At 47.8% G+C, this 42,419-nt stretch carries 46 protein-coding genes and 2 pseudogenes; 31 read left to right on the top strand and 17 right to left on the bottom strand.

The genetic code is table 11. The features are described 5' to 3' along the window. From AC6R10_RS09135 to AC6R10_RS09110, 6 genes and pseudogenes are all read left to right on the top strand, one after another. Positions 1-419: pseudogene (locus tag AC6R10_RS09135) on the top strand (ABC transporter substrate-binding protein); the annotation flags it as partial. 152 nt (positions 420-571) lie between these two features. After that, on the top strand, positions 572-1,111 hold the full coding sequence (locus tag AC6R10_RS09130; RefSeq protein ID WP_334552396.1) for a TRAP transporter small permease subunit: 540 nt from the start codon (positions 572-574) through the stop codon (positions 1,109-1,111). 11 nt (positions 1,112-1,122) lie between these two features. Next, positions 1,123-2,406 (top strand): TRAP transporter large permease, encoded by a 1,284-nt coding sequence (locus AC6R10_RS09125; RefSeq protein WP_334552395.1) that lies wholly within the window; start codon positions 1,123-1,125, stop codon positions 2,404-2,406. An 85-nt stretch (positions 2,407-2,491) separates the two neighbouring features. Beyond that, entirely contained in the window at positions 2,492-3,853 is a 1,362-nt protein-coding gene (locus AC6R10_RS09120; RefSeq protein WP_500672057.1) for a cache domain-containing protein, read from the top strand. Continuing rightward, positions 3,846-4,484, top strand: coding sequence for a response regulator (locus AC6R10_RS09115; RefSeq protein ID WP_334552393.1), 639 nt, complete (start codon positions 3,846-3,848; stop codon positions 4,482-4,484). The genes AC6R10_RS09120 and AC6R10_RS09115 overlap by 8 nt, the downstream gene beginning before the upstream one ends. Positions 4,485-4,585: 101 nt before the next feature. After that, positions 4,586-5,122 (top strand): annotated as a pseudogene (locus tag AC6R10_RS09110) (2OG-Fe(II) oxygenase); the annotation flags it as partial. An 89-nt stretch (positions 5,123-5,211) separates the two neighbouring features. On the opposite strand, the gene AC6R10_RS09105 reads toward AC6R10_RS09110, so the two are convergent. Next, positions 5,212-6,078: a patatin-like phospholipase family protein gene (locus AC6R10_RS09105; protein ID WP_500630432.1), complete on the bottom strand. Its 867-nt coding sequence runs from the start codon at positions 6,076-6,078 to the stop codon at positions 5,212-5,214. 287 nt (positions 6,079-6,365) lie between these two features. Between AC6R10_RS09105 and AC6R10_RS09100 the strand changes: the two genes are divergently transcribed. The 6 genes from AC6R10_RS09100 to AC6R10_RS09075 all read left to right on the top strand — a co-directional run bounded on the left by AC6R10_RS09100 (position 6,366) and on the right by AC6R10_RS09075 (position 10,183). Continuing rightward, a complete protein-coding gene (locus AC6R10_RS09100; protein WP_334552390.1) occupies positions 6,366-6,842 on the top strand; it encodes a Dps family protein in 477 nt (158 codons plus the stop codon). Between the two features lie 125 nt (positions 6,843-6,967). Further along, on the top strand, positions 6,968-7,189 hold the full coding sequence (locus AC6R10_RS09095) for a hypothetical protein (protein WP_334552389.1): 222 nt from the start codon (positions 6,968-6,970) through the stop codon (positions 7,187-7,189). A 411-nt stretch (positions 7,190-7,600) separates the two neighbouring features. Next, a complete protein-coding gene (locus tag AC6R10_RS09090) occupies positions 7,601-7,960 on the top strand; it encodes a PilZ domain-containing protein (protein WP_487901231.1) in 360 nt (119 codons plus the stop codon). A 132-nt stretch (positions 7,961-8,092) separates the two neighbouring features. Then, positions 8,093-8,701 (top strand): exopolysaccharide biosynthesis protein, encoded by a 609-nt coding sequence (locus tag AC6R10_RS09085; protein ID WP_500672056.1) that lies wholly within the window; start codon positions 8,093-8,095, stop codon positions 8,699-8,701. A gap of 94 nt (positions 8,702-8,795) precedes the next feature. Then, positions 8,796-9,770 carry a CDF family Co(II)/Ni(II) efflux transporter DmeF gene (dmeF, locus tag AC6R10_RS09080; protein ID WP_500672055.1) on the top strand — a complete coding sequence of 325 codons (975 nt, stop codon included), beginning with the start codon at positions 8,796-8,798 and terminating at the stop codon, positions 9,768-9,770. Continuing rightward, positions 9,767-10,183: a MarR family winged helix-turn-helix transcriptional regulator gene (locus AC6R10_RS09075; protein ID WP_487901234.1), complete on the top strand. Its 417-nt coding sequence runs from the start codon at positions 9,767-9,769 to the stop codon at positions 10,181-10,183. Before dmeF ends, AC6R10_RS09075 begins: the two co-directional genes overlap by 4 nt. 52 nt (positions 10,184-10,235) lie before the next feature. Here AC6R10_RS09075 and AC6R10_RS09070 read toward each other — a convergent pair whose 3' ends face one another. From AC6R10_RS09070 to AC6R10_RS09025, 10 genes are all read right to left on the bottom strand, one after another. Continuing rightward, the gene (locus AC6R10_RS09070) at positions 10,236-12,011 is read right to left on the bottom strand and encodes a SulP family inorganic anion transporter (RefSeq protein ID WP_500672054.1); all 1,776 of its coding nucleotides are present in this window, start codon (positions 12,009-12,011) and stop codon (positions 10,236-10,238) included. 91 nt (positions 12,012-12,102) lie between these two features. Then, on the bottom strand, positions 12,103-12,879 hold the full coding sequence (locus AC6R10_RS09065) for a class II glutamine amidotransferase (RefSeq protein ID WP_500672053.1): 777 nt from the start codon (positions 12,877-12,879) through the stop codon (positions 12,103-12,105). A gap of 184 nt (positions 12,880-13,063) precedes the next feature. Next, positions 13,064-14,737: a methyl-accepting chemotaxis protein gene (locus AC6R10_RS09060; RefSeq protein WP_500672052.1), complete on the bottom strand. Its 1,674-nt coding sequence runs from the start codon at positions 14,735-14,737 to the stop codon at positions 13,064-13,066. Between the two features lie 134 nt (positions 14,738-14,871). Then, on the bottom strand, positions 14,872-15,654 hold the full coding sequence (locus tag AC6R10_RS09055) for a substrate-binding periplasmic protein (protein WP_500672051.1): 783 nt from the start codon (positions 15,652-15,654) through the stop codon (positions 14,872-14,874). A 323-nt stretch (positions 15,655-15,977) separates the two neighbouring features. Beyond that, positions 15,978-16,439, bottom strand: coding sequence for an RpiB/LacA/LacB family sugar-phosphate isomerase (locus tag AC6R10_RS09050; RefSeq protein WP_500672050.1), 462 nt, complete (start codon positions 16,437-16,439; stop codon positions 15,978-15,980). Continuing rightward, positions 16,436-17,158: a glutamine amidotransferase gene (locus tag AC6R10_RS09045; RefSeq protein ID WP_500672049.1), complete on the bottom strand. Its 723-nt coding sequence runs from the start codon at positions 17,156-17,158 to the stop codon at positions 16,436-16,438. The genes AC6R10_RS09050 and AC6R10_RS09045 overlap by 4 nt, the downstream gene beginning before the upstream one ends. 75 nt (positions 17,159-17,233) lie before the next feature. After that, a complete protein-coding gene (locus AC6R10_RS09040; RefSeq protein WP_500672048.1) occupies positions 17,234-18,676 on the bottom strand; it encodes a PepSY-associated TM helix domain-containing protein in 1,443 nt (480 codons plus the stop codon). Positions 18,677-18,782: 106 nt separating this feature from the next. Then, positions 18,783-19,547: a Fe(3+) dicitrate ABC transporter ATP-binding protein FecE gene (fecE, locus tag AC6R10_RS09035; protein WP_500672047.1), complete on the bottom strand. Its 765-nt coding sequence runs from the start codon at positions 19,545-19,547 to the stop codon at positions 18,783-18,785. After that, positions 19,547-20,515 (bottom strand): iron chelate uptake ABC transporter family permease subunit, encoded by a 969-nt coding sequence (locus AC6R10_RS09030; RefSeq protein ID WP_500672046.1) that lies wholly within the window; start codon positions 20,513-20,515, stop codon positions 19,547-19,549. The genes fecE and AC6R10_RS09030 overlap by 1 nt, the downstream gene beginning before the upstream one ends. Next, positions 20,512-21,507 carry a FecCD family ABC transporter permease gene (locus AC6R10_RS09025; RefSeq protein ID WP_500672045.1) on the bottom strand — a complete coding sequence of 332 codons (996 nt, stop codon included), beginning with the start codon at positions 21,505-21,507 and terminating at the stop codon, positions 20,512-20,514. Before AC6R10_RS09025 ends, AC6R10_RS09030 begins: the two co-directional genes overlap by 4 nt. 238 nt (positions 21,508-21,745) lie before the next feature. Here AC6R10_RS09025 and AC6R10_RS09020 point away from each other — a divergent pair, with 238 nt between their 5' ends. From AC6R10_RS09020 to solA, 4 genes are all read left to right on the top strand, one after another. Then, on the top strand, positions 21,746-23,869 hold the full coding sequence (locus tag AC6R10_RS09020) for a TonB-dependent siderophore receptor (RefSeq protein WP_500672044.1): 2,124 nt from the start codon (positions 21,746-21,748) through the stop codon (positions 23,867-23,869). Between the two features lie 17 nt (positions 23,870-23,886). Further along, positions 23,887-24,747, top strand: a complete 861-nt coding sequence (locus AC6R10_RS09015; protein WP_500672043.1) for a Fe(3+) dicitrate ABC transporter substrate-binding protein — start codon at positions 23,887-23,889, stop codon at positions 24,745-24,747. Between the two features lie 70 nt (positions 24,748-24,817). Beyond that, complete coding sequence (locus AC6R10_RS09010; RefSeq protein ID WP_500672042.1) at positions 24,818-25,708, top strand: alpha/beta hydrolase; 891 nt, start codon at positions 24,818-24,820, stop codon at positions 25,706-25,708. A gap of 134 nt (positions 25,709-25,842) precedes the next feature. Then, positions 25,843-26,970 carry an N-methyl-L-tryptophan oxidase gene (solA, locus tag AC6R10_RS09005; protein ID WP_500672041.1) on the top strand — a complete coding sequence of 376 codons (1,128 nt, stop codon included), beginning with the start codon at positions 25,843-25,845 and terminating at the stop codon, positions 26,968-26,970. Positions 26,971-27,046: 76 nt separating this feature from the next. Here the strand turns inward: solA and AC6R10_RS09000 are convergent, their stop codons facing one another. Beyond that, positions 27,047-28,120, bottom strand: coding sequence for an alcohol dehydrogenase family protein (locus tag AC6R10_RS09000; protein ID WP_500672040.1), 1,074 nt, complete (start codon positions 28,118-28,120; stop codon positions 27,047-27,049). Positions 28,121-28,207: 87 nt separating this feature from the next. On the opposite strand from AC6R10_RS09000, the gene AC6R10_RS08995 reads away from it, so the two are divergent. Both AC6R10_RS08995 and AC6R10_RS08990 read left to right on the top strand, forming a co-directional pair. Beyond that, positions 28,208-28,753: a TetR/AcrR family transcriptional regulator gene (locus tag AC6R10_RS08995; protein WP_500672039.1), complete on the top strand. Its 546-nt coding sequence runs from the start codon at positions 28,208-28,210 to the stop codon at positions 28,751-28,753. A 10-nt stretch (positions 28,754-28,763) separates the two neighbouring features. Next, complete coding sequence (locus AC6R10_RS08990) at positions 28,764-29,633, top strand: DMT family transporter (RefSeq protein ID WP_500672038.1); 870 nt, start codon at positions 28,764-28,766, stop codon at positions 29,631-29,633. 97 nt (positions 29,634-29,730) lie between these two features. On the opposite strand, the gene AC6R10_RS08985 is transcribed toward AC6R10_RS08990, so the two are convergent. Further along, positions 29,731-31,074 carry a sigma-54 dependent transcriptional regulator gene (locus AC6R10_RS08985; RefSeq protein WP_500672037.1) on the bottom strand — a complete coding sequence of 448 codons (1,344 nt, stop codon included), beginning with the start codon at positions 31,072-31,074 and terminating at the stop codon, positions 29,731-29,733. A 351-nt stretch (positions 31,075-31,425) separates the two neighbouring features. Between AC6R10_RS08985 and AC6R10_RS08980 the strand changes: the two genes are divergently transcribed. The 3 genes from AC6R10_RS08980 to AC6R10_RS08970 are packed head-to-tail and all read left to right on the top strand — an operon-like array spanning position 31,426 to position 32,427. Beyond that, positions 31,426-31,971: a BON domain-containing protein gene (locus tag AC6R10_RS08980; protein ID WP_500672036.1), complete on the top strand. Its 546-nt coding sequence runs from the start codon at positions 31,426-31,428 to the stop codon at positions 31,969-31,971. Positions 31,972-32,031: 60 nt separating this feature from the next. After that, entirely contained in the window at positions 32,032-32,196 is a 165-nt protein-coding gene (locus tag AC6R10_RS08975; protein WP_334552359.1) for a DUF1328 family protein, read from the top strand. Between the two features lie 33 nt (positions 32,197-32,229). Further along, positions 32,230-32,427, top strand: a complete 198-nt coding sequence (locus tag AC6R10_RS08970; protein WP_487903792.1) for a hypothetical protein — start codon at positions 32,230-32,232, stop codon at positions 32,425-32,427. A gap of 131 nt (positions 32,428-32,558) precedes the next feature. Here the strand turns inward: AC6R10_RS08970 and AC6R10_RS08965 are convergent, their stop codons facing one another. Further along, a complete protein-coding gene (locus AC6R10_RS08965; protein ID WP_500672035.1) occupies positions 32,559-32,966 on the bottom strand; it encodes a hypothetical protein in 408 nt (135 codons plus the stop codon). Between the two features lie 312 nt (positions 32,967-33,278). On the opposite strand from AC6R10_RS08965, the gene AC6R10_RS08960 reads away from it, so the two are divergent. The 5 genes from AC6R10_RS08960 (at position 33,279) to AC6R10_RS08940 (ending at position 37,555) form a co-directional block, all read left to right on the top strand. Beyond that, entirely contained in the window at positions 33,279-33,542 is a 264-nt protein-coding gene (locus AC6R10_RS08960) for a hypothetical protein (protein WP_487903790.1), read from the top strand. A 93-nt stretch (positions 33,543-33,635) separates the two neighbouring features. Next, positions 33,636-34,145 (top strand): hypothetical protein, encoded by a 510-nt coding sequence (locus AC6R10_RS08955; protein WP_500672034.1) that lies wholly within the window; start codon positions 33,636-33,638, stop codon positions 34,143-34,145. A 215-nt stretch (positions 34,146-34,360) separates the two neighbouring features. After that, positions 34,361-35,404, top strand: coding sequence for an AI-2E family transporter (locus tag AC6R10_RS08950; protein WP_500672033.1), 1,044 nt, complete (start codon positions 34,361-34,363; stop codon positions 35,402-35,404). Further along, positions 35,397-35,654, top strand: a complete 258-nt coding sequence (locus AC6R10_RS08945) for a YrhK family protein (RefSeq protein ID WP_487903787.1) — start codon at positions 35,397-35,399, stop codon at positions 35,652-35,654. The genes AC6R10_RS08950 and AC6R10_RS08945 overlap by 8 nt, the downstream gene beginning before the upstream one ends. Positions 35,655-35,887: 233 nt before the next feature. Then, complete coding sequence (locus tag AC6R10_RS08940) at positions 35,888-37,555, top strand: EAL domain-containing protein (protein WP_500672032.1); 1,668 nt, start codon at positions 35,888-35,890, stop codon at positions 37,553-37,555. Between the two features lie 86 nt (positions 37,556-37,641). Here the strand turns inward: AC6R10_RS08940 and AC6R10_RS08935 are convergent, their stop codons facing one another. From AC6R10_RS08935 to AC6R10_RS08925, 3 genes are all read right to left on the bottom strand, one after another. Then, positions 37,642-38,544 (bottom strand): homocysteine S-methyltransferase family protein, encoded by a 903-nt coding sequence (locus AC6R10_RS08935; RefSeq protein WP_500672031.1) that lies wholly within the window; start codon positions 38,542-38,544, stop codon positions 37,642-37,644. A gap of 112 nt (positions 38,545-38,656) precedes the next feature. Then, on the bottom strand, positions 38,657-39,052 hold the full coding sequence (locus tag AC6R10_RS08930; protein ID WP_487903783.1) for a hypothetical protein: 396 nt from the start codon (positions 39,050-39,052) through the stop codon (positions 38,657-38,659). A gap of 173 nt (positions 39,053-39,225) precedes the next feature. Continuing rightward, entirely contained in the window at positions 39,226-39,768 is a 543-nt protein-coding gene (locus tag AC6R10_RS08925) for a carboxymuconolactone decarboxylase family protein (protein WP_500672030.1), read from the bottom strand. Positions 39,769-39,878: 110 nt separating this feature from the next. On the opposite strand from AC6R10_RS08925, the gene AC6R10_RS08920 reads away from it, so the two are divergent. The 5 genes from AC6R10_RS08920 to AC6R10_RS08900 all read left to right on the top strand — a co-directional run. Next, a complete protein-coding gene (locus AC6R10_RS08920; protein WP_500672029.1) occupies positions 39,879-40,472 on the top strand; it encodes a TetR/AcrR family transcriptional regulator in 594 nt (197 codons plus the stop codon). 38 nt (positions 40,473-40,510) lie between these two features. Then, on the top strand, positions 40,511-41,176 hold the full coding sequence (locus AC6R10_RS08915; RefSeq protein WP_487903780.1) for an SDR family NAD(P)-dependent oxidoreductase: 666 nt from the start codon (positions 40,511-40,513) through the stop codon (positions 41,174-41,176). 69 nt (positions 41,177-41,245) lie between these two features. Beyond that, complete coding sequence (locus AC6R10_RS08910) at positions 41,246-41,467, top strand: VF530 family protein (protein WP_334552347.1); 222 nt, start codon at positions 41,246-41,248, stop codon at positions 41,465-41,467. A gap of 162 nt (positions 41,468-41,629) precedes the next feature. Next, positions 41,630-41,854 (top strand): hypothetical protein, encoded by a 225-nt coding sequence (locus AC6R10_RS08905; RefSeq protein ID WP_500628654.1) that lies wholly within the window; start codon positions 41,630-41,632, stop codon positions 41,852-41,854. Positions 41,855-42,055: 201 nt separating this feature from the next. Continuing rightward, the coding region (locus tag AC6R10_RS08900; RefSeq protein WP_500672028.1) for a M16 family metallopeptidase at positions 42,056-42,419 on the top strand (364 nt) is incomplete at its 3' end.

Here is a 42,419-nt window from a genome sequence, read left to right as displayed (position 1 = left end):
ACCTACGTATGGGCTTCCACAAAATCGCGCCATACTACTACACAGGTTGGCACGAGCCAGCAACTGAGCTGCAGTTCCTTGTCAACAAGCGTACTTGGGAAAAATTGCCAGATGATCTGAAAGCGATCTTGCAAGTCGCGATGAAGACAGCTGCGTATGATATGTACACCCAATCTAAGCATGAAAGTGGCAAAAACTGGGTATCTATCAAAACTGAATACCCAAATGTTCAAGTTAAAGATTTCCCAGCGGAAGTGATGACGGCGCTACGCGAAGCGAACGATCGACTTCTTAAGCAACACGCGGATGAAGATGCGCTTGCGAAGGAAATTCAAGAGTCACAAGCGGCTTATATGCAGCAAGTGCGTTCTTGGACAGACATTTCTACCCGTGCCTACCTCAACAGCTCGGCACAATAACAGCAATAACCTAAGCGCCGAGCTTGTCTCGGCGCAAGCCCAAGAAACCTCACTCACTAGATTCTGAGCCTAAAACAGAGCGTATATCGAGTGTAATCAAAGTGTTGTAAGCCTAGCTTGCAACACGCTTTCAAAATTCCATGGAGTAGGGAATGAGAAGTCTTATCTATGTCGAGCGTATTTTTAATCGCTTTGGTGACTTTCTAGGCTGGCTATCCAGTATTCTTTTTATCTTATTGCTTGCCAACGTTGTCTATGACGTGGTGATGCGTTACGCATTTAATGATGTCTCCATCGCGTTCCAAGAAATGGAGTGGCATCTCTTTTCAGCCGTGTTTTTATTGGGTGTCCCTTATGCGCTGAAAGCGGGCGGGCATGTTCGAGTGGATCTTTTCTACGAGCGACTATCGATGCGCGCACAAGCGATCATTGATCTACTCGGTACGGTGGTCTTTCTTTTTCCATTTTGTTTGTTGGTGGCGTGGTTTGGTATCGATTTCGCCAAAGAGAGCTATGCGTTAGGTGAGACATCGGGCGACCCCGGTGGTTTGCCTTACCGATGGATCATCAAAGCCATGATTCCTGTTTCCTTCTTCTTTATGGCCATCAGTGGTATTGGATTATTGATCCACTCCCTCAATAAGATTTTTAACCCACAGCTGCTGTACGTTAACAGCAAAGATCAGCACTAGGAGACAAGAAGATGGTCGGTATTGTAATGTTTTTCGTCGCCTTGTTTGCACTGCTGCTGGGCTTTCCTGTCGCTTTCACCTTTGGCGGCATTGCATTGATTTTTGGTGTGTGGGCCGAAGGCATGGATATGTTTGCCTTTATGCCTTATCGCATCCAATCCATTATGGAAAACACGGTGCTCATGGCTGTGCCGTTATTTGTTTTTATGGGCTTGGTGCTGCAAAAGACGCGTCTGGCGGAGCAGTTGCTTGAGTCTATGGGGCGCTTATTTGGTGGCGTTCGCGGAGGTATCGCGATTTCCACCGTGCTGGTGGGAGCGTTGCTTGCGGCCTCTACTGGTGTCGTGGGGGCCTCGGTGGTGGCAATGGGGCTGATTTCACTGCCTGTGATGCTTAAATATAATTACGACAAGGGATTGGCCTGCGGCACCATCTGTGCGTCTGGCACACTAGGCCAGATCATTCCGCCCTCTATCGTGTTAATTTTGCTCGGTGATGTGTTGGGCGTGCCTGTCGGCGATCTGTTTCAAGCGGCAGTATGGCCGGGGCTAGTCTTGGTTGGTGCGTACGTCATTTATATTTTGATTTACGCGAAACTCAACCCAGAGGCGGCGCAACCGATTCCAAGTGATGGCAGCATCAGCCGTAAGCAAGAAGTGATCACGGCGCTTAAAGCGGTGATCCCACCGTTGGCCTTAATTGTGGTCGTTCTTGGGTCTATTTTTGCTGGCGTGGCGACACCGACGGAGTCGGCAGCGCTTGGTGGCGCGGGTGCTATCGTTCTTGCTCTGCTTTATAAGCAATTTAGCTGGGGTATGGTGTATGACGCGGCAAAAGAGACGGTTAAAGTGACCGCGATGGTTTTTGCTATCTTGTTGGGTGCCACCGCTTTTTCGATGGCGTTCACCTATACCGGTGGTGACTACTTGGTCGAAGAGTGGATGCTACAAATTCCTGGCGAGAAATGGGGCTTTTTGATCATCACCATGCTGGTCATCTTGGTGTTGGGCTTTTTCATCGACTTCGTTGAAATCTGTTTCATCATCGTACCCATCATCGCGCCTGTGGCGGAGCTGTTAGGCATCAATATGACTTGGTTTGCTATTTTGATTGCGATGAACTTGCAGACCTCATTCTTAACACCGCCTTTTGGTTTCAGTCTCTTCTATCTCAAGGGCGTTGCGCCGAAAGGGGTCACCACCACGGATATCTACCGAGGCGTGGTGCCGTTTATTGCGATTCAAATCCTAGTACTGGCGTCGCTGTTGGTCTTCCCTCAATTTTACGGAATGTGATCACTCGATTACAGTTGATTAACAACTCCTGCTAAAGTGGAGGCCACCCAAATCGGGTGGCCTTTGTGTTAAATGGGGAGAAGGAATGCCGTTACAAGCCAAGCTGATTTTGCTTAGCCTTGTGCCTTTGCTTCTGGTGACGGCCATCACCAGTTGGATTTCAATTCATCAGGCGAAAACCCTAGGTGAGCAAGAAATTGAGATTTTTGAGAATGGCTTAATCAAGTCAAAAGAGTCGGCGCTGAAAGACAGCGTGGATCTCGCGTTTGATGCGATCGCCTACATCTATAATGACCCTCATTTGCCGGAAGAGGTGGCCAAACAAGAGGTTAAATCTATCCTCAATAAGCTCCGCTATGGCAAAGACAAAGATGGCTATTTTTTTGCCTATGATGGCGAAGGGACCAACTTAGTCCACCCTGTGATGCCCCATCTAGTAGGCGAAAACCTTTACGATCTGCAAGATGAAAACGGCGACCACTTGATTGCTTCATTGTTGATGCAAGCGCGCAGCGGCGGCGGTTACCACCGCTATTTGTGGCAAAAACCGTCGACGGGGGAAAATGTCCCCAAGCTTAGCTACGCGGCTTGGCTGGATCGCTGGCAATGGATGATCGGCACTGGGGTGTACATCGAAGACATTACCCAAGAAGTTGCCAATTTGCGCTCTGAAGTGAACAAAAACATCGAAACGACCTTTTTTTCTGTGATTGTCATTGTGGTGGTCACGGTCGCGGTGATTGTTGTCATCACCTTGGCAGTCAATCTTCACGAGCACCGTTTGGCGGATAAAAGTTTGAAGGAGCTGGCACATAAAACGGTGATGTTTCAAGAGGATGAGAAGAAGCATCTTGCCCGAGAACTGCACGATGGCATCAACCAACTGTTGGTCTCTAGCAAGTGCCATCTTGAGCTGCTCGGTAATAAACTTGATGACGCCGTCCTTCAGCAATACGTCACTCAGTCGCAAAATTCGCTGCTGACGGCGATCAACGAGGTCAGACACATTTCTCACCAATTGCGCCCGAGCGCATTAGATGACATCGGCCTTGAGGCTGCTCTGAAAACCCTGCTGCACGATTTCAAACTGCACTCGGGGATTGATGTTGAAGCGTCGATCCACACAGAGAAAGGCAAGCTAAAATCAGAAGTGGCAACGACCTTGTATCGTATTGCTCAGGAGTCTTTGACCAACATCGAGAAACATGCACAGGCGAAAAACGTCACCTTAATATTGCAGCAGATGGGCAGCATGCTGCAATTGATCATTAGAGATGATGGCGTCGGGTTTGATGTGGCGTCCGCGTTGAGAAAAAATGGTATTGGACTGAGGAATATGCGCGAACGCGTAGAATTTATTGGTGGAGAGATTGAAATCGAGAGTGACGCCGGGCTGGGTACTGAAATTACCGTCTTACTCGAACTGGAAGGATTAGTGTATGGATAAACCAATTGAAGTGGTGATCGTGGACGATCACCAAGTGGTGCTGGATGGATTCATCGCACGGTTAAAACAAGAACCTGAGATTCGAGTAGTAGGCTGCGCCAGTAATGGTTTAGAAGCGATTGATGTGGTCAAGGCACTGAATCCAGATGTGGTTTTAATGGATGTCAGTATGCCGTTGATGAACGGCATTGATGCGACCCGCCTTATCAAAGAAGAAATGCCCGAGGTCAAAGTGCTGATGTTAACCATGCACGATAACCGCGAATACATCATGAAGGTGATGCAGGCAGGGGCGGTCGGCTACATGCTCAAAGAGATTTGTGCCACGCGTATGGTGCAGGCCATCAAAACCGTTTATCAAGGCTCAACCTACTTCTGTGAATCAGTAACGCAAACCCTCTTTTCCCAAGAGGTGATTCCCGCCGCGCAAAAGCCCAATCCATTGAGTCGCCGAGAAGAAGCGGTACTTAAGTTGGTGGCACAAGGCAACAGCAGCAAAAAGATCGCGGCGCTGCTCAATATCAGTTTTCGAACCGTTGAGACCCATCGTCAAAACATCAAACATAAGCTCGATTTGCACAGTACCGCAGAATTGGCCAAGTATGCCGTTGAACACGGATTAGACGTTTAACGACCCTAATTAATCGTTACGACAAAAAGTCGCAATTGCCGATTACATTACCACTTCGGTATAAGGCGTTTTCCTATTAACTCATGGAACGCCAACGGCTGATGAACGCGCTAATCGATGCACTTTTTACACACGGTTACTATATTTGGGATGATTTTCTTTTAGAACACGAAGTGGCGGAGCTTCGTGATTGCCTACCGGACACCTGGAAAAAAGCACGCATTGGCCGCAATGAAGAGACGGTTCGCGCTGCCTCGATTCGAAGCGACAAAATTCACTGGTTGTCTCCTGCGATGGGCGAACCTGTTCAGGCTTACCTAGACAAGATGGAGCGTATTCGTCTGGCGGCCAACCAGCACTTTTTCCTCGGCCTCTTTGAATATGAAGCGCACTTTGCTAAGTATGAGCGCGGTGACTTTTATCAAAAGCATCTCGACAGCTTTAAAGGCAATGAAAACCGCCGCTTAACGACGGTGTTTTACATGAATGAAGAGTGGCATGAAGCCGACCAAGGCGAGTTAGTGATTTACGATCTCAACGATCAAATGATTGAGAAGGTCGCGCCGAAAGCGGGTCGCTTGCTGGTGTTTTTCTCTGAGCAATTTCCTCATGAGGTATTACCCACCCAAGCGGAACGATAAAGTATCGCTGGGTGGTTTCGAGTCAACGGCGTCCAGGGCAACCAGCTCGATATTGCGCGCTAACGCTACGGCCTCCGCGAGCGCCCTCAAAGGCAAAAGTGACAGTTTTCTCGGGTTAGACCGTACATGCCGGCACGACTCGCCAGGTGCTTATTGCCTTCTCTTAGCCCCATTTTATAGCCATCTAACAATCGGTCTTGACGCATGGTGAGGCGATTCACTTGAAACGTCTCATCGGGTGCGATGACTCGAATCTGCGTGCCTTTCGGTGGATTGCGGATAAAGTCGAGCGAGCGGTTATAGTTCTCCGCTCTCACGGCCATCGCATTGGCGATGGCGGGATATTTGGCCAACAATCGCCTCATTAGCCAAGGATGTTTTGCTTTTGGCATTCGATAGCTCAGTGGGTGTGACAGAATCACAGTTATCTCTCTGGCGCCGCGTCGGTGCGCCTCTGCGACAGGGATCGAATCCGACACGCCGCCGTCTGTGTAGCAATTGCCAGAAAAGCAGGGCGTATGTTTGTACGCAATAGGCAGAGCGCAGGTCGCCTCAATCACTTGCTCTAAGTTATGCGGTTTGACCTGATAATAGTCCGCTTCTCCGGTATCAATATTGGTCGCAGCTGCAATCAGCGGCATGTTACCAAACATCATGGTTTCATTGATCGGATAACGACGGTTTGATTCGCGGATAAGCCAGCCGACATCGACCAAATTTCCCCCCTTTAAAAAGCGTCTCGGATCGTAAAAGCGGCGGTCGGTGGCGAGTTGGGTGATGACATTAAAGCTGCGCTCGGGCTGTTTAGACAAGTAACCGATGAGATTGGTGGAGCCAGCCGACACACCAAGCGTAAAGTCGTAAGGGTAGTAGTCTTGGTGGATAAACGTATCCAATACGCCTGCGGCGAAGATTCCGCGCATCGCGCCGCCTTCCACAACCAGTGCTTTCATGCTTTCTCAACTCATTTCATTAAACAGGTCTTACCAGATTACGTAAACGGGTCGGTGTTGGTAAATCGTTTATACAAATTGCTGAGATAGGTCAAATCGAACAACTGGATCAATTGTTTTAAACTATTAAAGTAATAGATTTAAGCGGTTTTACCTATTTACTCTGTGGCGATACATTAAACCCATCACGACAACGCACCGTATGAAAAAGGGCGTAAGTCATTCTCAAACACTTCAGTTTTTTAATTACTTAAGTGGTTAGACACGTTGTTTTAGAGGGCAAAACTATGACATCACAAATTAATCTTATTGGTCTAGATAAAGACAAAGCACAGCAACTCGCCGTTGAGCTCAACGATCTTCTTGCACACTATCAAGTGCTTTACATGAATACCCGTGGTTACCACTGGAACATCAAAGGCCAGCAATTTTTTGAGCTGCATGTGAAATTCGAAGAGATCTACACTGATCTGCAAACCAAAATCGATGAATTGGCAGAGCGAATCTTGACGTTAGGTTTCACGCCAGACCACAGCTTCACCCAATACCTTGAAGGCAGTACGATTCAAGAGCACAAAAACGCGACACAAGGGAGCGAGTGTGTCAAAGGTTTGGTTGATGGCTTCAGTGTGCTCCTGAGTAAACAACGCACGATCCTAGAGCAATCGGGTGACGCTGCGGATGAGGGAACGGCGGCACTGATGGGAGATTACATCCGTGAACAAGAGAAACTGCTATGGATGCTAAACGCGTATTTGCAGTAATGGCACGGCTTTTACCCACCTATTTATGGGGCGCCGAGAAAAAATACTGAGGATATAACCAGTAAAATTTGACGGTTGATGATCATCGACTATACTGTATGTATAAACAGTCAAGGAGGTGGAATATGATATGGGAAACCATTGAACGCGTTAACCGCCTACGTCAAAAGGCGTTGTCAGACCCGGAGTTCATTCAATCAGCGAAGGAGCATGAGCAAGCCATTCGTCATCAAGATGAAAGCTATGAAGCTCGCGCCAAACGGAGCAAGAAATTGAAAGATAGAACTTTGGCCGATATTTACAAGCAAGTCGACTTTGCACCGGATCCCGAAGGTCGGCAACATTAAAGCCTTGCTCCAATCGTTATTTTTCTGTTTAACCTAACTCTAAGCAGCCCACTCGGGCTGCTTTTTCGTTCAGGCTTTTTCGTTTAGGTAAGATGGGTGGCAAAAAAAGAAGGTCGCATCACGCGACCCGATCACAGGAAGTCAACAATGTCAGTCGACAAAGCATATCAACATGGAGTTTTCTCATCCCTAGACAACTTACTTCTAAAGTTTAGTTGAAGATATGGGAATGAACAGAGTGGGCGTTGATTTAATGCTAAGTGGAAAACGAGAGCAGCGTCGCGGCTCAGCGTAAACAGAGCGGGTGGTTATGGGTGCGGCAAGGTCTCATAAATCAAGGGTAAAGGTTCCTATTTATCTGCCGATAACTATACTAGTTAGAATGGGTTAAGGCCGAAATAGGAGCCAGCCATGAACGACATGGAACAAAAACGACAATACTATCGCTTAAAATATCCTCGCCGAGCGAGACCAAGTGTACGCTTTTCTGATGAGCGTTTTCACGTCACTGAGGTCTCGGAAGGGGGGATTCGTGTCGTGATGAATAATTTTACCTCAGTATACAAGGGGCTATCGCTTGCAGGTATTCTGGATCTACACTGCGACAACCAAGTAGCCATTGAGGGAGCCGTGCTGCGTATTGATGGTGGAGAGGTCGTCCTTAAACTGAAAAAAGGGCCGACATTTAAACATATGGTCCAAGAGCAGCGTCACATCAAAAATACCTATCCTACCTATTTTGAGCGTTTAAAAACCATCGAAGCGGCGTGATGGTTTCACGCCTTACTCACCGTGTCGCCACCCTGTTAAAGCGTCGTTATTTCGTTAGGTGATGGCTATACACCCCGCGTGTTCGCTGCTAATGTCTAGCCACCGAAAACGCAAAACCTTTGGAGTGCCGCATTGCACGGATTGCCTCAAGATCCCCACTCTCTTTTTGATGTACCTCATGAGCGCCGAACGCGCACCTCTGATGTCATCCTCGCGTTAGCAGAACAAGCCAGTCAATCGATCATCACCTTACGTAGCTTGACGCAGCGCTTTGGCGATCGCACCTTTGGCTTATTTTTGGTGCTGATGGCCATCTTTAGCATCGTGCCGTTTGTCTCTTTGTTTGCAGGGCTCATCATCATCGTTTTGGGCTTACAGATGGTGGTAGGGCGACGTCGTGCTTGGCTTCCAGATTGGATTCTTGATCGTGCGATGCCCGCCGCTGCGGTCAAAAAAGCACTGTTAACCTTTGAGCCTAAAGTTCGAGCGATAGAGCGCTACATCCGCCCACGATGGCGATTTACCGAAGCGCCCATTGTCGATCGATTGAACGGCAGTATTGTGGCTGTATTAGGAGTGATTATTGCGATCCCGGTACCCTTGGCGAATTTGGCGCCTGCCCTGGTGGTGATCTTTATGGGGCTGGGTTTGCTTGAGCGTGATGGCTTAGTGCAAATGGTTGCCTTACTTCTCGGGCTACTGGCGATGACGACCATGGGGTATTGGCTATTTATTCACTAACGCCAGAATGAGAGAAACGCATCACACGAATCTATTGACACTGTTTGATAATCAAACTAAATTAACAGTCAAATAGTTTGAAGGTCAAAGTAATATGCGGTCATCATCTTGCCAATCTCACGGTTTTTCCAGCCACAATCATCAAGGGGAAACCCGCACTTTCTATGTCTTACTGCTGACGGTCGTCACCATGGTGGTGGAAATCGTTGCAGGGACCGTCTATGGCTCGATGGCTTTGCTGGCGGACGGTTGGCACATGGGTACCCATGCCGCCGCGTTTTGCATTACACTATTTGCTTATCGCTATGCGAAAAAGCATGCCAATAGTGGTCGTTTCTCGTTTGGTACCGGTAAGGTCGGCGTGCTCGGTGGTTACACTAGTGCCATTGCTCTGGGCATTGTTGCACTACTGATGGTAGTGGAATCGGTTCATCGTTTGATCAATCCTCAACCGATTCAGTTTAATGAGGCAATCTTGGTCGCGGTAATAGGTTTAGTGGTCAATCTTGCCAGTATGGTGTTATTGGGCGATCATCATCACGACCATCACGACCATCACGACCATCACGACCATCACGACCATCACGACCATCACGACCATCACGACCATCACGACCATCACGACCATCACGACCATCACGACCATCATCATGACCACAATTTGCGCGCCGCCTATTTACACGTGTTGACCGACGCCTTGACCTCTATTCTTGCCATTGTGGCGCTGCTGTTTGGTAAATTCTATGGTTGGCATTGGCTTGATGCCTTGATGGGTATCGTCGGAGCCTTGGTGATCACCAAATGGACGCTCTCCTTGATTCATCAAACCAGCCCAATCTTACTTGATGAAAGCATCGATGATCACTACCTGGATGAGGTTGAGTCAGAGCTGGTGCGTCACGGTGAAGTGTTGGACTTACATGTTTGGAAAATCAGTGGCCATCATCACAGTGCCGCGATCACACTCAGGGTCTCTAACGGGCAGACGGCTGAAGAGATCAAGCAGCATTTAGAGAAGTTTGATAAGATTCATCACCTAACGTTAGAAGTACAGTATGAGCCGCAATGAACACGTTATCGCAACTCAATCACGCACTGACTGAATTTTATGACAAACTGTCATCTTGGGAGCAGTCGGTCGTCAAAGAGACGGGGTATAGCTTAGCCCAAGTGCATACCATTGAAACCTTAGGGGTTCATGGCCCCTTGCGCATGAAAGAACTGGCGCAAAAACTTGGAATCACAACGGGGACGCTAACCGTGCAAATCGATAAGTTGGTCAACGCAGATCTGATTGAGCGATGCCCGCACCCTGACGACCGCCGAGCGATTGTGGTTCGTTTGACCGAGCAAGGGCAAGAGATTCATCAGCGCCACAATCAGCTTCATCTTGAATTGGTGAACGAATTGACTCAAGGACTCGAGGCCCAACAAATTGAGACGTTGCTTCAGTGCGTTAATGCGATGAATGATCAGTTTTGAACGCTGAGCGACGGTGAAGATTACGCCATAAGCTTCATCCTATAGAAGTTTTCTACGCCACTTCGGGAATCGGCTTGGGCGCCTCTTCGAGGTCGGGTTCTTTTTGCACCGCTGGCACTTGACCATCGCCCACAGCGCTGATGTAACAGCCACTCAGTTTGATGGCGAGATAGAGGTCAGCGCGTAGCAATACGCCGCCGTCACTGGTACTGATACCGGCCAGTTCACACCAATGACGAATGCGCCGCTTGCGACCTGCCAGCACTAAACGAATGCCCCGTTTTTTTAAGGTTTCATGGACGTCAGAGAGCGTCGCCATCACACTGAGATCTAAGTGTGTGAAGCTGGATACGGCATCGACGACAACGCAGCTGATGTCCCCAGAGCGCTCAGACAGATCTAATATCCGCCGCTTGAAATAGGGGGCGTTGAAGTAGGTCAGCGGAGAATTGAAACGATAGATGACCATGCCAGGAATCGCACTGGCTTTGCCACTGTCATCGATAGTACGGATGGTACCTTTCTTATCTAGCCCTAAGGTCTGATCGGATGGACGCATGACAATGCGTAAAAATTGAAACAAACCGAGTAACACCGCCAGCGCAATCCCGGGAATCACACCAATGACCAATACCGATAGGAAGGTGATACTGGCAAGGTAAAAAGCGTCTCTATCACGTGAACGCAATGCCCAAATTCCGCGCAGATCCACCAAAGAGAGCGATGCAATCACCAACACGACCCCTAGTGAGGCAATAGGAATGTATTGGAGTGGCTGGTAGATGAAAATCGCGATCAGGGCGATAGTCACCGCGGCGATGATCGACACTAACTGCGACTTGCCGCCATTGGCATCATTGACGGCGGTGCGTGAGTCGGCACCACTGATGGCAAAACCTTGTGAAAACGCAGAGGCAATATTGGCGAGACCTAAGGCGCGAAACTCCTTGTCGGCATCAATATCGTAGCCATTTTTTGCGGCAAAGCTTCGCGCAGTAAGCATCATACTCACGAAGCTGACCATAGCGAGGTTCAGGGTTGGCATCACCAATTCACGAGTAATACCAAGCTCAAATTCCGGTGTCTTAAACGCCGGTAAACCGCCTTGGGTGACGCCTACAACGCTGACGCCCTGTGCTTCTAAATGTAACGCCCAAACTAAGCTGGTGGTCAGCGCAATCGCAAGCATGGCGGCGGGCCAACTCGGTTTAAATCGTTTGGCAAGAAAATAGATGACCACAGTCGCAAGGCTAAGAGCGAGAGTGAGCCAATGGATATCCATCAACATTTGTGGCGCTTCCCACATTCGTTCAAGCAGGTAACGCTGCTCATATTTAAGGCCGAGCACTTTCGCAAATTGGCCAACGATAATCGTGATCGCGACACCATTGAGCAGGCCAAGCAGAATCGGACGAGAGAGAAAATCGGCCAAAATACCAAGTTTGAGACGACTGGCTAAAATACACCACCCCCCTGTCATTGCCGTCATCGTCATGACCAACTGCCAATGTTTGGTGGCATCGCCAGCCGCCAGCGGCGTGACGACAGCGGCAATCACGGCACAGGTCGCCGCATCGGGCCCAACAATCAATTGCCGTGAAGTGCCTACCAGCGCATAGACCAACATAGGTAGCACACAAGAGTATAAGCCGACAATAGCGGGTACGCCGGTGAGTTGTGCGTAGGCGATGGCGACTGGGAGTGCGACCGCGACCACTGACAATGCGGCTCGGCAGTCGTCCACTAGCCAGGCTTTTTGGTACTGCTTCAGTTGCATGAGTCCAGGTAACCACTGGCTGATGAAGTGCGGGTTCAACGTTGCTCTCATATCGGGTTGGCTTGCAGTAAAGTATACGCCATGTCATTGAAATACGCGCGATTTCTCGATTGGCGAAGATAGGGAATATGGACGATCGGCTTCATCGCTGCACACAGTGCGCTATCGAAGTCCGGGTTTGCTGGCAGCCGTTAATTTCGGTGATGGTTTGCACCGGAACCGCATCCCATTGGGTTTTGCTATCAAGAGGCTCGGAGGCGAGGGTCATATTCCCATCCAAACAGCGGATAAAGACCGTCGGCGCGATGCTATCCGTGCTGTATCTCACGACCCAAAACTGAGCTCCGTTTGAGAGGCACATTGAGGCTTTGAAAGGCTCTGTGATCGCCTTGTCTTTGAGGGTGGCTTCTATTTCTTCAATAGTAAGACTGATGGCACGAACAGCGTTGTCAAATAAGCCGTTTTTGATCATCAAGAGAAAAATCAGTTCACTGTCGGTGGAGCCGCGTTTAAGCAGGTAGAGTGATTCAGGCAGCAAACGTTCAAGCATGAACTTAACCTGCTCAAAACCGCCGATTTGACCGTTGTGAAGGAACATCCAATGATCAACGATAAAGGGATGACAGTTGGATCGTGACACTTGCGCGCCAGTCGAAGAGCGGACATGCGCCATAAATCGATGTGAACGGATATGATGCGCGAGAGACCGTAAATTTTGATCCCCCCAAGCAGGCAAAACCTCATGAAATTGCCCTGGCGTACTGCGCTCTGTGTACCAAGCAAGCCCAAACCCATCGGCATTAACTCGCGTGACAGCCTTTCGGGCCTCTAAGCTTTGATGAACCAACGAATGCTCTGGTTTGTACACCAACTCATCGAGATAAATGGGCTCACCTTGATACGCCAACCATCGACACATACTGCAACCTACTCAACAAAACGACCACTTAACAGGGCGCGAATCATTGATGCAATCACCCGGCGCCGCAGTGACAATGTGAGGCTTGACGAGGAAAAAGTAAATACAAAATTGGAGCAATAAAAAATGAGCCCGAGGATCATGACTCTGGACTCATTTTTAAGCCTACGATTGTGTAATCAGGCTAAACTTTGAAGTTGCCCACGAGATCGTTAACGTGCTCTCCGGAAACAGCCAATGAAGAACTTATTTGCTTAGCACGTTGTAAATCAGCACTTAGCTCTTCAACGATGTGCTGAATCGCGACGAGGTTTTGATTAATATCTTCCGCAACGGCACTTTGCTCCTCAGCGGCGGCAGCGGTTTGTATCCCCATATCATGAATCGTGCGGACTGATGTTTCAATGCCACCCAAGCGTTGCTGGATTACAGAAGAATCTTGTACCGTTTTTTCTCCCCTTTGCTGGCTGGCGGACATTGTTGAGACTGCTTTTTTAACGCCATTTTGTAGCGCTCTGAGCATCTCATTAATCTCTTCTGTACTTGATTGCGTTCGACTCGCCAATGAACGGACTTCGTCTGCCACGACAGCAAAACCACGACCTTGTTCGCCTGCTCGCGCCGCTTCGATGGCTGCGTTCAGTGCCAACAAGTTGGTTTGTTCTGCGATGCCGCCAATCACTTCTATCACACTGGTGATTTGATGGGTTTGATCGCTCAAAGACTCAATGGCATCAGAGGCAATATTCACCTCAGCAACTAATTCGTTGATGCTCCTCATCGCTTCAGCCACCTCTTGCTGGGCATCTTGAATTTGTTGATTTGCTTCGTTTATCGAGTCAGAGGTCAGGTTAGTGTTGTTCGCGACTTCACGAGAGGTCGCGGCCATTTCCGTTACTGCCGTGACGACTTTTTCCGTTTCTTGACTGTGATGTTGCATTGTTTGGCTCGACTTAGAGGTATGAGCATCTAAATCGTGGGCTGCTTGCATCACGGAAACAGAACTGTTTTGAATATCTTTAATCAGTGGCTGCATTTTATCCATAAAGGTGTTGAATGCTTGACCTAGCTGAGCAACCTCATCGTGTCCTTTCGTTTCCAAACGGCGGGTTAAATCACCACCCCCCTGTGCTACGTCATGAAGTCGTTGAGCCATATTGGTCAGCGGTAACAAGCTTTTGTTCACAACCAAACTAATAATAATAATAGTGATAATAAGGCCTAACACTGAAACCATAACGGCAAAGCCGATATCCGACATGATGTTGGCTGCACGTTCGACACGATATTGAGCCACGAGCTGATCGACGTCGTCGATATAAATCCCTGTACCCAATACCCAATCCCATTTGGGTAGGTGCTCCGCGTAACCTAATTTTGGTGCTTGTGCATCAATGGATGGCTTATGCCAAGAGAAGTAAAGAAAACCGTCACCTTTTTGAGAGGCGTCGATAAGTCCAGCAATGACGGGAACGCCATTATCATCTTTTAAATCATAGAGATTTTTGCCTTCTAACGATGGCTTGATGGCGTGCATCGTGTTAACGCCTTGCGAGTTGTAGGCGAAGAAGTAACCATCATCCGCAAAACGCATACTTTCAAGAATGTGTTTTGCTTGCGGAATGTTTTCACCATTTTTATCACTCTCATAAAGAGATTGGATTGCCGTACGCCCCATCAATAGATACGCTTTTAGCTCATCTTGACGAGATTCAATGAGTTCCTGACGATACAGTTTGGATTGCTCCTCAAGATCTCGGACGCCATTCCAATAGAAGATCCCAGTCACTAAAACGGTAATCAGCACGAGGGGAATAATAGTAATTGACAGCAACTTCCCGCGACTTTTTAAATGCATAACCATACTCCACATTATTTTTTGATGCTGGCTTGAGATGTAGGGGGAACCAGCGTTATTGTTGTAATTCGTTTGTTAATGTAGCGATTATTTTTCTGATGGTATATGAGAGAGTAAGCAAAGCTTTGCAGGGCTCACAAACCGCTATCCGGATCAGGCACTTGCAAGGTATTGAGTATCTCCTCATAGCGTCCGGAGCGATGCAGTTGCTCAAGCCCTTGATTGAACTTTTCAACTATGAGCCTGCTTTGGGGATGCCGTTTTGAAATCATCAGGTGGTAACGACGCTCTTCAGTCGGAAAACGAGATTGGGCAATTCGAGTCATTTCCTCTCCATCGAGTAGGGCCTGCATGAGGTAGCGGCCCACGTGCTCTTCTAAAGAGATCACTTCGATGCGTCGATGGAGTAGCCGTCCGAATAAATCTTCGTAGGTGCCCACTCGCTCTATGGTTAGACGCTGCTCTGCCTCCATTTGTTCTAATAACGGATAGCTAACATGTATCGGAGCCCCGAGGATCGTACCTTCCAATGCTTCCATATTGGGATAGCTTTCTTGGTAACCGTCGAGAAAATAGAGGTAGTCATGGCTCTCAATGATAGGGTCACTGAAGACAAAGCCATCATCACGCTGAGCTGTCCAAATCCAAGGAAATGTGCCTATCCATATGTTGTTCATTACTTGAGTTTGTTTGTAGGCTCTCGGCCACGGGAAAAAGGCGAACGTCACCTCTATATCTACTTGCGCAAAGGCTTCTGTGACGATTTGACTGGCGATACCGTGATGTTGAAGAGACTCTGAGGTATAAGGCGGAAACTCACCAATGGCGAGGGCAACTTCTCGTATCGAGTCGTGCGCGTAGACAGAAGGAGTGAGCAGCAACCCACATAGCCAAACCCATTGCCAACCTCTCAACATGGTTTCCCTCCGTGACGTGTTGTACCTCTGCCCACAGAGCGGAATATGAGTGGGACTAGGTTCATATCAATAAGCGTAGCGCAATACTACGCTTTGCATATGATACGTCAATAATGAGGAGCGAAAAGTGGTAATGAGAGTTGACCGTAAAGCGGGAAAATAATACGAGCTAGCCAAAAGAGGGCTAGCTCGTTGACCTGTGGATAGTACAACGCACAGTATCGTCAAATGGCTAGTTGTCTTTGGTTGTCTACCAAGACGATGCAACCATAGCATAAAAGATATAATAATACATGTGACATTTTTTCTCTGAATGTGACAAATCAGGAGCGACGAAGTGTTTGATCGGCTTCAATATCCTGAATGAACCCTAAACGAAGCCGCCTTTTCACGCTGTCATCAAACTGGGTGTGGATCCAAGTCGTAACGAGTTCCGCTGCTTTGACTCTGTCGGTCGTTAATGCACCAAGAGCGAGTATGTTGGTATCGTTATGCTCACGGGACTGTTTGACCGTGTAGCCATCACTGCCCAAGACTGCGCGAATACCATTGACCTTGTTCGCGCAAATAGACATGCCCACTCCCGTACCACAGATGAGAATGCCAAAACGAGCGTCACCTTGCTTTACATACTGGCATGCTTCAACGGCATAAAAAGCCGAATGGGTGGTTTCCTTAGTATCGCTGCCAAGATCAATCACTTCATGACCTAATTGAGAGAGATGCGCGACGAGATGACGTTTTAAATCGACCCCATTGTGATCGTTGGCGATGACCAGTTTCATGCTTGCTCCTGCGTTAGTACGTTGTCGAGACAGTGCTTGGCGAAGCGCGGCAGTATACTCGTCGCTAGCGGTGTTTGACAGGTCTTGGTTTGCAGGTCACTGCAGAGTTTATCGCCCAGTTGTGTGTTTAAGTCTGCGATCATGTCGTTCATGATAGTGGCAGAAAACTCAGGATGAAATTGTACGCCCCAGGTGTTGTCGCCCACGCGAAAAGCATGGTGAGGATCCATTTTGCTGGCGGCAAGTCGGTGAGCACCAACAGGCAGTGTGAGCACCGATTGGTAGTGGATGGCTTGAGCAGGAAAGGTATCCGGTAGGGAAGAAAAGAGTGGATCGTGCTCTGGGTGTTTAGAGATTTCCACCGTGCCTAGCTCCAATCCTTGGGGATTAACATCCACCTTGCCACCCAGAGCATGGGCGATCAGCTGATGGCCAAAACAGATACCGAGCATCGGTATGTGCTGCTGATGCAGCGCTCGAATATGCTGACTCAGTGATGTCATCCATGCCGTCTGCTCGGTCACCATCGACAACGATCCCATAATGATCATACCCGCTAATTCATCATAAGGTGGAAAGAGGCCATGGATACCATCATGAAAGCGAATGGGCAGGGGTGTGGTTCCAATCGCCTCTTGAGCCCAAAGTTCAAAATCACCATATTTTTCGAGCTGATTTTGGGGTGCAGAACCGACGTTGACGATAAGCAGTGATTTCATAGTGGTGAACTCTCTTCCTTGGTTATGGATGTAATCTAGAGAATTTACTGGTTAGACGCAATGTCTTGCTGGTGACTACTGAAACCACTGGCGCAGCTTACCAACCCGTTGAATGATCAAAGCGTCTATGGCCAACACAACCAATATGGTCATCCCGCCGAGCGGAAAGAGTAGCCCAATGATGAATAGTGTCACTAGCCCAACCTTCCAAACTCGATCACTTTGAAAGGTTGGTGGCACACCTAATCGAGCGCGTTGAGGGCGGCGTATCCACCACATCATCGTGCCAGAAACACAGAGAAACAGCGTAATAAGGCAAAACAAAACATTGAATACCTTGTTCCACAACCCGACATCGCCTTGATGGAGTGACACGCTAGCTGCCATCCATTTGGCAAATATGGTGTAATCTTGCCACGTTACATCGAGAACGGGCGTCCCGGAGTATTGATCGAGATGGAGTGTCCGGTCTTCGCGAGGGTCAAAATTGTCGCCATTCATCGAATTGGCAGCAATCGTGTAAACGCCTTTTTCACTAAGTGGCAGATAAACATGGTAGCGAGTAAAGCCGAGTTGATGTGCTTGCTCCACCACCTCGTCGAGCGTAATACTACCAAGATGAGAGTGTGTCGCCGCTGGCATCTGGGTGGTCATATTGGTGTGATCGTGGGTTGGACCCTCCTCAGATTGAGGAAGTGGGGTTTGTTCAAGATTCCACGGCATCTGTTTGTGGCCAGTTGGGTTTAAGTCTTGATGCGTAAGCTGAGAATTCGGCTTTTCTCCCCATGTATAGTAGGTGGGAAAGGTGTTCCAAGCTTGCGTTAATTTGGCGCCCCAAATCCCAGTCCAGGCGAGACCTGAAATTAAGAAAAACAGCAACACAAGTGACAATACACCACCTAAGTTGGCATGTAAGTCACGTAACCAGACTCGACGGCCTTGACCTAAGCGAAGCGTTAGAAAACCGGCTCGTCTTCCATGATCATTTGGCCACCACAAGGCAACGCCCGTCACAACCAATAAGATGCCTAAGCTAGCAGCGATCTCTAGCAGTCGATCGCCGACGTCACCGATCAGCAGGTTTGCATGTATGCGGTTTGCCCATTGGTACACGCTCCGGTTGCGTTCAATCGTACCTTGCAGTGTGCCTGAATATGGATTCACTGCGGCTATTAATGAGCGGCCATCTTGTGTTTCAAGCGAATAACGATTGACGGTATCGTCGCTGCGAGCAGGCGAGAATTGGGTGATGGTTGCATCAGGAAAAGCGGCGTTGACGCTAGCCATCTGCTGGGTGAGAGAGGTGGTGTGGTGTTCTGGTTCAACGGCTAATATTGACTCGTACCTTGCGAATTCGATCTCCTCATCAAACAGCATAATGAGACCGGAGAGCGAGAGTATGATCAAAAATGGGATAACAAAAAGCCCGGCATAAAAATGCCAACGCCAAGTCATAAAGTAGCGTGATTTAATGTGATGAGATTGAGCGCTCTTCGCTTCTAACGAGCTTGACGACATAGCGATTTCCTTTTGGCTGCCTTATTCACAGCGACGACATTGGTGATGGTGGCGTGTACTTGTGTTATATCGGTCTATTGTTTTTATATTGATATTGTTGGCGTATTTAGCACGCGACACACATTGGTGTATGAGCGATAGGATCCGGTACGACGTGCGCGTTGAGTGAAAATACTTTTTTGAGTAACTCAGGGGTGAAGATATCCTTCGGTGCACCTTGAGAGACGACCTCACCTCGGTGCATCACCACTAAATGGTCGCAGTAGCGGCATGCTTGATTTAGATCGTGCAGCACCACAACCACTGTTTTCCCTTGGTTGTTCATCTCTCTCATCAGCTTCATTAGCTCAATCTGATGGGATAAATCTAAGTAAGTCGTCGGTTCATCCAACATCACGACATCGGTGTCTTGGGCAAGGATCATAGCGATCCAGACACGTTGTCGTTGTCCTCCTGATAAGCTTGAAAGAGGCACAGACGCGAGGTCTGAAATGCCGGTCTGCTCCATTGCGCGCTGAACCAGCGCTTTGTCATGGGCACTGAGTCTGCCCCAATGTGAAAGGTAGGGGGAGCGGCCATATTCAACCAGTCGTTGAACGCTTATCCCTTCGGGACTTTGGAGAGTTTGCGGCAGTAGCGAGAGCCGCTGTGCCAGAGACTTTTCCCCAAACGATGATAAAGCGGTTCCGTCGAGTAATACCTCACCGTGCATGGGTTTGTGTATCCGAGCCAGTGCTTTTAACAGCGTGGATTTCCCACAACCATTTGGACCAATTAGGGCAGTGATGCGTCCTTTGGGGATCGAAAGGTTCAGATTGTTGATTATCGTGGCGTCGCCGTATCCGACGCTCAGGTTGTGTACTGTAATCATTACCAGCCCTTGTAACGTTGCAATAAATAAATGAAATAAGGCGCACCAATCAAAGAGGTTAAGACACCTGCGGGTAGCTCTATTGGTGGCTGCAGACCGCGGGCCAGTGTGTCAGAGGCAAGAACAAGTGAGCCGCCAATGAGCGCTGCGCCAGGAATCAAGGCTTTATGCTGATGACCAAACAGCATTTTCGCAAGGTGGGGTGCCAACAAGCCGACAAAGCTGATGGTGCCGCAGATGGATACGCTAAGACTTGCCAAAACGACAGCGCAGAGCAGTGCTCTCCACTGCAGTTTGGTGGGAGTGACACCGAGAGAGGTGGCACTGTCGTCGCCTAAACCGAGAATATCGAGTCGCCAAGCGAGCCAGAATGCATAGGGGACCAACACCACTAATGTGAACCAAATAGTGGGAACGTGTGTCCAGTTCCGTCCCCACAAGCTGCCGGTAAGCCAAACCATAGCAGTATTGATTTCCATTGGGTGTACCACCATCAAAAAGTCGATCAAGCTGGCAAGGAAAGCGCTGATCGACACGCCAATGAGGGCTAATTTTGTTGGTGTGGGTTGAGTGGTTGTATTGATGATGTAGATGATTGCCGCTGCGCTTATGCCACCAAACAGTGCAGACAAAGATAACAAGTGATTAGGTGCCTGAGGAAAAAATACCATCAATGCGGTCGCTGCGAGCCCCGCTCCGGCACTGATGCCCATGAGGTCAGGAGAAGCTAATGGATTACGAATGATCCCTTGAACCAAGACACCCGACAACCCCAAGCCCGCGCCGACACCGATCGCTAAAATGACACGAGGCAATCGATATTGGTTAACGACAAAGTCGTACTCTCCCCCGTAGATCAGAGTGTGCGCCACTTGAACAGAGGATAAATGCGTTGCGCCGGCAATTAGGCTGACAGCGATCAAGCTAATCAAGATGGCAGAGAGAGTAAAAAATACAAGTCTGTTCATGAGTCTGAGTGACGAATAGCGAGGTAGATAAAGCAGGGGGTACCAATCAGTGCTGTGATAGCGCCAACGGGCGTTTCTGCGGGAAAAGCGATAGAGCGTGACAAAGCATCTGCCCATGTGACTAGCGCTGCGCCGAGCAGTGCGCAAGCGGGCACTAACACGACGTAGTTACTGCCGACTAAGCGTTTTGCTATGTGTGGAATCAGCAAGCCAACAAATCCAATCGGCCCTGCGACGGCAACACTTGATGCGGTGAGCAATAGGATAGCGATACTCGTGATGGCTTGGGTCCTAGGGATGTGGATACCGAGACTGATCGCTGACTCGTTACCTAGGGCAATAAGGTTTAAGTGACGACTCACCGTTACGGCCATCGTTAGCCCAACTAAGCTGATTGGCCATAGAGTATGCCATTCCTTCCAACCCAAAGAGGAGATGGAACCCGCAAGCCAAGTGATGATCGTATAAGCGTTATCGTCGACAAGTATCACAGAAGCTCGCGTGAGACCTATCAGCAAGGCATTAAGCGCAATACCTGCAAGCACCAATTTTAGGGGACTGGAGCGAGAGCTAAACACGCCACCTAACAACATGGCGGTTGCACCGCTTAGCATACCGCCGATACCTGCTAGCAGAATACTGGGAAATTCAGACAGTATAGGTAGGTTGAGGGCACCAAGTGCCATGACGCAAGCCGCACCAGAGTTAATCCCTAGTACAGAAGGAGAGGCGAGTCGATTTCGCGTTATTCCTTGCATCAGCAGTCCAGCAACAGCGAGGTTTGCGCCGATCACCATGCCAGATAAGACGCGAGGGATGCGTATTGTTCGAATGATTTGTTGCTCAATACTCGGTGATGGGCTGGTGCTCATGGAATACCAAAGGTCAATCACGCTGAGAGGGAAACTAGACCACGCGATGACAGAGTAGCTCACTCCACTCAACAAGGTGAGCGAAAAACACAGCCAAACCATCTGCTTAGAAGTCAACATGGGGAGTGACTCCATTCTATTGACGATTGTACGAAGCGCGGAAGTGTAACCGTTATGATAATTACAATCAATTTCATCATTAGATAAATAAAAAATAGTTATAAAAGCTGTATTTTGAGTTGCAATGCTAATGATAATAATTACCATGCGCATATCTTGCCGGCTGACGAGCCAGTCGAGCACGATCACGACAACAAAAAGCGCATAAGCGCGTACATGTAAGGTTTTTATCTCATCTATGAAATTTGCTGCAAATACTATCACTCAATGCCTGGCCCTCTCGCTAGGCGTTACCTCGGTTGCGATGGCACAAGACCGCTCTAGCGACGAGACAGCTGAACTCGACACTATGGTCATCGTCGGTCAACAAAATTCGTATCTCGACCCTAGCGTCAACACCGCGACCAAAACCGATGTGGATCCGTTGGAAACGCCGCATACGGTTAACATCATCAACCAACAATTTCTTCAAGATATCCGCGCCAATACGCTGGATGATGCCTATGGCTATACCACAGGGTTAAGCCGCTCTGGGGTAGACGCAGATAGCTTTACACTCCGAGGTATGCCCGCAGATTTAAATACCATTCAAGTGAATGGCCTGCCTGGATTAGCGTCTCGTTTCGGCTCTCCTACAACGGTGAACGTTGAGCGTGTTGAAATCCTCAAAGGCCCCGCTTCGATACTTTATGGGCAAATACAGCCGGGTGGGCTGGTCAACATCATTACTAAGAAACCGAAAGAGGTTGCTTCCGTTACGTACGACGTATCTGCAAGTAGTTACCTCACAGAGGTCAGTGGCGTTGGCGAGAATAATGGATTTACCGGTACGCTCGATGCGACAGGGCCACTTAACAGCAGCAAAACATGGTTGTATCGAATGATTGTGAGTGGTGAGCAGTCCGACTCGTATCGTCAAGACGTCGATCAGACCAACTATTATCTGTTCCCTAGTTTAACCTATCAACCGTCAACGGCCACAGCGCTGACCTTTGGCTTAGAGCTTCAGTCTGAGCAGCGTGTGGCAGACAACGGACTGGCTGTCCTCGATAACGACATCAAACAGATTGCTTCGCTGGATACCCATTATCAATCAGCGGATGACACAGACGAAGATAAGGGACTTGTGGCGTTCGCCACTTTTAATACCGCATTGACTCGCGCCTTTGATCTTACCCTTGATTGGCGCAGTGTGTGGCATGAAGACTCGCGTCATCTCTACGAGACACGTGATGTAAAAGACACGTCACAGTCGGTTACCGTGAGAGATAGAGATCAAGTCAATAAGCGTGAATATCATTTTATTGATGCGAGGAGCACAGGCAGTATTTGGCTTGGCGATATTGAGCATCAACTGCTGATTGGTACCAATATCGGCTTAGAAAAGCGCGATTTTTTGCGTGAAACCTACGCGACGAGCAGTGTAGACTTTTTCGAACCCATCGATATCACAGAGCGTGATGAGAGTGCGTATAACGTGGATCATCGCATTACCGACTACACCAACTACGGTGCTTATCTTCAAGATACTGTCTACCTTACTCCCGACTGGACGCTGATGGCGGGCGTGCGCTACATGCGCCAAGACGTAGACTTCGATTACATCAGTAAGTCAACTCAAGATACTCAATCCACGGATGCATGGGTCTCGCAAGCTGGCGTTGTTTATAAGCTAGCGGCTCGATCATCGCTCTACGCGAGTTATGGAGAGAGCTTTAATCCCAATAGTGTTGAAAAGAAAAGTGCCAGTGATGAGGCGTTTGATCCTGAAGAGGGACGTCAATACGAAATTGGTCTCAAAACCGACTTGATGGGATTGGGCAGCCAATGGACGCTGGCCTATTTTGACATTGAGAAATCGAACGTGGTTGAGAAAAACGACAACGGCGATTATGAATTGCTTGGTGAAGTACGTAGTACAGGGATTGAAACGGAACTGCTAATGCAGCCCGTGGACAACTGGCAAGTCAAGCTTGGTTATGCTTATGTTGATTCAAGAATTGCAGCGAATGCTGATGAGACGATAGAAGGAAATCGCACGCCGATGTCTGCCTACCATGACGCCTATGTTTGGACTAAATATAACTTCCCTTATCAGATTGCGGGCGGTGTCGTGGGAACCACACTCGGCGCGAATTATGAAGGTGCGCGATACACTAGCGAAGATCCGAGCTCGAGAGTGGAGTTGCCTGCTTATGTCACCGTGGATCTCGGTGTTCAATATGAGATGACGGATTACCGAGTATCGCTCAATCTCGCCAACGTATTTGATGAAACGTACTACGTTGGAGGCACGGATAGCCATCGTATTTACGCAGGTGATCCTCGCGAAGTGACACTGAGCTTAACGGGTCAATTCTGATGCGATTGGCCAATATAATGGGTGTGCTGCTTGTACTGTGTGTGAGCACAGTACAAGCAAATATCAGAGGCACCAATGAAGCGGCGTACCCGCAGCGGATTGTTGCATTGGAGTATTCTTTTGTGGATGCACTGGCGGTGGTGGGAATATCCCCCGTTGGGATTGCCGATGATCATGATCCAGAGCGAATTATTCCTCAAGTAAGAGAACGTATTCAGCCTTGGACATCGGTTGGAATACGGTCTCAACCCAATCTAGAGGTGATTGCCCAATTGAAACCGGATTTGATCATCGCGGATGCGCACCGTCATCGAGTCAGTTTGGATGATCTCAATGCCATTGCCCCGACCTTACTGTTAAAAAGTCGTGGTGAAAGTTACCAAGATAGTTTGAACTCGGCGTTGACCATTGGGCAGGCTGTTGGTAAAGCATCGGAGATGCAAGCAAGGATCGCTCAACATCGCGCGTTCATTGAGGCCCATCGAGGGCGTTTTCAAGGGCAAGGTAACGTACAGTTCGCTAACGTGAATGATCGAGGGATGTGGTTACACGGCCCTCAGTCCTACACCGGTAGCTTGTTGGCTGAGCTCGGGTTACAACCCGCAATGCCTGAACTGACCGAGAGCCATCTCGTCGAGGCAAATTTTGAGTTGTTGTTGAAAGTCAATCCAGATTGGTTGTTTTTCAGTAAACGCTCGACAACAACGCTACTTGATCAATGGCAAGACAATCCGCTCTATAGGTTGCTGAATATTAGCGGCAATCAGCAGGCTATCGAGGTTTCTCCGCAGGTGTGGTCGCTTAATCGAGGCATCTTAGCAGCTGAAGCTATCGTCCGTGATCTTGAGAAGGCGATGGCAAAATCACCACAGGATTGAGCCTCGCTGTAGGTTGATTGAGTGTCAGCGACGTATACTGGTCGCTGACACTTTATGATGAGAACCGCTTATGGCGCCGCACCGATTTCATTCACTTGAGCATTGGTTTCCTAACCAAACTGTAATCCCTCTTTGGCCAGAGTGTGAGGCCCCTAACTCGCTCACTCCCACTTTTGTTGAACGTAGTACTGAACCGAGCAAACCCGATAGAGCGCTATCAGAGGTGACATCGCCCGAGCTATTGGTCTTTAAGCCCGACACGCCTAATGGTATTGGCATACTGATTCTCCCCGGGGGAGGCTACGAGAGGTTAGCTTTTGACAGTGAAGGGGCCGATACCGCTCGCTGGTTAGTACAGCATGGTTACACGGCGTTTTTACTCTCTTATCGTTTGCCACATGGCGCGCACACGGAAGGGCGTATGGCGCCACTGGTCGATGTGCAAAAAGCGATGTCGTTGATTCGAAGCATACGGCTTAATAGGCCACTAGAGCATCTGGGTGTAATGGGGTTCTCTGCGGGTGGCCATCTAGCGGGGTTATACACTAATGAATGCGCAGTGAGCAAACTAAGGGCAGATGACGCCGCGTTGACTGCTCCCGACTTCTGCGTATTACTTTATCCCGTGATCACTATGCACTCCGAGATGACTCATTTGGGCTCAAAGGCCGCGCTACTTGGTGAAGACCCAAGTGAGCAAGATGTAACGAATGCTTCACTTGAAGAGAGAGTCACGGCCGCTCATCCTCCCTGTTTTCTCCTCCATTGCAGCGATGATGACTCAGTGCCTGTCAACAACAGCCTTCACTATTGGCAAGCACTACGGCATCAGGGTGTCGCTGTTGAGATGCACCTTTTTGAGCGCGGAGGGCATGGTTTTGGACTGCATGGAGCAAAAGAGCATCCGGTCTCTTGCTGGCCAACGTTGCTGCACAACTGGTTGTTGCAGCACGCCAAGTAAGTCTTCGCCGTTCATCACCAATGTAGGCTAAGGTTCCTTGTCTTGATGTTTGACTCATTGGCTGAAACAATGGTTTGCATAACAAACAGCGCATGCGTCTACAAAGCCGCTTTGCGCGCGTCAAGGAGTGAATTGTGAAGTATGACGTTGCTATCGTCGGGGCCGGGTCTATGGGCATGGCCGCTGGTTATTTTCTAGCGAAAAAAGGACAGAAAGTCATTTTGTTGGATGCCGGGGATCCTCCCCACCACAATGCGAGTCATCATGGTGAAACCCGAATAATTCGTCACGCCTATGGTGAAGGAGAGGCTTATGTACCTCTCGCGCTTAGAGCGCAAGCCTTGTGGCAGCAGTTGGAGCAAGAATCTAATCAGTCGTTATTTCTTAACACCGGCGTTCTGAATATGGGAGAGCGGGAATCTCCATTTATTCAAACCCTTATTGCCAGTGCCGTTAAGTACCAGTTACCTCTCGATATTCTTGATGCCTCGCAAGTAAGTGAACGCTTCCCCGGCATTAGCTTACCAGACAACTATATCGGCTGTTTCGAATCCACATCGGGCGTATTGCGCTGTGAAGCGTGTATTCGCGCCTATCGGACCCTAGCCATTGGGCACGGTGCTGAGCTACTGACTTACCACGGCGTTGATAGTATTGACATCCATGAGTCAGGCGCAACACTCACCTCTGGAGAGACAGTGATCTCTGCTGACCGGTTGATTGTTTCAGCTGGCGCTTGGTCAGCAGAGATACTTCGCCAACTCAATTTGACCTTGCCGATGCAACCGACCAGAAAAACCTTCGCTTGGTTTGAAGCTGAGGAGACAAAGTATGGGCAAGACCATTTTCCAGCGTTTTCTTTTGATTCACCAGAAGGCATCTATTACGGTTTCCCGAGTATTGACCAAGCGGGCCTCAAAGTTGGGCGTCATGATGGTGGGCGAGCGCAAGACCCTAACTTGGACATAGAGCCTTATGACAGTGTGCATGATAGCCATGATTTGGAGCGTTTCTTAGCCGCAGTGATGCCAGATGTTGGCAATTTAATGTACGGAAAAACATGTATGTACAGTATGACAGAAGACGAGAATTTCATCGTCGACAGGCACCCTCAGCATTCTCATGTACTGATTGCGGCGGGCTTTTCTGGTCACGGGTTCAAATTTGCGAGCGTGATAGGGGAGATGTTAAGCGAGCTTGCCTCCAATGGGCAGACGCAATACGATATATCCATGTTTTCCCTTAAACGATTCTCGGCATAAAACGCATCAGGTATCTATCGGCTGCGATGCGGAGCATTACGCTCACCGCGGCAATGGCTCGGGTGAGCGGTGGTGTTTATGGGATCAACACAAACTTACCAAGATGGCGTTTGCGTAAGAACTCCGTCTGTGCGTTGGCAATTTCTTTAAGAGGAAACGTCTTCGCGACCAAAGGTTGAATTTCATTTCGCTCAATGTAACCAATTAAGTTTGCGAAGACGGGTTCATCCCATGCTGTCGTGCCTATCAGTGTGATGTCCTTGAGGTAGAGCTTACGCAAATCTATGTTGACGATAGGTCCTGCAATTGCGCCTGAGGTAGCGATTCTGCCGCCACGTTTGAGCAGCGCTAAATGTTGACCAAATTTGTCGCCGGCGACGTTATCAATCACAACATCAACGCTGTTTTCACCAAGAATGCTTGGTAAGTCTGCGTTTCGGTCGTAGACCTGAGAAACCTTCAGTGCTCGGATGGCAGAATGATTAGCTTTTGAAGCGACCGCGATGACTTTAGCACCACGACGTACTGCTAATTGAACAGCGGCTGAACCTACGCCGCCAGAGGCTCCTATCACAAGCACGGTATCAGAGCGCGAAACTTGGGCACGATGCAGCATATTCTCCGCAGTACCATATGCGCAGGGAATGCTCGCCAGTTCGACGTCACTCCAACTGGATTGAACCGTAAAGACTTCAGTGGCAGGTACTTTGACGTACTGAGCGAAAGCGCCATCAAAATCCGAGGCCATCCAGATGTTGTCTAGGCTGTCAAAACCGTGTTTGCGGATGCAGGGACGAACCAAAACGCGCTGGTTGAGCAGTGATTGATTCGTTACATCGAAGGCGTCGACTACAATCCCACATGCATCCGTCCCTTGGATTAATGGAAAAGGTGTGGCGTCGCTCCAACCTCCATCAGACAGTGAGCTAAATTGCTCCTGGTTCGCCATGTCGTCCGTTGAGCCAGTCACGTCTTGTGAATACCAACCCATACGAGTGTTGATTTCTGTATTGTTTACGCCGGCGGCAAGCACTTTGACCAGTACCTCGCCGGGTTGAAGTGTCGGCATCGGTATATCTTTGTACTCCAATTTGTCCAAACCACCTTGAGCGGTAGTGACGATGGCTTTCATGGTTTTCTCTGGCTCCATAGGTCGCTCCCCTGTTTTTTCTTGCAATGCGATCGATACTTGATATTGTGTGTATAGTGATCACTATACTTTCATCTTGGAGTGTCAATGTCAAAAAGAGACGATGTGCTGAACGCCGCCGAGCAATTGTTTTATCAAGAAGGCTTTCATCGAACTGGCGTTGCCAAGATTGCCCAACACGCGAATACCACTCAGCGTACCTTGTATAAACATTTCCCGAGCAAAGAGGCGTTGATCCTCGCGATTATGAAGGAAAGGGAAGCACGCTATTGGGCCTGCTTGAAAGAAGTGGAGCAGCAAACGGAGTATTCCTTTAAGGCCTTAGTCCCTTTTCTCGCGTTACGCCATTGGCACAAGCAGCAAGATCACGGTGGTTGTTTTTACCTACATGCTCTGGCTGAGTATCAAGGGAAACATGATGACATCGTAGATTATGTCCGCGATTATAAGCGCCGCCTTAGCGAGGATTTTGACACTAGACTCCAGCAAGATGGCGTATCACGACCTCACCTTTCGGCCTTATTGATGCTCATTTATGAAGGGATCACCGCTTCTTCTGCGTTGGAGTTGCCATCTCACACCTGGGATCAAACCGTCGACCATGTCTTGCAACTCTTGAACGATGCTCGTTAATGGGGCCACCATGAAATTTGAGAAATATTCCGCCTACCTATTACTTTTGACCACTATGCTTGCCGCTTTAGGATGGATTTTTTCCAAAGAGACAGTGCGCGGCCTTCCTGCATTTGCTTTTATCAGTAGTCGCTTTATCTTGGCGTCCCTGTTTTTGATGCCGTTTTGCTACAAAGCATGGAAGCAGACAGCGTTAGTGGCCTGCGGGAAATCCGCTGGCGTTGGGGTGTTATTGGGTTCGGCACTGTTGTGCTGGATTCACGCGATTGACATCAGTCATGCGCTGGGTCAAGGGGCTTTTATCATGAGTCTCTCCATGCTCTTGGTCCCGCTGACAGCTTGGGTACTGTTTCGCACACGTCCCGAGCGGTGGTTCTGGTTCGCACTTCCGTTTGCAGTGTTGGGTCTTGCGTTATTGGCGCACGATCCTAGTGAGTCTTGGCAGTTGTCACAGGGTCAAATGTGGTTTGGTTGTGCAGCCCTCATGTTGGCCCTTCACTTTAACGTTAACAGTCGAATTGCACGTGAAGTACCAACGTTGCTTCTGACGACCTTGCAGCTTTTTGTCACGGGAGTGATGGCCGGGATTGCCAGTGCTTGGTTCGAGGTTTGGCCAGATACCGTCGATGCGGATATTTGGGCGTGGTTCACAGCGAGCACATTATTAGCGACCAGCCTTCGATACTTAATGCAGACAACGGCCCAAAAGTACATGGCGACGGCGAGTGCCGCATTCATCATGATTTTGGAGCCTGTGTGGACTGTGGCGTTAAGTGTCAGCGTGTACGGAGAGAGGCTGACTTTCTCCAACCAAATTGGCTGTGGAATGATTCTACTGGCGCTAATGGTGTATCGCGCGCCGATGCTTTGGAGAAAATGAGCAACACAAGCGACGTATTGGTGCTAAAGCACTTAACAATGTTTGAGTCGCTATAAGTCCCTTAAGAGAGAAAATGTGGTTGGCGAAGCATGTTGTTTTACTCATCTTGATATTTTTCAAGTTTGTTGTAGAGCGTTTTGACACTGATACCGAGTTTGTTTGCCGACTCAGTTTTATTGCCCTCAGTTTCTTCAAGCGTATTCAAGATAGCGGCTTTCTCTAGCGTTTCCAGTGCAACGCCTGCGGGGACGAGGTTTTCGATGGGGGACCCTGTTTCTAGTGGAGGCGCATCAAACACTAGGTGCTCTTCACCAATAACGTCGTCGGCTAGTATGAAAGCGCGCTCTATGGTATGTTTTAGCTCTCTCACATTACCAGGCCATTCGCTAGCGGCGATTTTATCAAGCGCACTGTCAAGAATGGTTTTTACTTGGTTTTCATTTGCATTGCGGTGAGCAATGAAATGCTTCGCTAGGCCGACAATATCATTCCCACGTTCTCTAAGTGGTGGGACGTAAATGGGGAAATGAGAAAGCCTAAAATAGAGATCTTCGCGAAAGAGTTGCTGCTCGATGGCTTCTTTAGGATCACGGTTTGTGGCGGCAATGACACGCACATTCGCGATGTGAACTTTGCTGTCTCCAACGGGACGATACTCTCCTGTTTCAAGGACGCGCAATAACTTAACCTGATGCTCAATCGGCATTTCAGTCACTTCATCAAGAAACAAAGTACCGCCTTGTGCTTGCTTAAATACACCATCATGCGGTTTATTTGCGCCAGTAAACGCCCCTTTTACATGCCCAAATAACTCACTGTCGACGAGTTCTGGGCTAATTGCTCCGCAGTTAATGGCAATATACGGTTGCTGCTTCCTCTTGCTCGCAAGGTGAATAGTTTGAGCGACCAGCTCCTTACCAGAGCCGCTTTCGCCAACGATAAGGACATTCGCTTCGGTTCGAGCGACGCGACGCAGTGTCCTGTACAGTTCGTGCATTTGCGAAGAGGAGCCGAGCAACAGACCAAATTGGTCTAAGTCGCTGGTGGTAATGGCTTCGCCCTTTGTTTGACTTTGCTGATAGAACTGGCTGATCTCACGCAAAGTTTCATTTAGGACGGACACATCAACCGGTTTTCTATAATGGAAAACGGCGCCTAGATGAGGGAGGGCATCGATGTTGTCATGCGGATCGCCTGAGCTAATCAAAATGAGCTCCATCGAGTCGAACAGATCTCGAGTACGAAGACGTTGGTAGTCGTCGTGGTTAAGCTGCGTGACTTCAATCAATGCAACATCGGGCTGTTTATCTTCGAGTAGTGTAATCCAATCGTCTGCGTGAGAGCAGAGGGTGACATTAAAATTCGACAGCTCAGTACTGGAATGAATCATGTCGCTTAATTGGGGATCAGACAACTGGATAAGCAGAGTGGGTAGCGACATAAACGTTGTCCTTTTTACTTTGATAGAGTCAATGTACGCGCATTATTGTATAGGCACAAGGAATGTGAATGTCATCATTCATTCAAATACACGAAAATAACCGAACCAGAAACAATATGAGTTGAGTTCAACGACTTGTGCAGTAAACAATCGCTGGTGAAAGTGAACACTAAAATATTACATGTGCGGTGTGTAAATAATTCAAAACCTTTCGACTTATGAAAGATGGTATTGTTAGGAAAATAATTTAAATCGTTAATATTCATATGGTTACGTTTTTGGCGTGAGGTTTGCAACGTGACATTGGCAAAAGTGAACACTCATTAGCAACGTCAACTATGGAGAGTAACAATGAATAAGTTAGCCACAGCGATCGCTTTAACGACATTGATTTCCGTTCCAACAGCCGTATATGCGGAAAATAATTGGCAAGAAGAGGCAAAAGATGCTTGGTTGGATGGGAAGGCAGAAACAACGTTACTTCTAAATAGCAACCTCAATTCGTTTGATATCAACACGGATGTCAATGAAGGTGTGGTGACGCTCACAGGTTCTGTTAACAATGATTTGGAAAAGGCCCTCGCACAAGAGCTTATTTCTGGTCTAGATGGCGTCAAATCGGTAGAAAATAAGCTCACAGTTTCTGAGATGTCTGCCGAAGCTACTTCAGAGACACTTGAAGCGATGACAGACACAAAAATCACCGCAATTGTCAAAACCCGCTTATTGTTGGATACCAACGTCAGTGGCAGTGCTATAGAAGTTACCACGCAAGAGCAAGCAGTGACGCTCGCCGGACAAGTGAGTTCTGACGCCGAACACGATCTGGCTATCTTGATTGCCAGCAACACCAATGATGTGACACGCGTTATCGACAAGCTAGAAATTGTTCAATAGAAACGTCATCGCATTCAAATCCCGCACGTTAATGCAATACGTTCCAATAAGGAGTTTGTGATGATTCGTTGGATATTTATTTTCCTGCTGTTGGCGTTGGTTTCTGCACTCTTAGGGTTTACAGGCATTGCAGGTGCTGCAGCCACTATCGCACAACTTATTTTCTATTTGTTTGTTTTGTCTCTGATTGTTTCTTTGGTGATGTACTTTACAAGTAGACGTTAATAAAAATTGATAACTGATATAGGAAGGCGAAATATGAAAAACAATCACTCTATTATGAAATGGCTAATCCCACTGGGATTAATGTTTACCTTAGCGGCTTGCAGTGAAGAAGGCCCGATGGAAAAAGCCGGTGAAAAAATGGATGAGGCCGTACAAGATACTCAAAATGCCATTGAAGACAGCTGTGAGAATATTAAAGAAGAGCTGAAGGCTGAAGATGAAGATTGTTAATCTTTTTCTTAATTTTTAGTAAGCAAAAAGGGAGGGTTAACCTCCCTTTTTTAGTCTAGAATAAATTTATTTCCTTAGAGGGAACGCCCTTACCTATCTTATTATCTTCACCACATGAGAGATGAACTTAATTAGAGTTGGAGCTGCTTTTCTATTTCATCATTTTCCATCTGCATCGCGGCGACCCAATACGAAATTTGCAAGGTCAATGAACGATCCGTTATCTCTCGCAAATGAGTGCGAAGAGCTATGATCAGTTGGGTATTCGCATGATACATGTGCTGATAGTCATCAAACGATTGGTCATCTTTTGAGTGAGAACGTTGTGCGTGAGCAAGGCGTGACAATACCTGCTGAGACTTCTGTTTGAAAAGCAGCTTGGCGACTCTATTCATTAGCGCTTGCTCTACAACGACAAAGCGATGAGCACTTCTCGTTAATGCATTATTGGGCCGTTTTTTAAGCAGAGTTAGACTACGGGCATGATGATGGATAATAGAGGTCAGCATATTCTCTAGCGCATGGGTGGTTAACTTCATTGATACCTCTCATAATTCATCAATATTTTTCTCACATTAAAATTTTTAAAAACCATCTGTTTTATTGGTGCAGGTAATATGCCAGTACGAGCTATTTGTTTAGTGTTGTTCTTTACGTTGATATTTTATTTGTTCTCTATACACCATGAAAAATTTACCGATTTTATGGCTTAACAAAGAAAAAATTACATTAACATTCAACCATGAGAGCTTTTAAAGTCATCGTTTTATGAGATGTGGAAATAAATTTATGGGTGGCACGGTTCTCGCTTGTTCTACTTTGAACTCATTACTCATTGTTAGGAGATTTCCATGGCTACAGCAAAACAAACAACAGCGAAAGAAACAGCAGAGAAATCGAAAGAGCAGTTGGAAGAGGCGTACGAACTCGCAGAAAAAGCGGCGTTCGAAGCCGTTAATGCGATTAAGCAAGAAGCACAACAAAAGTGGGGTGAAAGCAGTCACCAAGCAGAGCAGGTCGCTCATTCAGCGGGCGATGTCATTAAGCAGAGGCCACTGTTGAGTATCGGCTGTGCGTTTTTAGCTGGTTGGGCAGTATCTAAATTGATCAAATAGCACTGAGACAAATACGGAACGATTGATGCGTGCAACAGGCACGTTGCGCGTTTGAATCCACCTGTTTAAACAGCATAACCAGTGAGTATCCGAATGACAAAAGACGAACAACACAGTGACAGTGCAGGTATCGACTCAGAGGTGGAGAAAGCGCAGTTGAGCGAGCCTCATCGATCACAGCCTCAGGAGATCTGGGACGACTTGGCTGGCATCGCAGCAGAATCAGAACGCTTGAGCGTCCTCATTCGCTCTTGGCTGCTGTCGAGCGCGAAGCTATTTCGGCTAGAAAGTCAATTGAATGCAAGAGCGTTGGGATCGGCGCTGCTATGCTCGATCCTATTTGTGCTGTTGTTGGTGCTTTTTATTTTTAGTCTTTCGGTTTCACTCGGCATCATCATTTATTGGTGGACATCCCAACTCCCGCTTGCGGTTTTGACTGCGCTATGTTCACTTGGTTTTAGCCTTATCTTGCTGATATGGCGACAAAATCAGTTACTGAGGCTTGTAGGCTATACACACACTAAACAGCAAATTAAGGAGGGGTGGGATGCGCTCACTCAAGCAGTTGAAAAAGGAAACCGAGCTCACTCGAGTGGAGAGTAAAGTGGCACTCAATCAGTGTTTACTGCATTACCGATTATGTTGGCACTTAACCGCTCGTTTCATTGATAGGTACCCTTGTTTTGCCTTTGGTGGAATGGCGCTTTGCGGTGCAGCTGTGGCACATCAAGCCAGTCTCAGTCCGTCACTTTCGAGGCACTTCAGTCGGCTCATTGTCCGGTCTGTGTTAACACGTATCGCGGGGAGTAGATAGTTCGATGAAAAGTCGTATCACCGTTTCCATGAGTCTCGTGTTATCAGTACTGTTTGTCGTTGTCACAGTAGTGCCGGTTATGTACTTTGCCAAAGCGTTTTTAATGCCGCTGGTTGTCAGTAGTTTTATTGCGCTGATGTGTAGTCCTTTCATCAACTACGTCGAATCCAAGGGGATACCTAGAACCTTAGTCGTTGTTCTCGTGCTGTCTTGCTTAGTGGGCGTGTCGTTGGTAGGTTTTTCGGCTATGTCAGAGCCCGTCAAGCAGTGGTGGTCACAACTGCCTGATATCGTAAAAAGTGTCACTCAGGAAGTGAGCGAAGTGGCCAAGACGACAGAACAACAAACCGGAGAGTCGCTATCGATAGCCGGTGATATGGATGACATGGGTGACAGTACGCTTTTTTCGTTGCTGAAAAGCTTAGCAACGGCAACGCCCGCCATCGTTATTAACGCGATGATGGTGCTGTTTATGGTGTATTTTATGCTCAATCACGGTCGTGGTTTATATAGGCAAATGGTACATTGTCTGGATAGTTTTTCGCAGCAAAAACAAGTCGTGGGGTTAGTTAAAGCGTTGCAAAGCGATCTCTCGCGTTATGTCAGTACCATCACTTTGGTCAACGTAGGGTTGGGTGTCGCGGTGGGCTTAGTGTTCTGGATATTAGGGATGACTGACCCCTTTCTTTGGGGGGCATTGGCAGGCATGCTGAATTTTGCCCCTTATGTCGGACCGCTCATTTCAGCCTTAAGTTTTACTCTTGTGGGCTACTTGCAGTTTGATTCCTTGAGCTTAGTGTTGGCGGCGACCTCGCTTTATTTAGTGTTGAACTTAGTTGAGAGCCAATTCGTCACGCCGACGCTGCTCGGCCGACGATTCAATTTAAATCCACTGGTTATCTTCGTATGGTTATCCTTCTGGGGATGGCTCTGGGGGGGGATCGGATTTTTGGTTGCAGTCCCTTTGCTCGTCAGTGTCAACTTGTTGAGAGAGCGTGTCCAATTGGTCGACTGGCCAACACTGAGCCGAGGAGGTGAGCATGAATGAATATGTGGATGAGCTCGATTTGGGTCTGGGAAAGCGTCACCTTGTTGTTCAAAGGCGTTATGACGCCCTCGGGGCAGTCAACGATTTACTCATAGCGATTTGGTTTTTGGTCGGTAGTATTTTTTTCTTAAACGATGCACTTATGTTGGGTGGTACTTGGTTATTTATTGTCGGTAGTGCCCAGTTGCTTATTAAACCGGCTATCAAGCTAACTAACCTTGTGCATGTCAGTCACATCCAGCGCGAATGATGCCTACAAACATTGCTCCGTTCACAGTCATCTTTTTATCCATGAAGTCCGTATATATGAAAATTTGTCGTCGATTCGTTAATCGGTCACATTTCTCATTTATTTATGGTAAGTGTTTGATGATATTGGGCAACCTAACGTATTGACAACTATAATAAGTCTGTTGTGGTCAGGGATGGCACGCAGCGAAAAATGACGTCGAGAGACTGGTTGAACCGTTGATGGAGTACGGAATGAAAGAAAAAGAGATCGAATTGCTGCTAAGCAAAATGAGCCATATTTTCGATATGAGTCGAGATGGTTCATGGTTTATGGGTAGGGATAGAGTGATTCGACACTACAACCAGCACTTTTATAGTCAGTTTGATCTGCCCTCCGATGAGGTTACTTTGGAACAGTGGTTGTCATTGGTTCATCCTATCGACAAAGCACTGTTGAGTGAACGTGTGGACGAGCATGAGCAAGGCGACTCTCGTGAAATGGTCACCGAGTACCGCGTGAAAACAAAGAGCAACGGGTACATTTGGCTTGAGGCAACGGGCGTCATTGTTGCCGATGAGGGAGGCAGTTACATGGTCGGCTCTCACCGTGATATCAGTGAACAAAAGTTGCTAAGAGAGTATTTCTATCGTGTCGCCTATCACGATGGGGACACAGGGTTGTACAACAGACTCAAATGGATCGAAGATATCGAACATAATGAGGATAGTGCTGTGCTTATCACTGTGTCTGTGGATAATTTCAAAGATTACGATCGACTTTGGGGTGGCAGCTTCGCGAAAGAAGTCGTTGCGCGGTTAGTCAAATGGGTAAACGAACAACAAAGTGACTACGAAATCTATCGAGTTTCCGAAACCCAATTTGTATTAAGAACGCTATCTGGATTATCTGTTGAGGCATTGACTCTGGCGTTGAAATCATTGCTTGAAGCGTTCAATGACGAGATCTATGTCGATGAGCATCTGCTGACCGATGATGTTGCAGTCGGCGGTTTGTATGAATGCGATTTGGATCGCGATAGCCCATTAAGTCTTCTTTATCAGATTACCGATTATGCGTCTGATAATGGCGGGATCACCGTCTATCAAGGGGATGTGAAAAATGCTATTGACCGCTGGTTTGTTATCAAAGATTCGATTCGATCGGCGATAGAAAATGAAGACATCACCATCGCTGTGCAACCGATTTTTGACAGTGTAACGAATCAAGTCATCAGTTATGAGGCTCTCGCCAGGTGGACACATCATGACTTAGGTTATGTGTCGCCGGTTGAATTTATTCCACTCGCCGAGCAGCGTGGTCTCATTTCTGCATTGGGAAAGCTAGTCTTTAGTAAAGCGTGTGAGTTTGTGCGTCGTTGCCCCATTGATAGTGATAACCGACCTAAGGTCAATATTAATGTGTCGGTGATTCAATTGAGAGATCCAGACTTCGTGACCGATATCGTGTCGATTGCAAATCAATACAAGGTGCCGACTTCGAGGATCGTATTGGAGTTGACGGAGTCTCACATTCTCGATAGTAGTACGGTGTGTCATGACCAAATCTCAAAAGCTAAACAGGCGGGATTTGAGATATCTCTGGATGATTTTGGCGCAGGTTACAGCTCAATCATAAGCTTATTTCGACAACCACTGAATCAAATTAAACTCGATAAAAGCTTAGTTGAAGATTGTCAGCACGATGCGTCCTGCCGAAACTTGGTGACTTATCTGGTTCAGCTATGCAAAGACAAAGGAATGAGCCTTGTCTCTGAGGGGATTGAAAGTGCGGATATGCAAGCTTTTATGCAAGAGCTAGGCGCTTCTCATCTGCAAGGTTTTGGATTGGGTAGGCCTAAACCGATCGAGGCGTACCTACACGAAGAGTCGATTGAAGAATTGGATCAGAGTGTCGAGTGATAGGACACCTCAGTGCAGAGGCTAAAGCTAGGCTATCTCACATCGTTATCACATTTGTTTGTCGACAGGTGGGCGTTGTAACCCACCTAGCGACACCTCAGAGTATGCTTCCACTCTGAGAGGTGATCAATGTGCTCAGGTCCAATCCCACAACAGCCACCAATGACGCTCGCGCCACGTTTCGCCCACACTTTGGCGAGCTCTAAGTACTCTTGCGGTGAAAAGTGTCGCATTTCTTGGAGTGTACCGTTGGCTTGGTGCCCCGATAGAATAGGAGAAAAGCTATTGGCATAAACCCCTAGCGTCATCGTAGCATTGAGGGCGTTGATGACCGAAGTCGTGTCGATAAGTGCTTGTTCGATCACTTCGGGAATCGAACAGTTAAAAAACAGACCATCTGCTTGGCGGCTTAGCATTAAAGTCACCGCCTCTTTTACCGATTCACCCGAACGAAGTTTTGCTTCTTCAGTGACTTCATCGATAAGCGTAAAAGCAAAGTGGACGGGCTTGTCGCTGATACTCATTGCCTTTGCTATCACGCGCGCTTCTTCCAAACTTGAAATCGTCTCGACCAGCCAGAGATCAACATAAGGCGCTTGAGCGTGATACAACGCGTGAGTCAAAGCGCCGGCTCTCTCGGCGTCGAACAATTCAGGCCGATATGAGCCAAAGAAAGGCGGAATAGCACCTGCGACAAGAACGTCGCGTTTGCTTTCGTCAGCGGCTTGTCGAGCGAGCTTTGCTGCTAACTTGGCCAGCTCGGGCCCTCGTTCTGAAAACAAGGTTTCACCCAGGTGAAACGGTACGCACGCGTAGCTATTTACTGTGATGATTTCAGCGCCTGCATCGATGAAGCTTTCGTGGGCTTGTTTCACGTAATGAGGCGCCTCAATTAGGGCTTGAGCACTCCAAAGTGGTTGAGAAAAAGGAGCGCCAATTCGCTTGAGCTCTCTTCCCATTCCTCCGTCAAGAATCGTCAATGTTGTCATTTTTAGCCATCTATACTTCTAACTTTTCTAAGTCCCAATGTAGATCACTTTTTCTTTAGAGTAAAACCCAGCCTTATTCAATTTCATCATGAGCTATGTACAGAAGATGCGCTCAAGTCATTTGGTCGAAGTCACAGATCAACGTTGGCGCCTGGCGTCTAAACATTTTGTTGAATAGTGATTTGTGCTGCCACCCAAGATTTAATAGCCGTTTTGCTAGGCTCTGGTTTTGTATGGTGGCCACCTCAACACCTCGATATTGGTAAGGGTGGCTTTGAATGTAGCGAATAAACCGCTTTAACACACCTTGACCACGAACATAGGGGGCAAAATTTACCGAAACAATGGAGAGTCTCTGGCTGCCGAGCGGGCAGTGAACCAAGCAATGTCCATGTTCATGACTTATGGTGGCGGAAAACTCGGGAAATGGACTCGTTTGATGAAGTTCTGAGAGCGAGTCGTACTCTTGGCAAAGGTGTTGAAGTAAGTGCTGGGCGTGAGGATCCATAGTTAGCCTCAAAACTAGGTGCTTTGGGTTGCGATGCTTCAGCCGCTATTTTAAAGGTTAATGTAGGAAGAAAAACGGAAAAGAATGGCGAGGTTAATTGCCGCATTTTCTATATCAGCAGAAATGTGCGCTGGTTTTGTGATTCAGAACCAGCGCTAATAATGGAATGCGGGTTATTTGGCGAACTTTTTAAAAGGCGCGTCGATCGGTGTATCAGCAAGGTGATTGGTGTAGTTACTCATCACTTTTTGTGCAAGTCCAAGTACGATTTCCAATAGCTGCTGCTGACCATAACCGGCTGCGAAGAACTGCTCAATCTGCGCATCGTCAATCACGCCTCGCTGACGCACCATCTGCAGCGTTGTTTCGCGAAGTGTCTCAAGTTTTTGGTCCGCCAGTGGCGTTCGGTTAACCAGCGCATCGACGATCTCTTGGTCCACTTTCATTGACGTTGCAATAGCGCTATGAGCCGGTACACAGTAGTGACAGCCATGCTCGACGTTGATGGTTTGCCAAACGACTGTCAATTCTTCTGCGTTGAATGAGGTGCTTTGAAACAGACCATGTAATACCTGATACCCCTCCAGCAGTGCTGGAGATTCAGCCATCACAGCATGAAGGTTGGGTAGCATCCCAAATGCTTTTACTGAGTTTTCGATTAGAGGCTTGGACTCTTTTGGCGCGTTTTCTGCGGTGTATAGTTTAAATTCTGCCATGTTTCATCTCCTGGTAGTGATGCTGATTAAGTTCGACAGAGTCAGCATAGTTGATTTTGAGCGATCGCTCAATATAAAATTGAGCACATGTTCAAAAATGGTGGTTAATCATGGCGAATACAAAAAAATTTCAACGTGAGGAAGTCGTGAAGGTCGCATCCGATCTATTCTGGAAGAAAGGCTTTCATGCGACGTCTACCCGAGATTTACAAGAGAATGTGAACCTTCGCCCTGGTAGCATCTATGCGGCATTTGGATCAAAAGAAGGGTTGTACTGTGAAGCATTAAAAATGTACGTCACTAACCTTCAGGGTCAATTTGAGTCTCACTTAGCGCAACATTCTACGGTTTTGTCCGCGCTAGAAGCGTTTGTTTTAGATGTGGTGATCACGCAGCGCCATACAAATCCCAGTGCCATTTGTATGTTAGTTAAATCGGCCAGTGAGTTTGATGAAGGATTTGATACGCTTCGCTCGCAAACGCAGGGCTTAGCGAATCAATTCGAAGCTTTTCTTGTCACATTGTTCGAACAAGCGATTGCCAACGGTGAGGTAGAAGAGCAAGACCCACTGCACCTTGCACAATGGTTCCAGATCCAGTTCACAGGTCTTAGAGCGTACTCACGTCGCAGTGACGACGATACGTTAAAGGAATTGATCGCAACCATGATGAACGGTTTTCGGCGTGAATGGCCACACAAATAGCTGATTACACGTTTTTCTAAGATTAAACAGGAGTTTTTATGATAGTGATAACAGGAGCGAGCAGCGGTTTAGGTGCGTCATTGGCAAAGCGCTATGCGTTGCAGGGAGAGCGCGTTCTCATTACTGGCCGGAGCAAGCAAAAACTCGAAAGCGTATTGGATGGCATACCGACCACATCAGCCTGTTATGCTTGCGACCTCACTGATCATTTTGAGACAGAGTCGCTGTTTTCAAATATAAAGACGCCGCCTCATACCATTATTCATTGTGCTGGTTCTGGTTACTTTGGAGCGATTGATGATCAAGAGCCCAATAAAATCCGCACACTGATTGATAACAATCTGCACTCGGCGATCAATGTGCTACGAGAGGCCGTGCGTCGGTATCAAGATAAACCGGTGACAATTGTAATGGTGATGTCTACTGCAGCTCTTCAACCGAAAGCCGGTGAATCCACCTATTGTGCGGCAAAGTGGGCAGTGAAAGGTTTGATTGAATCGGTCAGGCTGGAGTTAAAAAGCAAGCCGATGAAGGTGGTCGCTGTCTATCCTGGCGGGATGGATACTGAGTTTTGGCCGACAAGTGGGAAATCGCTAGATACTCATTCGTTCATGCATCCGGACGAGGTAGCAGAGATGATACATAGTGCCTTGCAACAGGTAGGCAATGGATATGTATCAGATATCACGGTTAATCGGATCTAGAGTTAGGAACACCGGCTCACATTAATCTGCTAAACTCTTCGTCCCTTACCTGACTAGGAATCGCTGACAATGAGCCAAGAGCAACCCAATAACCCGTTACATGGTTTAACCCTTGAGAAAATACTTGTACGTTTACAAGAGCACTATGGCTGGGAGGGGTTGGATGCAGAGATTCCAATTAACTGTTTCTATAACAATCCTTCCATAAAATCGTCGCTGAAGTTCTTACGCCGAACTCAATGGGCAAGAGACAAAGTGGAAGCGCTCTATATTGAAACCTTCTGCCAATGAACAAATAAGCTCGTAAAGCTATAGGCTACTCCAACGTTATGCTTGAGAGAGATTGACGCAAGATACGGTTTGAGTGGCTGATGCAGTACTTGAGATACATCAAGTCGACTTTCCAAAATTTGCAGTATCTTGATATGGCACTGGTTGATTATGGAGTAAGCGATGAAAATGTTCAGAATCGAGACTTACACGAACGAAGTGAAAGAAAGTACGGTGAGTGTTCCATTGGCGTTAGCAACGATTGCTATAAAACCGTTCTTAAGCCGCATCATGACCACACAGAAAGACGTGATCTTAGCCGCGTTAGAAGACAAAACTTTTTCAGGTGTGATTTTGGAGCTGGATGATCATGCATCGGGTGAACGAGTGATCTTTTCTGTAAGTTGAGCAAGCCGTAGTTTACTTATGGAATTTGACCATTGGCTTCAAGAAACAGTCATTGATGTTTCATCTCTTAGAATGTGCTGCATGGGTAACATGAGTACTATTTAAATACATGAAAGTGCTCGCAAACCCCCTCAACAATTAAAGCTATTTGGGGTCGCTGTAGTATGTTTCTTGTTCAGTTTTGGCTTGACAGGAACAACTATGACTACAAGAAACATATTCGCCTGTTTTTTATTGGGTGCTTTGTTATTAGGGTGCAAAACGACCCTTATCGATCAGTCTTTTACGGCTGATACGAGATGGCAAACGACGACGTTAGACAACGGACTCGTTCTACATGTCAAAGAAGTACCGGGGGAAGCAGTATCGACACGCTTTTTGATTCGAACCGGTTCTAGAGATGAGGCAGATGACCAACAAGGATACGCGCACTTTCTTGAACATATGGCGTTTAACGGTACTGAGTCCTTTCCTAAAAATGAGACAGTCTCTCTATTCGGTGAAGAGGGACTGGCGTTCGGCCAGCACCTCAACGCTTTCACTACCCATACCCATACCGTCTATC

Source organism: Vibrio sp. R12-SG2-ISO1, from assembly GCF_059834045.1.
The sequence above is the reverse complement of the archived record's forward strand: the minus strand, read 5'-3'. Positions and strand labels throughout refer to the sequence as shown.

What these genes read in the sequence shown, in the direction of transcription:
- AC6R10_RS09130 (WP_334552396.1), top strand. Translation starts at nt 572, where the DNA reads ATGAGAAGTCTTATCTATGTCGAGCGTATTTTTAATCGCTTTGGTGAC.
- AC6R10_RS09125 (WP_334552395.1), top strand. Translation starts at nt 1,123, where the DNA reads ATGGTCGGTATTGTAATGTTTTTCGTCGCCTTGTTTGCACTGCTGCTG.
- AC6R10_RS09120 (WP_500672057.1), top strand. Translation starts at nt 2,492, where the DNA reads ATGCCGTTACAAGCCAAGCTGATTTTGCTTAGCCTTGTGCCTTTGCTT.
- AC6R10_RS09115 (WP_334552393.1), top strand. Translation starts at nt 3,846, where the DNA reads ATGGATAAACCAATTGAAGTGGTGATCGTGGACGATCACCAAGTGGTG.
- AC6R10_RS09105 (WP_500630432.1), bottom strand. Translation starts at nt 6,078, where the DNA reads ATGAAAGCACTGGTTGTGGAAGGCGGCGCGATGCGCGGAATCTTCGCC.
- AC6R10_RS09100 (WP_334552390.1), top strand. Translation starts at nt 6,366, where the DNA reads ATGACATCACAAATTAATCTTATTGGTCTAGATAAAGACAAAGCACAG.
- AC6R10_RS09095 (WP_334552389.1), top strand. Translation starts at nt 6,968, where the DNA reads ATGATATGGGAAACCATTGAACGCGTTAACCGCCTACGTCAAAAGGCG.
- AC6R10_RS09090 (WP_487901231.1), top strand. Translation starts at nt 7,601, where the DNA reads ATGAACGACATGGAACAAAAACGACAATACTATCGCTTAAAATATCCT.
- dmeF (WP_500672055.1), top strand. Translation starts at nt 8,796, where the DNA reads ATGCGGTCATCATCTTGCCAATCTCACGGTTTTTCCAGCCACAATCAT.
- AC6R10_RS09075 (WP_487901234.1), top strand. Translation starts at nt 9,767, where the DNA reads ATGAACACGTTATCGCAACTCAATCACGCACTGACTGAATTTTATGAC.
- AC6R10_RS09070 (WP_500672054.1), bottom strand. Translation starts at nt 12,011, where the DNA reads ATGAGAGCAACGTTGAACCCGCACTTCATCAGCCAGTGGTTACCTGGA.
- AC6R10_RS09065 (WP_500672053.1), bottom strand. Translation starts at nt 12,879, where the DNA reads ATGTGTCGATGGTTGGCGTATCAAGGTGAGCCCATTTATCTCGATGAG.
- AC6R10_RS09060 (WP_500672052.1), bottom strand. Translation starts at nt 14,737, where the DNA reads ATGCATTTAAAAAGTCGCGGGAAGTTGCTGTCAATTACTATTATTCCC.
- AC6R10_RS09055 (WP_500672051.1), bottom strand. Translation starts at nt 15,654, where the DNA reads ATGTTGAGAGGTTGGCAATGGGTTTGGCTATGTGGGTTGCTGCTCACT.
- AC6R10_RS09050 (WP_500672050.1), bottom strand. Translation starts at nt 16,439, where the DNA reads ATGAAACTGGTCATCGCCAACGATCACAATGGGGTCGATTTAAAACGT.
- AC6R10_RS09045 (WP_500672049.1), bottom strand. Translation starts at nt 17,158, where the DNA reads ATGAAATCACTGCTTATCGTCAACGTCGGTTCTGCACCCCAAAATCAG.
- AC6R10_RS09040 (WP_500672048.1), bottom strand. Translation starts at nt 18,676, where the DNA reads ATGTCGTCAAGCTCGTTAGAAGCGAAGAGCGCTCAATCTCATCACATT.
- fecE (WP_500672047.1), bottom strand. Translation starts at nt 19,547, where the DNA reads ATGATTACAGTACACAACCTGAGCGTCGGATACGGCGACGCCACGATA.
- AC6R10_RS09030 (WP_500672046.1), bottom strand. Translation starts at nt 20,515, where the DNA reads ATGAACAGACTTGTATTTTTTACTCTCTCTGCCATCTTGATTAGCTTG.
- AC6R10_RS09025 (WP_500672045.1), bottom strand. Translation starts at nt 21,507, where the DNA reads ATGTTGACTTCTAAGCAGATGGTTTGGCTGTGTTTTTCGCTCACCTTG.
- AC6R10_RS09020 (WP_500672044.1), top strand. Translation starts at nt 21,746, where the DNA reads ATGAAATTTGCTGCAAATACTATCACTCAATGCCTGGCCCTCTCGCTA.
- AC6R10_RS09015 (WP_500672043.1), top strand. Translation starts at nt 23,887, where the DNA reads ATGGGTGTGCTGCTTGTACTGTGTGTGAGCACAGTACAAGCAAATATC.
- AC6R10_RS09010 (WP_500672042.1), top strand. Translation starts at nt 24,818, where the DNA reads ATGGCGCCGCACCGATTTCATTCACTTGAGCATTGGTTTCCTAACCAA.
- AC6R10_RS09000 (WP_500672040.1), bottom strand. Translation starts at nt 28,120, where the DNA reads ATGGAGCCAGAGAAAACCATGAAAGCCATCGTCACTACCGCTCAAGGT.
- AC6R10_RS08995 (WP_500672039.1), top strand. Translation starts at nt 28,208, where the DNA reads ATGTCAAAAAGAGACGATGTGCTGAACGCCGCCGAGCAATTGTTTTAT.
- AC6R10_RS08990 (WP_500672038.1), top strand. Translation starts at nt 28,764, where the DNA reads ATGAAATTTGAGAAATATTCCGCCTACCTATTACTTTTGACCACTATG.
- AC6R10_RS08985 (WP_500672037.1), bottom strand. Translation starts at nt 31,074, where the DNA reads ATGTCGCTACCCACTCTGCTTATCCAGTTGTCTGATCCCCAATTAAGC.
- AC6R10_RS08980 (WP_500672036.1), top strand. Translation starts at nt 31,426, where the DNA reads ATGAATAAGTTAGCCACAGCGATCGCTTTAACGACATTGATTTCCGTT.
- AC6R10_RS08975 (WP_334552359.1), top strand. Translation starts at nt 32,032, where the DNA reads ATGATTCGTTGGATATTTATTTTCCTGCTGTTGGCGTTGGTTTCTGCA.
- AC6R10_RS08970 (WP_487903792.1), top strand. Translation starts at nt 32,230, where the DNA reads ATGAAAAACAATCACTCTATTATGAAATGGCTAATCCCACTGGGATTA.
- AC6R10_RS08965 (WP_500672035.1), bottom strand. Translation starts at nt 32,966, where the DNA reads ATGAAGTTAACCACCCATGCGCTAGAGAATATGCTGACCTCTATTATC.
- AC6R10_RS08960 (WP_487903790.1), top strand. Translation starts at nt 33,279, where the DNA reads ATGGCTACAGCAAAACAAACAACAGCGAAAGAAACAGCAGAGAAATCG.
- AC6R10_RS08955 (WP_500672034.1), top strand. Translation starts at nt 33,636, where the DNA reads ATGACAAAAGACGAACAACACAGTGACAGTGCAGGTATCGACTCAGAG.
- AC6R10_RS08950 (WP_500672033.1), top strand. Translation starts at nt 34,361, where the DNA reads ATGAAAAGTCGTATCACCGTTTCCATGAGTCTCGTGTTATCAGTACTG.
- AC6R10_RS08945 (WP_487903787.1), top strand. Translation starts at nt 35,397, where the DNA reads ATGAATGAATATGTGGATGAGCTCGATTTGGGTCTGGGAAAGCGTCAC.
- AC6R10_RS08940 (WP_500672032.1), top strand. Translation starts at nt 35,888, where the DNA reads ATGAAAGAAAAAGAGATCGAATTGCTGCTAAGCAAAATGAGCCATATT.
- AC6R10_RS08935 (WP_500672031.1), bottom strand. Translation starts at nt 38,544, where the DNA reads ATGACAACATTGACGATTCTTGACGGAGGAATGGGAAGAGAGCTCAAG.
- AC6R10_RS08930 (WP_487903783.1), bottom strand. Translation starts at nt 39,052, where the DNA reads ATGGATCCTCACGCCCAGCACTTACTTCAACACCTTTGCCAAGAGTAC.
- AC6R10_RS08925 (WP_500672030.1), bottom strand. Translation starts at nt 39,768, where the DNA reads ATGGCAGAATTTAAACTATACACCGCAGAAAACGCGCCAAAAGAGTCC.
- AC6R10_RS08920 (WP_500672029.1), top strand. Translation starts at nt 39,879, where the DNA reads ATGGCGAATACAAAAAAATTTCAACGTGAGGAAGTCGTGAAGGTCGCA.
- AC6R10_RS08915 (WP_487903780.1), top strand. Translation starts at nt 40,511, where the DNA reads ATGATAGTGATAACAGGAGCGAGCAGCGGTTTAGGTGCGTCATTGGCA.
- AC6R10_RS08910 (WP_334552347.1), top strand. Translation starts at nt 41,246, where the DNA reads ATGAGCCAAGAGCAACCCAATAACCCGTTACATGGTTTAACCCTTGAG.
- AC6R10_RS08905 (WP_500628654.1), top strand. Translation starts at nt 41,630, where the DNA reads ATGAAAATGTTCAGAATCGAGACTTACACGAACGAAGTGAAAGAAAGT.